The sequence below is a fragment of the Cryobacterium sp. W22_MBD10_FK3 genome (assembly GCF_052113745.1).
GTDB lineage: Bacteria > Actinomycetota > Actinomycetes > Actinomycetales > Microbacteriaceae > Cryobacterium.
Genome location: NZ_JBGQOH010000006.1, coordinates 55516 through 111735, shown reverse-complemented (window position 1 = coordinate 111735; position 56220 = coordinate 55516). Strand labels below are relative to the sequence as shown.

Sequence of the window (56220 nt, the reverse complement as noted above, 5' to 3'; positions counted from 1 at the left end):
AGAGTGGTGGTCTTGCCCGACCCGTTGGAGCCGAGAAATCCGAAGGTCTCTCCCCGCCGCACGTCGAACGAAAGGTCCTCGATCACAGTGGTGCTGGCGAAGTCCATTCGAAAGTGCTCGATGTGAACAAGAGGCTCGTCATGAAGCGTCATGCCCACACCCTAGTGCTGTGGCGAACGCTCCTGCCGCGCCGGAACAAGGTGCCTCGATAGAGCGACACCTCGTTCCGGACCCTCGACGAGCGGGTGGTCAGGCGCGCTGCCGGCGACGGATGACGAGCGCCCCGGCTCCGGCTGCGAGCAGTGCGAGTGCGCCACCGAGCATCGGGGTCAGCGACCCGACTCCGGTGTTGGCGAGGGCGCTGGCCGAGGGCCGGTCTTGGTGGGCGACGGATGGCGCGCCGGTCTCGGTGTCGTCGACCGGCACCGGGTTGGGGGTGCCGGAGTCGGTCGGCACCGGCGTCGCTGTGGGCGTGGGTGCGACCAGGCCGAAGACGTCGGTGGCGGTGCCCAGGGTGAGGAAGACGGTCTCGCCGGTGGCGTCTTTCAGGCCGTCGTTGTCGGTGACCGCATAGACGTTGCCGTCGGCGCCGATGGTGAGGCCCTCGAGCTTCTCCTGGGTCCAGCCGTTGGTGGCTTCGAGGTCGGGCAGCACGTCGTAGGCCAGCGTCTTGGGCAGGATCGGCAGCGTGCCTGCGGCCGGCTCGGTGTCGGGAACCGTCACCGTGTAGACGCGCTTGACCGCGGCGGCGGGGCCGTTGAGCTTGTCGCGTTCGATCACGGCGAGGGTGTTCTCGTCGACCGCCGTGATCTCGGACAGCCCCATCCAGTCGCCGTTGCCGGCGTCGGCCTCCAGCTGGTAGCCGAACCAGGTCCAGCTCTTCGCGGTGACGTCGTACCGGCCGATGCGGGTCACGCCCGCGCCGTCCACGGTGGTGGTGGGGTCGGCCGGGTCGGCCCAGAGCGGACGCTGCACGGCCACGTAGAGCTGTTCGTTGCCGGTCTCGTCGGTGATGGCGGTCACACCCTCGAAGCCCCACTTGGAGATGTGGTCGGAGACATCGGTGGGCAGCGACACCTTCTCATGCACGGCACCGGCGGCATCCGTGCGGTACAGGATGTTGGCCGCACCGGTGGCGCCCTCGGCGGCGAGCCAGAAGCCGCCCTGCGTGCGCGCGTGCAGGCCCTCGATGTCGAGCACGGCCGGCTTGCCGTTCTCGGTGACCACGAGGCTGCCGTCGATGCGGGCGGGCTCGGCGGTCACGTCGACGGTGAAGATCGTGCTCGGCGAGAGGGCGGAGTCGCTCGCGGTGTAGATGTGGCCGGTGTCGCCGGGCTTGGCGCTGAGCGCACCGAGCGCCTGCCAGCCGATCGGCAGGCCGGTGGCGTCGTCGTCGGAGACGATGCTCGGCTGGCCCGCCGTGCGGCTGGCGGGCGTGCCGCTGGCGAGCGTGCCGTCGCCGAGCTGGAACAGGGCCACCGAGGCGCGCACGCCGACGCTGGCGTCATCGGTCTCGCTCGAGGTGACCAGCAGGTTGCGGCTGGGCACGGCCAGCAGGCCCTCTGGTCCGTTGGTGGCGAACACCATCTGCCGGTAGACCGGCTTCACCGGGTCGGTGAGGTCGTAGACGGCCACGAAGTTGCTGCGCTCGGAGGCGACGAACCCATACCTGGTGCCGTCGATGGTGGCGACCATCAGGCCCTCGGGTTCGCTGCCCTTCTTGCCGGCACGGTCATCGTTGTGTACGCCGTTGGCCACGGCGAGGTGCTCGAAGGTGTTGCCGGCGTCCCAGGCGACGGCGCCGGTGCCGGCGTCTAAGATGGTCCAGCCGCGGGTGCCGCCCTTCCAGTCGCCCTCGTTGGCAGTGGCCAGGTGGGTGTCGTCCACCCAGGAGATCGAGTCGGGCTCGCGCGGGACATCCGTGATCTTGCCGGTGAGGTTGATCACCTTGTCTTTTTTGGTGTCGATGCCGGTGACCGTGGCCGTGCCGGCGCTGAAGACCTTGGTGATCGCCCGGCTGGGCAGGTCGACGAGCACGATGCCGTTGTTCTCCTGCAGGGTGACCGCCAGCTGGTTGGCGCTGTTGATGGTCACGTATTCGGGTTCGGGGTCGGTCGGCGAGTCGAGGCCCGCGGCCATGAACGAGGGCAGCGCCGTGCCGTCGGCGGCGACGAACGGCACCGGGGTGGTCACCCAGCTGGTGGGGTCGGCGTTCAGGTCGATCACCTGCACGAATCCGGCGGGCAGCTGCGGCAGGTCGCCCTTCTTCCCCCCGGCCGGGGTGGCCTCCTCGTCGCGCTGGTTCTCGATCGCTATGGCCGCGTACTTGTAGTCGGCGCTGATCGAGATGGAGTCGGGCTGGCCGCCCAGGTCGATGCTGGTGACAACGCTGCGGTCGCTGATGCGGATCACGTCGAGCCGGCCGGAGGGCGACACGAAGTCTCCGCCGCTCTCGTCGACGACCACGAGCACGTAGTCGCCGTACACGGCCACGGAGGTGGGCTGGTCGTCGGCGTGGCCGAGGTCGGCCAGGGAGATGCTGCCGGCGCCGACGGGGTTGTTCGCGTCGGTGATGTCGAGGAAGCCGATGCGCTTGCCGGGGGCATCCGTGTAGATCACGGTGTTGCCGTCGTCGGTGACGCCGGAGATCTCAGCGGCGGTGGTGTCGGCCGGGTCGACGCCGGCAGGTGCGTTGAGATAGACGGGGTAGGTGGCGGTGCGGTGGAACGCCGACGAGGTGGGGGCGGGCGTCGCGGCGAGCGCCGGGGCGACGACGACGCAGCTGACCATCAGCGCGGCCCCCACGATCAGGGTGGCGCGGCGGGCTGTCTTTGAGAGTGGCATGGCTTCCCCTGGGTCACGAACTTGGTCTGCACGTCTTCACACGTACTCGTCGAGCGTGACGGCGGCGGGCGACCTGGGGATGACCCGCGGGGGTCTCGTAGGCGACGGCGGGGTGTACGTCAGGCGAACGCGGCGGCCGCCGCGAAGGGCTTGTCCCTAAACTCGGACTCATGTCCTCGATCAACGCAGAATACGAGATCCGCCGGTTCGAGCCGGTCGCCCCCGGCGAGCCCGGCTACCCGGAAGCAGCGGCCTGGGACAGAGCGGTGTCGTTCGGTTTCCATGAGGAGCGCTCCACCGATGAGCGGATGCAGGAGTCCATCGCCCGCAGCCGCGTGGACCGCGCCGTGTACACGGGCGCCTACCAGACCGGTCAGCCGGCCCCGCACTCGCTGGGCACCGAGGTGCCGGTGGCCACGTTCGGCTCCCAGCCGAGCACGCTCAACATCGGCTTCGGCAGGCTGCTGGATGCGCATCTGATCACCGGTGTGACTGTGCGCACCTCCCACCGGCGGCGCGGTCTGCTGCGCCGCATGATGACCGAAGACCTCGCCCTGGCCAAGGCCAAGGGCATCACCATCGCCGCCCTCACCGCGTCGGAGGCGTCGATCTATGGTCGGTTCGGTTTCGGCGTGGCCACCTCGGAGCAGAGCATCACGGTGGATACCGGTGCCAAGTTCCAGCTCAACCATGTGCCGGTGGGAACCGTGGAGGTCGCCGACCCCACAGTGCTGCTCGAACTGGCACCGCAGGTCTTCGCCCGGCTGCACGGCGAACAGCCGGGGTCCATCGGCCGGCAGGAGTTCTACCGGCAGCTGGCCGCCGGGGCGACGAGCCGCGAGGGCGGGCCAGACGCCAAGGTGAAGGCGGCGCTGCACTATGGGCCAGACGGCACGGGTGATGGCGCAGTCGACGGCTATGTCTCGTACCGATTCTGCGGCTGGGACAAGACCCCGGCCACGATGGAGATCGTTGACCTGGTGGCGGCGACCTCGGCGGCCTACCTGGAGCTCTGGGAGTATCTGGCGGCCATCGACCTGGTGGAGCGCGTCACTTGGAACGAGGCGCCGGTGCAGAACCCGCTCAACTGGGCCCTGACCGACCCGCGTTGCGTGAAGGCGTCGAACCCGCGGGACATGATCTGGTTGCGCATCCTCGACGTGCGTGGGGCACTCGAAGCGCGCCATTTCGCCGCCGACGGCACTCTGGTTCTGACGGTAACCGACGGCCTGGGCTTCACGGCGGGCACCTTCTCGCTCGAGGTGCAGGGCGGCACGGCGCGGGTTACAGCATCCGATGCCACGCCCGACCTGGAACTGGACATCGCCGCGCTCTCCTCGATCTACCTGGGCGCGGTGAACCCAGTGTCACTGGCGGCGGCGGGCACGGTGCGCGAACACACCGAGGGTGCGGCGTTCCTGGCCGCCAGGCTCTTCGCCGTGGAGCGGCCCGCGCACTGCCTCACGCACTTCTAGTCGGAGCGGGAGCTCACCGAGCGGGACAAAGTGCACCGCTGGTTCAGCGAAGATGACTTGGTCCGGGCGTGAGCTCTGTGGCCAGATACAGATCGCGGTCTTGGCTGCTGTGCCCGTAGGCGCTATAGCAATTCGCGGTGATCGCACGTCGGTCACATCCGCCGCAGTACACGCAGCGGCGCCCCCGCAGCCAGTTGGGGAACTGGCTGCGGGGGCGCTTATACGCCGTCAGATTAGGTGCGCTTGCGACGCACCACGAACATGGCGGCAGCACCGACGAGTATGGTCAACAGGCTGAAGAGAGCGGCCCCGCGCAGACGGTCCGAGTCCACCCCGGTGTGCGCGAGCGCACCCACCGACTTCAGGGTCACTCGCACGTCGTCACGGTCGGTGATCTCCGGCCCCGTGGGAGGCGTCGCTGTGACGCTCGCCTCGTTGTTCACGAAGCCCGCCGTCGTGTCCGCGTCGGTAACGACGTAGGTAGCGGTCGCCATCACAGACGCACCCGGGGCAAGCTCACCCTGGGCATTCGGCCACGCATCGTATGTGATCGCCGACAGGCCGCGCAGTTCATCCGCGATTAAGACGGATGTCAACGACACGTTGCCTGTATTGGTCACGACGAAGGTGAAGGTGATTGTGTCACCGTGAACCACCCCGGTCTTCACCAACGAGATCGCCGGGCCGTTGATGAGTGGCAGATCGAACGTGTCCTTGTCCAAGACGGCCGGCCCATGCGGCGGCGTGCCCGTCACGGTGGCCGTGTTGGACACGATGCCGGCGTCAAGGTCTGTCTGCGTCAGGGTGTAACCGGCCGTGGCCGTCACCGACTGCCCTGGCGCAAGCACACCGGCGGCAGCCGGCCAGGCACCGTAGGAGACATCCGTCAGGCCGTCGAGAGAGTCCGCGATGGACACTGACGTCAGGGTGACGGTACCCGAATTCGTCGCAACGAATGTGTAGGCAATCGTGTTCCCGTTCAGCACGCCGGTCTTCACCAACGATACCGAGGCAGTGCCGCCGAGAGGCTGGTCGAACTCGTCCTCGTCGGTGACGGTGCCTCCGCCGGGCGGGGTGCCCGTTGTCGTCGCCGTATTGTGCACGGTGCCGGCATCACGATCCGCCTGCGTCACCGAGTAGGTTGCCGTTGCGGTTACCTGCTGGCCAGGAGCAAGAACTCCCTCGGCGGCCGGCCATTCGCCGTAGACGATGTCCGACAGCCCATCGAGCTCGTCGGCGATTGCCACCGAGGCAAGGGTGACAGCGCCGGTGTTCGTCACAGTCAACGTGTAGGCGATGGTGTTGCCCTTCAGCACACCGGTCTTCACCAGGTTCAGCGCGGGCGCACCGTCGAGGGGCTGGTCGAAGTCGTCCTCATCAGAAACAGGAGGACCACTCGGCGGCGTTCCCGTGGTGGTGGCGGTGTTGTCCACGGTGCCCGCATCCCGGTCGGCCTGCGTCACCGCGTACGAAGCGGTCGCGGTTACCGACTGACCCGGGGCAAGAACCCCCTCGGCGGCCGGCCACTGGCCGTAAGAGATTTCCGACAGACCTTCGAGCTCATCGGCAATCGACACCGCCGACAGCGTCACCCGGCCCGTGTTCGTCGCCGTGAACGAGTATTCGATGGAGTCCCCGTCGAGAGCGCCGATCTTCACCAATGAGATTCCCGGGTTCGAGTCCAGGGGCTGGTCGAAGTCGTCCTCATCCGAAACGTCCGGTCCACGAGGCGGTGTTCCGGTTGTCGTGGCGGTATTGCTGATGTGACCTGCATCGCGGTCCGGGGTCGTTATCGCATACGATGCCGAGCCCGTCACCGACTGCCCGGGAGCGAGCACACCTGCCGTAGCGGGCCACTGACCGTAGGAAATCTCAGACAGGCCGTTCAGCTCATCAACGATCGTGACACCACTCAGGGTGACATCGCCGGTGTTGGTGACAATAAACCCGTAGTCCAGGGTGTCGCCGTCAAGAACGCCGGTCTTCACCAATGAGATTGCCGGGGCATTTCCCAAGGGCTGGTCGAAGTCGTCTTCATCAGAAACGGGGGGCCCACTGGGCGGGGTTCCCGTGGTCGTCGCGGTGTTGTCCACGGTGCCCGCATCGCGGTCTGCCTGCGCGATCGCATACGAAGCGGTTGCGGTCACCGACTGGCCAGGGGCAAGAACGCCGGCCGCGGCCGGCCACGCGCCGTAGGAAATCGCCGACAAGCCCTCGAGCTCGTCGGCGATCGACACCGCCGACAGCGTCACGTTGCCGGTGTTCGTGGCCGTGAATGTGTAGGCGATCGTGTCGCCAGCCAGCACACCCGTCTTCTCCAGGGAAATTCCCGGGGTGAGTTCAGGCAACGTGACGAGCGCCGGAGCCTCATCGGTCACGGCCGTTCCAGCTGGTGGGAGGCCCGAGGCGGTCGCGGTGTTCGACACTTCTCCGGCCTCTACATCTGCGTCGGTCAGGGTGTAACTCGCGGTCGCGGTCACCGATTGTGTCGGCGCGAGAACACCCGGAGCGCCGGGCCAGATACCGAACTCGATGGCGGTCAGGCCAGGCTTCGGGTCGGCGAGCGTCACGTCGGAGAGGGAAACGGTCCCCGTGTTTGTGACGGTGAAGTCGTAGTCCACGATGTCGCCAGCCACGCCGGTGGCGCCGTCCGCGAGGGTTCCGGTCTTCTCCAGATCGATCGACGCGCAGTTCGTGTTCACGACGCCGATGAGAGTGCTCGCCAGCGCAGCGAAGCCGGCGAGGTGGTAGTCGTCGCCCTCGGTCGGCCCGGAGATCTGGGTGATGTGCTCACGGAACGTCGCCAGCTGATCACCCGCGATGTTGTCGTTCACACCGATCGGAACGATCCGGGTGCCTTCGCCCTTGACCAGGTTCGCGCTGCGGACGGCGGCGTCGATGGTTGCCTGGTTGGTGCTGTTTCCGGGACCCTGCACGGGGTTGCCGTATTGGGTGGGGTTGCCGTCAGTGAGGAAGAAGAGGGCATCGTAGGTCTCGGATGACCCGGCAATGGCTGCCAGACCGCGGTCCCAGTTCGTGCCGCCCTGGGCGGGAACCGGACGCTGCAGGCCGTTGACGTAGGACACAATCGCGTCGACGCCGGCGGCGTCGGCAACCGACGTCAGCGGCAGCGGCGCGTTGGCTCCACCGCTGGTTGCCGGGGCGGCCGACGCGAAATTGCTGACTGCGAAGCGAACCGGGTAGCCCTCGAGCGCGTTCGCAAGCTCGGCGAGCTCCTCACGAGCCTGCTGGAGCTGCTCGTCGGTTACCGAGTTGGACAGATCCAGGCTGATGGCGAAATCCACCTCGCACTGTGCCGCCATGGCCGGGTTTGGGGCCGCAGGCACGGTGGACTGCACGGCGAATGCTGCCGAGGCACCGCTGATCGCCAGCACCGACGCGAGGGTTGCCGCCACCGCCCCGCGCGCGACGCGTCGCGTATTTCTGTGTCGTGCGGGTGAATCAGGACGTAGTCGTCTCATGTGATCGGGTACTCCATGCTCGATCGGATGGCACAGCACAAAAGGAGAACGGCCATGCCCGGCAGCTGGGTTACTGCCGCCCAATGCTCGCTTCCCCGTCGGCGGCGCAACCTCGGATGCGACGAATTTCACCCGCCACTTCACCCGGGTCGCGGCAGCCGGGCTGAGGCGAGAGCAGCGACAGGGCAGCGCCCCTTTTTGGGGGCAGCAGGCCCGACGATTTGGTCGCTGAAGTGGGAATTTGCTCTGGCATTGTGGAGTTTGAATGTTGGGGCGGCTGTCATTCGGCGCCACCGTATGACGTATCGGAGCCGGTCATCATGGCAATCATGGGAGTCCCCCGCATGCCGATCGGCGTGCGCGTGCGCCAGCGATTGATCGCACGCTTCGACGGACCGCAGGCGATCGTGGTAGCCCAAGCGCCGGCGGGATACGGCAAGACGGTTGCCATGGCCCAATGGGCCACAGCGACGGATGCCGATGGCGTGTGGCTGCGCATCCGGGAGGGAAACGTTGAACCCTCCACCCTCGTCGAGAATCTGGGAGTGGAGCTCCTCGCGGCTGGTCTGCTTGACGACACCAATCCCCTGCGGCTCGCTCCCGACGCTCTGGCCGGTGGAGCCGACCCGTGGCTCTTGCTCCGCCACGGCCTTCGACAGCTGCCTGGCGACCTGGTTCTGGCGCTCGACGGCATCGACCGGTTGAGCCAGGAAAGTATCATCGGCCTCGTTGATCTGGTGGTCGACGTGCCGACCGTGAGCATCCGGGCAACAGCACGCCAGACCAGTGCTGCTAGCGAACCGGCGCAGATGCTTCGCCTCGACGTGTTGACCATTGGTCCCTCCGAGCTCGCGCTCTCGGCGGAGGAGGCGGCGGCTCTCATGTCCGTGGACGCCGCCTCCGATGCGGTCGCTCAGGTGATGGCGAGCGGCGGACTCCCCCTTGTGGCCAAGTTGGCGGCGTCAACCTACGGCGACGGCGTGGCTGTCGCAGCCCGTGCGGAGATCTCGATCGCGGACTTGCTGGACTCCTTCATCCGCGTCGAGATCGCTGCCAACTCGTGGGACGGGCGCTTTGTGAGGTTCCTGACCGTGACCTCGATCGCGGAATCGGTGGATCAGCAGCTCGCGGCCGAGCTCGCGCGAATCGGCGGGGTGCCGTCAGCTGTCGCGTCCGATGACGGCGCACCATCCGCTGCAGACGTCACGGAATTGCTTGACCGGGCGGAGGCGGAAGGACTCGGGCTGTGGAGCGCCCGGTCTCGACAGTCCGCCACGTTCGAGTACACGCCCGCCATTCGGGAAGCGTTCGAACGTCGGCTGCGCACGTCTGGCATCCGGCTCGTACGCGACCTCGCGCTTGCGACCGCGAGGTGGGAACTGCGCGAATCCCTCCCGTACGCTGCACTTCGTCGGGCGGTGGAGTTCAGCGACTGGGCGCTGGCATCCCGCATCGTGCGCGGCCACTGGAACGAACTGGGGCGCAGCCACGCCGGCCAACTCCGCGAGTTGTTCTCGGGCACACCGCTGGGTGTGCTCCGCCGACAGCCGCTCATCGCGATGCTTCTCGCCATCACCTACAACAGCACCGGCCATCACCGGTTGCGAGCGCTGGAGTACTTCGCTCTCGCGGGGCACGGCGCCCGCACTCAGCGCGAGCAGTCAGCACCCGGTGATCGGGTGGTTTTCAGGGCGATCGAAACGGCCGCGCTCAGAGTGAGCGGAAAATTCGATGATGCCCTCACCGCCGCCGTGGACGGTCGCGACATCCTGCTCAGCATGAGCATCGAGGATCGCGATGATCTGGGGCGAGTCGAATCGACGCTGCACAACCAGTTCGGCACGACCCTCTTTTACTCCGGTCACACCGAAGACGCCCTCGATTCTTTCGCCCGGTCCACAGCGGTCGGTGCGGCCAGGGGGCTCAAGGCTGGGCTCCAGGGGATGGCTCTCTCCGCCGGGACGCTCGCGATCTCCGGCGATCTCGACGCCGCCCACGTACTGACCACCGAGGCCGACCGGCTGGAGTGGCCTGACGGATGGATCACCGGCTACATGGGTAGTTTTTACCAACTGGCCAGGGCCCTCCGTGCTCTGGAGGCTTTTGATCCGGATGCCGCCGAGCAGCATGTGCGCTCAATCGATCCGCACCGCGAGACCATCGAGCACTGGCCCCTCTTCGCCCACCTCGACGTGCTTGTGGCTCTCCTGCGCGGCGACCCGGAGCGTGCACGCGTACGGCTCGAAGCCGAGATCACGCGGCAGCGCCGCCGACGGGCGGTCGCGCCGCAAACGTTCACCCGCCTGGCTCACACCCGTTCGTTGATCGAACTCGCCGCCGGCAATCCGGCTGCGGCCGAAAAGGCGCTAGCGAAGCAGCAGCCCTTGCAGCGACGCATCGGTGCCGCTCGGATCTCCCTCGCACGGGCGCAACCCGACGATGCGCTGAGACAGCTCCTGCAGTCGGATAGCTCCTCGGCCGGCGACGCCTTGTCGCCGCGCTTGCGCGGCGAGTCCCTCACCCTGCGCGCCGGCGCGCTCGCCTCGATCGGCGATATCGACCGGGCGCAGACGGCCCTACGCGACGCACTCGCGTTCCTGGCCAACCGGGAGCAGGGACTCGCGCTCGCCCTGGTGCCCGCGGATGCGCTCGACGCGATGATCCTGGTGTCCGAGAACGCAGGGGTGGACGATCCGCACTCGTTGCTGAAGCGCGCGCGCTCGTGCGTGCTCATCCCGTCCACACGGCCCGCGCCAACCCTCACACCACGCGAACTCGCGTTGGCGCAGGCGCTGCCTCACTCGCTCAGCACCATCGAGCTCGCTGAAAGCCTCTCGATCTCTCCGAACACGGTGAAAACGCAGTTGCGCGGGCTCTACCGAAAGCTCGATGTGAGCAGCCGGTCCGAAGCCGTAGCTGCCTTGTCTGTGCTCGGCCTCACCGAGACGTCAGGCGACGAGGCACCCCGGCTGCGATCGGACCCGTTCGAGTGAGAATTGATCGAAGAAAAAACATGGGGATCAGCGCAGCTACGGCGATTCCAGCTGCCGTCAGGTACAGCGCGGTGTAATTCTCGCCGGACCCGGTGAGTGGGTCTGTTCCGGCAACGGCCAGAACCGCCACCGCGACCGCCGGAGCGAAGGTGCCCGGAAGGGTCTCCGCGATATTGAACACACCCAGATACGTGCCGGCCGCACCCTCCGGAATAGCCCGGAGGACCAGGGCCAGGTCGACCGCGTAGAAGATGCCCAGCGAGAGTCCGCCGATGGCGGCGCTGACCCACAGATGTGTGCTGCCCTCGACAGTGGCGCGCAGTACCGCTGCCACAGCAAGCCCCACGGCGGCGGCGGCGATGTAGGGCCCATAGTTGCCGGTGCGGGAGGCGAGAAGCCCGGCGCCCAGCGCAGCTACCACGATTCCGGCACCACCGGCCAGGGTGGTGGCGGCCACGACCGGCGAGCTCTCGGCCGAGGTGAGCGCCAGCCGTTCCATGACGAAGAACAGGGTAAAGACCGTTGTGAATGAGACAGCCAGCTGCATCAGAAACCGTTGCAGCCACATCCAGGCGAAGGTGCGATTCTCACGGATGCTGATCCGGATGCGGTCCCCCTGGTCAGCGTCTATCGCCGATCCGGCGCGTTGCAACGGAGGATCGGGGATGCGGGAGCAGCAGAACGCCACCACGATTACGGCAGCGATGGGCATCGCCAGCACAACAATGTCGAGCCGGGTGGGGAGCACGGCGGCCAAGAGTAAGGGCGGAAGGGTGCCGAGGAACGCCGCTGCGCCGAACAGTCCCGATGCGGCCGCGCGCTGCTTTTCGGCCACCTGATCACCCAAGAGCGCTGCGACCGCCGCGAAGGATGCGTTGTACGCGGTCTGGGCGAGGACCCACCCCAGGGTGAGAACCAGCAGCGAATCTGCGGCGACGATCACCATCGACCCGACCAGGCCCACCACGGCCCCACCCAGAAGCCAAGGTCTGCGGCGTCCGAATCTTCCCCGCGTGCGGTCTGAAAGCACACCGAATACCGGGTTGGCGACGACAGCTGCCAGTGCACCGCAGATAGTCACGACGGCGAGCGCGCCCGTGCGCTCACCTTCCGGCGCCAGCCGGGCAATCACCATGGGCAACCCGGTGACGACGGGAGCGGTGAGCGAACCCAGAATGACGAGGTTGATCAGCGCAAAGAACGCGACTCTCCGCACGTCGCCCTCCCCGATGTTTCGCTGGTGCCGCGCCCTGAGCAGCCTGACGGCACCGCTGCGCGTGTCAGCCTACCGAAGACGGACGTCGGAGTGCGGGCTGGTGAGGTCAGGCCTGCCGGTCGAGCAGCACATACGTGTACGCGGCGAGCGTGGCAGCATCCACAATGGCACCGTCGCGGATCATGCGCCGAAGATCCTCTTCGCTGAACCACCGCTGCACCATGTCTTGCTCGGTGATCTCCCGCTCCGGCGGCCCGGGCGTCAGGTCGGTGGCCAGATAGAGATCGCAGCCCTGGCTGTTGTGGCCGTACGCGGTGTAGAAGTACGCCAGGTGGCGAACGTTGCCGGCGCGCATCCCGGTCTCCTCCTGCAGCTCCGCGCGGGCCAAGTCCTCCTGGCTGCCGCCCGTCTCGCCGGGCCAGGAACCTTGTGGGAACTCCCACGCCCGCCGACCGGCGGGGTACCGGAACTGGTCGACGAGCCAGAAACCACCGTCGGCAAACGGCACGATGATGGCGGAGTCGGGCTGGTCCACAACACCGTAGAGGCCCGTCGACCCGTCCTCGCGGCGCACTTCGTCCTCCCGCACGGTCATCCGGGCGTTGCAGTAGACCTCGCGGGTCGAGATAGCTTCAATCATTGGCCCTTACCTGGCCGGAGCCCTGTGACGGGGCTGGGCGCTGCGTTGGTGCTCATCGCTCCTCGTGGACCGGCGCTGTGCCCGACGTCGCCGGAGTGTCGAACTGGTCGAACGTGGCGGCGAGCAGTTCGCGCGGGCTGCGCTTCTCGCCGGCCACGGCCCACGCGGCCAGGGCCACATCAAAGCAGACGATGCTCGCTTGAACGATCACGCGTGCTCGCAGGGCAGCGTCGAGACCGGGAAGGCGAGCCTCGACCAGGGGCGTGAGCAGGCCTTCCCAGAGCAGATGCTTCTCGATGTGTCGAGAGCGAAGCGATGCGGTGCTAGTAAGCACCCTGAGACCTCGCTTCTGCCGCTCCCCCTGCTTGCCCCCGGCTCTCAGCAGTGCGTCGAACGATGCGTGCAGGGAGCGCCAGAGCGGCTCCTCCGCCGACCGGGCCGCAAACTCATCTCGCACGAATTCGCCCCACGGCCTGGGGTCGCCGATCACAGTGTCTTCTTTGGCGGGAAAGTACCGATGGAAGCTTCGGGTCGAGATGCCCGCCGCGGCGGCGACATCTTCCACCGTCACGTTGTCGAAGCCTCGGTGAGCGTAGAGCTCGATGGCGACCTCGGCGACATGCGCTCGAACGGACTCGCGCGTGATAGCGCGCAGCACGTTGCGGGCGGCGGGGGAAGACGTCATGGGATCAGCCTATCGCGTGTGGCAGAGACTGCCACTTTAGGCGTAGAGTGCAAACTCCACTGACAGAAAGACACCACATGCAGAAGAGATCTCTGGGCAAGCAAGGATTCACCGCCTCGGCCATCGCCTATGGCGCGATGGGAACGGCAATCGGCTACGGTCCGAGCGACGACACAGAATCGATCACCGCCATCCGTCACGCCCACGACCTCGGCGTGACGCACTTCGACACCGCCGAAATGTACGGCTGGGGCACGGGCGAGAAGCTACTCGGCACGGCCCTCGCACCCATCCGCGACGAGGTGACCATCGCGACCAAGTTCGGCTTCACCCCGACTTTCGCCCGCAACTCAGCGCCGGATCACATCCGCGCCGTGGTCGACACGAGCCTGCGGAACCTGGGCACCGACCACATCGACGTGCTGTACCAGCACGCCCCCGATCCGGCCGTTCCCATTGAGGATGTCATCGGCGTCATGGCCGAACTCGTCGCGGCAGGCAAGGTGTCCTACCTCGGCCTGTCGAACACCGATCCCGACAGCATCCGGCGCGCTCACGTCGTGCACCCCATTTCGGTCATGCAGAGCGAGTACTCGATCTTCTCCCGCGACTCGGAATCACTTCTCCCCACCCTCACCGAACTGGGAATCGGGTTGGTCGCGTACTCACCGCTCGCGAGAGGATTCCTGACCGGGGGCGTCAAACCTCGCGACCACTACGACGTCGGCGACTTCCGTCAGGGCGTCGGCTGGTGGGCACCGGAGAACTTCGCCACCAACATGACCATGGTCACCAGGCTCACCGACCTTGCCACCCGCAAGAACACAACGCTGGCCGGCCTGGCGTTGGCGTGGCTCCTCGCCCGCAAGGACGACATCGTGCCCATCCCCGGATCGCGGAACGCGACGCGGGTGGCGGAGAACATCGCGGCGGCCGACGTGGTTCTCACGGACGACGACCTCGCTCGTATTCAGGAGATCGTTCCGACGGGCGCGATCGGCGACCGCGGCATGTGACCGACTCCCCGCTTGACCCTGGGAACCAGTGACCGTACGGCGACCCCCGGTCCGGGCCCGCGACCTCACTTGGTCACGGGCCCGGAGTCGCGGCTAGTACCCCGGCCGGACGGTTCCCGGTCACCGCCGGCCAGGTGATCATCCTGCCGCCGGGGCATCCGCATTCATACGGCTCGAACGAAGACACCCCGTGGACGCTGTGGTGGCTGCACGTGACCGGCCGCGACCTGCCGGAGTTTCTCACCGCGGCGGGCATGACCCCGGGCGCCCCGATCCGCACGCCGTCGGACGTGTACCGGGTGGTGGCGCTGATCGCCGAGGTGTTGCAGTCGATGGAGCGCGACACCACCACCGCGAGCCTGCTCGCGGCCGCCGGCGCCGCCTGGCACCTGATGGCCCTGCTCGCCTCCGACCGCTCCACCGGCGACGGCCGCTACGCCGCCATCGACCGCGCCGCCGAGTACCTGCGCACCCACATCGACGACCACGTGAGCGTCGCCGAACTCGCCGCCATGTCGCGGCTGAGCGGCTCCCACTTCGCCGCCCTCTTCAAGAGCCGCATCGGCTAGCCAGCCCTGCAATACCAAACCCAACTCCGGATGGCGCGGGCCCGCGAACTCCTGGACACCACCGACCAATCCATCGCCGCGGTCGCCGCCGCCACCGGCTACCCCGACTCTTTCTACTTCGCCCGCCAGTTCAAGAAAGTGCACGGGGTGACGCCGTTTGGGTACCGGGGGCAGCGGAAGGATTAGTGACCGCTTGTTGAGCTTGCTGGCGCCATCGGTGCAGTGCGCACCGCTGATCCTCGCGAGATCCCACGCCGCCGGCGCCCGAACGGTGCTGACTCTTTGTGGTGCAGCCGGTTACTCGATGTCGGCGACCGCGGTACGAGGAAGCAGTGGCACAACGAGGAGGCAGGCTGCGACAAGGACGAGCAAACCGACCAGAGTGGCTGAAGCGGCCTCGATGTCCCCGGAGGGGAGGAGGGTAAGGAAAATGCTCGTGACGAGGGCCGAGCCGATACCGTTCGCCACTTGCTGGACGGCGCTGAGGGAGCCGCTGGCGGAGCCTGCCTCGTGAGCATCAACATCGCCGAGGGCGGTGTTGAAAATGGAGCTGAAGCAGATACCGGCACCCACACCCATGAGGAGGGTTGCGATGCCCGCCTGCCACCATTCCAGGCCGAGACCGGCAGCCTGAATGAAGGCAAGCATGATTCCGATGCCGGCGAGGATCGCGACGAGCCCCAGGACGACGAGCCGGCGGGCGAGTTTGACGACGAGCACAGCGGCGATTCCCGATCCACCCATGATGCCGATGGTCAGCGGAATGAGGTTGAGGGAGGTTTGGGTGGGGGTGTATCCCAGACCGAGCTGGAAAAACAGCGAGATGACGTACATTAGGCCACTGAATCCGGCGAACACCAGCAGTCCCACGATCAAACCGGCCGTGAAGCCACGGTTGGCGAGCAGGGTGCGCGGCAGGAGCGGTTCGGCGGTGCGGGCCTGACGCCAGACGAACCCGGCGAAGACGATTGCACCGACGATGATCGCGCCGATCGAGAGAGCAGTCCATCCGTCGCTGGATCCTTCGATCAGCCCGAACAGGACACCGAAGAGAGCAACTGCCAGCAGGACGCTGCCGAGGACGTCGATGCGGGTGCTGGGGCGGGCGGGCACGGAGGGAAGGAACTTGACCGCCATGACGAACGCCACACCGCCCAGGATCAGGTTGATGAGGAAGATGGGTCGCCATTCGAGCCCGAACAGGTTGGCGTCGATGAGCACACCTCCGAGAATGGGACCGCCAACGGCGAAGACGCCCAGCATTGGAGCAAAGACGCCGAATGCCTTCTGCAGCATGGGCTTCGGGAAGGTGGCGGTCATGATCGCCATGCCCTGCGGAATGAGCAGGGCGCCGAAGAGGCCCTGAGCGACCCGCGATCCGATCAACATCTCGGGCGACAGCGCGAGCCCCGCGGTTGCAGAGGCCACGACGAAGCCTGCCATCCCGACGAGGAAGGTTTCCTTCTGACCGTACTTGTCGCCGAGCTTTCCGCCCAGAACCAGGAGAGACCCGAGCGCGAGCGCGTAGGCGGCACCGAGCCACTTGATCACGCTCTGGTCAGCGCCGAGGTCCGCCACGATCGAGGGCGCCGCGATGTTGGTGATTGTCGAGTCGATGAGATCCATCGCATCGGCGAGGAGTACGACGATGAGTGTCAACCAGACACCCTTCGTGGTTATGGGCGGAGTTGCGGTGATGGTCATGAGAGCCCCTTTCGTTGGCGAACAACATCGTAACGAACATGTTCGTTACGATCAAGCCACGGTAGACTTTTGGCATGGTGAGACCTGAACCCGTCAGTCGGCGTGACCGGCCAGCGAAGCCGCCCCTCTCGCGGGCTGGCATCCTTGACGCTGCAGTCGCGATTGTCGAGAACGAAGGAGCAGACAAACTCACGATGCGCCGCCTTGCTACCGCGCTCGACACTGGACCCGCGTCGCTCTACGTCTACGTCAAAAACACGACGGAGTTGAACGCGCTGCTCATCGATCGGTACCTCATTGATCTGGATTTGAGCTGGGACGACAGCGAGTTGCCACGTGCGCGCCTCCACCGAGTACTGGACGACTACACGCACCTCTTGACGAGACAACCCGGCCTTGCCCAGGCCGCGCTGGTGACGTGGCCGAACGGTGTTCACTACCTCGACCTTCTTGATTTGTTGCTTCGCCTTCTCCACTACCTTGAGCTCGACACCACAACGGCCGCACGAGCCGTCGATCTACTCCTGCAACATGCGACGGCATCGGCGGCCGAGAGAGCTGCACATTCCTCCGATAACGCGCAAGAACTCAGCGACCTCCAATCGACCCTCGACGCGGCAGACCCCGACCGTCACCCCACGCTTGCGCGCGCAGGTTCCGCCGTCTTCGTCTCCGGTTCGCGCGAGGAACGGAACGCCTGGAGCATCGACGTTCTAATCGACGGTGCGCTCAAACATGCGACACGGCGTCGGCCGACAGAGAGACGCTCGCACTCGGAGTGATCGCCCTGGAACTCTGGTCTCATCTGTAGACCTCCGCCAGCAGGGGCATTCGTGCGTCTCCTCGGTGCTGCCACATTCCGGGCAGCAGGGAACGCCTGCTATTACCGGCGGGACACCGAATCTGCCCTCGTCCATCGGAAGCGGCCGATGAGCGGCGACAGGCCTGGGACGAAGGCCAGGAGCAGGAATAGGCCGTAACCGAGTGCGCCGCCCGCGGTATTGAAGATGAGGTCGTTGATGTCTGCGATATGGCCGCCCGCGAACAGCCCCTGCGCCACAAGCTGAGCCACCTCGATCGCGAGACTGACTCCCACCACGGTTGCGAGGACCTTCCACCACGACGGTCGCGCGAGCACAAGCGGAATGAGAATCCCGAGGGGCAGGAAGACCACCATGTTCATCAACGCGTCCTGGACCTCGTAATCGTGGAACGGGAGGAGAGCGAGTGCTGGTATCCAGGGCCCGCTGTCGGGCTTGTTGAGATAAATAGGGAAGACCGTATTGGCGCTGATGCCGGCCGCGTAGACGGACAACGCCGCCGCGACCGTTGCGCGCGCGGCGGAGAACAGCCCTTTCGCGCGCAGGCGCCAGAGCAGCAATGCGAACAGCGCGAGACCGAGCGGGACCACGATCGGCAGCACCGGCACTGCAGCGAATGGATTATTCATCGCTGGCAACGCTACTGGCCGTCGGGTACACCGGTGGCGCGACCGCCCTCGGGTGTCTGCCGGGTGGTGGCGCTGATCGCCGAGGTGCTGCAGTCGATGGAGCGCGACACCACCAAGGCGAGCCTGCTCGCCGCCGCCGGTGCCGCCTGGCATTTGATGGCCCTGCTCGCCTCCGACCGCTCCACCGGCGACGGCCGCTACGCCGCCATCGACCGCGCCGCCGAATACCTGCGCACCCACATCGACGACCACGTGAGCGTGGCCGAGCTCGCCGCCATGTCGCGCCTGAGCGGCTCCCACTTCGCCGCCCTCTTCAAGAGCCGCATCGGCTACCCCGCCCTGCAATACCAAACCCAGCTACGGATGGCGCGGGCCCGCGAACTCCTGGACACCACCGACCAGTCCATCGCCGCGGTCGCCGCCGCCACCGGCTACCCCGACAGCTTCTACTTCGCCCGCCAGTTCAAGAAGGTGCACGGGGTGACGCCGTTCGGGTATCGGGGGCAGCGGAAGGGTTGACGGTGTCCGCTCTACTCGGTTGCCAGTCCGGCTACCTGGGAATGCCGCCCCGCAATGCCTTCATCTGCATTCGTCCGCGACCAGATACACCTATTGGACGGCAAAAGTGCAACCACAGCACATGAACCTGGAGGATCGATCCGTGTGATGACTAGACTTCGATCGCCAATCTAATGGGAATGAGGGTCACCAATTGCTGGATGACGTACTGGTGAACCCGAGTGAGCTACTCCTCGACCTTGAGAATCCTCGCATGCCAGATGCCCATTTCGAGGACGAAAACGCGGCGATCGAGTATCTCGCCGACCATGCAGATGTGTCAGAACTTGTTCAGTCCATCGCTTCTTCCGGATGGTACGACTACGAGCCTCTGATTGTTCTTGTGAACTCCAACATCGTAATCGAGGGAAATCGAAGGATCGCGGCGCTAAGGCTTATTGCGGATCCAGTTCTCGCTGCTTCAATCGGAGTGACCATTCCGACACCGTTGCATCCGAACGCCATGCCTGGCTTGATCCGGATTCGCCCTGTTACGTCGAAACGAGAGGCCCGAGACTTCATCGGGTTCAAGCACATCAACGGTGCTTTCAAATGGGATTCCCTTGCGAAAGCACGATACGCGGCGAGTTGGCTAGATGACGACGGCGATATCGCCACCGTTAGCCAACGCTTGGGCGATAACCACAACACCATTAGCCGGCTGGTGAATGGCTGGAAGGTCCTCAAACAGGCCGAGTTAAATGGATTCGATCGCAACCTGATTTCCCGACGGTCATTCGCGTTCTCGCACCTCTACACCGCACTCTCTCGACCTGCGACTCGCGAGTATTTGAAGCTGCCTGAGGTCACTGATGGACTGCTCGAGGAACTACCGGTGCCCGAAGCCGGGCTCGAGTCGCTCGCGCGACTTACTTCTTGGCTGTACGGCCAGCCCGGAGAGCCGTCGGTTATTCAAAGCCAGAATCCGGATCTAGGTCATCTAGTGCAGGTCCTGGGGAACAAGGCAGCAGTCGCAACACTCGAGGTGACTCGGAACCTTGACCGCGCTTTCGATGTCGCCGAAGACAAAGTCTCTAAGTTCTCACAACTTGTCTATAAGTTGGTCCAAGATGTCGAAGAAGCCCTACGGCTGACGGGCAGTTACGACGGCGATCCCGAGTTGGTCGCAGCTACTGAGAGCATCGCAAAATCGGCTCGCGCGCTAACCACAACCGTAAAAGCACTGGTGGTCTCCGAAGACGAAGTCAATGCCGATTAGTGCGTACTCGCCCACCGACTCCCGAAGCAGGCTGGCCGACTGGATTGAGCTTGCGGCGATGACATCGGCTTCCTCGAGCCAAAGCAAGGGCCAGTTCCTTCGGGCATCGGCCGCCCTGGAAGAACCACCTTTTGATGCCGACGACGAGGATCTGGGGTACGACGAGGACGACGAGGACAATGGGCGCGGCGATCGCTACATCCTTGATGAGCGCAGCGAGAACCTCGCGAACCGAGTTCTGGCTGAACTCGAATATCGTGTTCTCGTTCTTGGAGAGAATTATCCATTTGCCATTCGAAGCGCCGGAAGCACTTGGAAGTTGGTGTACTCCCCCGCCACCTCTGGGGCTGCCAGGTTCGCCCAATTCTGCTATTTGGTGTGCGTTTTGTTCTCGGTGATCAAGTACAGGTACCTAATCCTCGGGGCCACCACACCTGAATACATGGCCATTGCTAAACATGTGCAGCTATTAGCCTTTTTAGTTGCCCCCGAAGTGGTTGGCGGAGCGGCCTACTCCATGGGCTGGCCCCGCCCAGACAATACGAAAACTCTCCGAGGCGCCTTAGACAAAGTCTCGGCCAAAATGAAACTAGGCAAGCTGCACGACGAGAACCCCGGTTGGGATCGTGGCTGGGCGAAAGACGGAACTGTCGACATCGTGGCGTGGAAGCACTATGCGGGACGAACGCCCGGCGCACTCGTAATCTACGGACAGGTCGCCTCTGGACTGAATTGGCGGTCAAAACCCCTGCGAACATTCATTGATCCATATTTCACAGAGTGGTTCGCCATTAAACCGACCCGTGAATTCTTGCACTCGATGTACATACCCTTCCCCGTCTATGAGGCCTGCAAGCCAAACAAGTCGCAATCGTTCGAACGCCTCGCTTTTGATAACGCCATGCGGGATGAACGTGTTTACGGCTTGGTCATCGATCGCCTACGACTGACTGACATGGCAGCGCCACGGTACGAGGCCCTCACAAATGGTCGCGACCAGATCGAAGTCGCAAGCGTCGACGGGCTGGCCGCGCTCTTTCGCTGGAAGAGATTTGCCGAAACGTTGGCGAAGTAGGCCGGCACTGCTTGCGCTTGTCAGCCAGTAGTTTCGGACTCCCCGGCTGCGCGAACCGACACCGAGTAGCATACGGCTCGCATGTCGGTCCCAAAGCAGTTTTTCGAGGATGTTGAGGCGTTGAAGGTGTGCGAAATGTGTTTGCGGGTCAGCTAGTAGGGTGAGCGCAGGAGCACTGGAGCGAGGGGCAGCAATTGATCAGCACATCGTCATGGCCAATCGAGGAAATCCTTGTGAAGGACCTCGTGCCGGACCCGGAGAACGTGCGAATCAAGGGTGTGCAGCCCGATGAGCGGGCCACTATCGCATACCTCTACGCAAGCGAAGGCGTTCTAGAACTGGCTCGTGAAATCAGTCAAGACGGCTACTTCGACAACGACCTACCGATAGCGACGCTTGTCGAGGGGCGCCTTATTGTCCTTGAGGGAAATAGGCGCGTCTCAGCTCTGAAGGGGCTACTTGTTCCTGCCAACGTTCCTACCTATGAGAAGCAGTTGCAAGGGCTCGCGAGTCGCATCGACAACTTCGAGGAATTTGTTCCATCGATCATTCGGGTGATGATCGCCCCGAATCGGACGTCCGCCCAGCCCATACTTGCTCGTCTACACACTCGGGATGCCAAGAAAGCATGGGGACTTGAGCAACAGGCTACGTTCTACTATTCCCAGCTAAACAGCTCAACAACCGTGGACGACCTGCGAGCGCTGTATCCATCTGTTGCAAACAAAATTGCGCGATTCATTACTATCTCTGAAATGGCTCGCTTGTTTCGCGCGGCGGCCGCCATCTCGCCGGCCGCGGTGGCTTTCACGGGCAGCGTCGCCTTCAAAATGACATCACTGGAGTACCTCTATAAGAGCGCGCATTTCCAACGGGCTGCGGGTCTAACGATCAACTCTGATGGGTTCGTCACGGAAGATGGCAGAGAAGCATTCCGTCGCCGTATGCTGGTCCAAGTCCTCGCCGACTTGCAGGCGAAGTACATATCTACTCGCGGACCGCGGATCCTTCAACGATCCCCTGAGCATTCGGACTACATTCAATCCCTCGTCGACATCGCGAACGGCGTTAAGGCTACACACCTCGCGAACATTGAGGGTGACAACAACGCTGCCAGGCCTGTAGATCTCCATTCATCCGGGGCGGGCCCACTGACCACCTCGGCAACAAAGGAGGGCGCTGTAGGTCCCAGAGTTGACAGCCGAGAACGCAACCCCCGCGGAGAAGCTGAACCTAGGCCCGACTACGCAGAATCCCGCGTCAATAGGGCGCCCAATAGATCAGTCCATGATTCACGTCTGAATTGGATCGGCTTGGAGTACAGCCTCGAGTCCGCGCCTTTGAGACTTAGGTTTGACGAGCTTCGGCTCATTGACGTGCACGATTTTCCCAACGCGACAATGGACATGATACGAACGTTCCTGGAATGCACGTTGAAACAGTACTTTCGCGAGTCCAGCAATGACCTCCCGAACAGCCACCAGGCCCAACTAAGCCACTGCCTGACGCATGCAGGCGACCACTTCGCTGACGACTCGCGTCTGTCGGCCATCCTCGCTGGCCTCAAGGCGAAGAAGTCGTTGCAGAGGGAGTCCTACCTACGCAGCGCGCAATCACTGAACGCAAGCAACCATGAACCCGATGTCACATTCAGCCGCAAAGATGTCAACGAAACTTGGGCTGCGGTGCACCCTCTGATCGGAGTGCTTCTGGCAGGACCTACAGCTCTCGAGCGCCAGCCCGGCTAGAGATTGCCGACGCCAACGGGCCAGCCGCAATCATAAGCTCACGAGCCTTTTCTACTCGATGAGCGCTGTAGCTCAACTCGAAATCGAAAATGTCGCGATCTCTATAGAGATCGCGTATGAGCGGGACATCGTCGTATGTGAGCAACCAATTCCCGTGCTCTGCCCTGTTGATCGCACCCGCGAGCGCCGCATGGTCACGATGGGTGAATGAATTCAGGTAGAGCGAACCGCCCATTTCAACGTAAGGGGGGTCCACGTAGAGGAATGCATTTTGATCCTCTGAGTAGGTCTCGAAGCAACGTTTGCCGTCAATTGCGGTCACCGTGATTCGCTCCGAGAGCCGCTCAAGCGCGCGGACCCTGGCTGCCAAGTCCGTTCTATTGAACCGTGCATCGATGCGATAAGAACCCGATTGGGCCTTGCCACCGATCACCCCGGCATGAAGAACGCCCGACCGGTTCGTTCGATTCAAATAGAAGAACGCGAACCCAAGTTGCAGGGTGTCCCGTGCGTCCGCCCTTCGGTAAATCTCTTTCTGACGCGCCCACTCTTCGAGGTCGAGCGGTGCAGACTCGATCAACCGTGCAAACTGCTCGTTCTGAGTAACTATTGATTGCCAGAATGAATAGACAGCCACGTCAAGATCATTAATGACAAGTCGATTTACAACTTCCATCTGCAGGAGAGCAAGACCCGCGCCGGCGCCGCCAGCGAAGGGCTCAACGTAGGTCACATCTGGAAGTCCGCGCTCTTGAATGAGATCCGCGAAGAAGCCTGCCAGCTTGCTCTTGCCGCCCGGATACCGCAACGGGCTGTGGCGCCCCAAGCGTCGGTCAGACGTGACAGTCACCATGCTCATTTTGTGTCCTTAGTATGCTGGGCTCCGCCAAGGCGTTTGCCACACGCTCCACAAGTGTAGTTTGCGTGGTCCGCTATGCATCTAACGGCTCGCTTGAACAACAGCTTGAGAAGCCGAGACGCCGGAAGCGACCGCCCCGTGGGTTCCATCCGGGTGCCCGATCGGGACGGCCGGCTGTTGAGCTCGGCGTCAGCTCGGGTGCATCATTCACTCTCGCGCACTTTTATCACGGCGCCTCCCCAGGAGTGAATCAGAATATGCGCGGTCACGACAGACGAAGCCGTCGCTGACAAGGGTCTTGGCATCACGTAATGCTCCGGATGCGTCTATGTGGCGCAATACGTTCTTATTCAGAACCGATGGCTTATTCTCATCCGGAAAGGCGTATATGTAAGCTCCATCCCAGACAGACAAAACCGCCTTTAGTTGCGAACCTCTTTAGATCTGCAACCATGCCTTGATTTCCTGAGCCGCCTCATTCTCTTCCTCAATCAGGCCATTCTTGATCGCGCTCTGTAGCACAGATCCGCCCAGTACCCGTTTGGCGTCAACGACGTTCAATTCAGAGTTGATTCGGTCATGCCTGTTCAGAACCATCAACACATATAACGCATGCGGCCGAACAACCAGACGACCTTGTCGCTCTGCGAATGAACGCGCTTGCTTTGCAAGCTCATCGAGAGCCAACTGCGAGACTCGACCGCGATCGATTTGCGGGGAACCTTGGGACAGTACTACTTCGACCACCGTCTCAATTACCTGCGTCATTCGCTCCGAAGAGATCAGCGGAAGTGCTTTGTCGTAGGTCCGGAGACTCTTCAAAAATGTTGGCACGCCGTCGGCTTCGTCAGCCGTGAGAGTCGTATCTATCCATTCCGCCGACGGTGTTGATCCCAGCGGGTGAACGTAACCAGGAGACGGCCCGGTTAGTACCACCTCAGGAACCGCCACCTGAAGCAACATTTTGAAGCCACCGAAATCTGCCCAGGTTTGAGTCACATTCGTGCCGAATTTTGACGCGAGCGACTGCGAGAGCGCTGCAAGTCCGATTGGGTGCCGAAGATCCTCAATCAAGCGCTTCGCTTCTCTAATGAGCGCGGTTTGCAGCTCTGAGTACGCAGGCGCCACTTCGACGTTGGTTGCTATGCGGTCCTCTGGAGTGCCGCTTTTTGTCTCAAACGATGGAACTGCTAGCGCGATCGTGGTTTGGCCGGTTTCGATGAACGCGATATCGGAAGCACTCGTATCTTCATCGACCGAGCGCTGGGTTTCAACGTCGAGGCCTGTTCGAAGGTCTTGGGCTATGTTGTCGACCGCTGCTAGTAGTTCGGCCATTCGAAGGGACATCCCCACAATCCAGTCCGGAACCTTGGATCCTGGTTTGTAAGTGTCCTCGTGGGTCAACTCGCCCCAACCATCCTGTAGCAGAGTTCGAGCCTGCACTTCGACACGCACTCGCTTCGTTTCGTGCGCCTGCGCGACCGGAACGACGAAATTCACGTGGAAGGCACGGTATCCCGACGGCTTGGGATTAGAGAAATAGTCGCGCTGAGATTCACTTTCTACGGCCAAGGAAGTGCGCGCTCCGTCGTCGAGAGGCAACTCCCCGATGATTTCTTGGAACGTATTGATGTCTGAGAGATTGTTGCAGACCAGGCGCAAACCGACAAGATCATCGATGATTTCGGGGATGCGCTCATTTTCAGTGAACTCCGCTGCGTATCTTTCCTGGCTTAATTTGGCGAAAGCTCTCTGAGCAGTCTTTACGCGACTTGTGGATATCCGAAAACGCCCGCGGTCGATCGGGTCCACCTTGCTATCCAGCAACTCTGAAAGGACTCGTTCCGCTGCAGAACGCGCTGGTTCCAGAAACCGCTGATTCGCCTGAGCATGCCACGCCGCAAATTGGGCATACGTAGGCAGAATTGGTTCCACTCCGATATCGGGCACATTCGTGAGTCTGCCACAATTTGCGCGATGGGCGCTCTGACTAGGCCTTTCGATACCAGAAGGGGACCGAAAGCACGAGGCATTGAGTCCCGCTAAGACGTTGCTCCTCCGCCCGGATAGCCGCGAGGCCTCCACGCGCTCCGCTATGCCGACCACGCCATCGTCGCAATTGCTTGACATCCACAAAAACGTTTATGTAAGCTCTCACCCACATCAACAAAAACGTTTTTGGGATTGGGTTCAATGATGAGCAAGCGTGTGGGCATTCGAGAGGTCGCGGCCGCGGCCGGCGTCTCCGTGACGACCGTGTCACACTCGCTCAGCGGCGGCGGACAGCTCAGCGACGCCACCCGGGAACGCGTCAAGTCGGTGGCCGAGGGCCTCAACTACGCACCCAACCGACTCGCCAGCGGGCTGCGCAGCAAGCGCTCGCAGATCATCGGCTTCGTCAGCGACGAGATCTCCACCACGCCCTACGCCGGCAACGTGCTGCTCGGCGCTCAGGAGGCCGCAGCCGCCAACGACCAGGTGCTCATGGTCGTCAACTCCAACCGCAACTCCCGCATCGAAGACCGCGGCATCGAAGCGCTGCTCCAGCATCGGGTCGACGGCATCATTTACGCCCGCATGTACCACCAGGCCGTTGAACTGCCGGCGGCACTGAGCGGCGTCCCCACCGTGCTGCTCGACGCATCCAGCGACCGCACCGACCTCTCCTCGGTGGTGCCCGACGAAGAGGGCGCGGCCCGCACCGCCATGGCGCACCTGCTTGAAGCCGGGCACCGACGCATCGGCTACCTGGGCAACATCGACGACATCCCCGCCACCCGCGGCCGCCTCGCCGGCTACCGCGCTGCCCTGGCCGAGAACGGCATCGCCTTCGACGAGTCACTGGTCACCGTGACCGACTCCATGACCACGCCGGGCCGTGACGCGGCCCGCAGACTGCTCGCCCTGACCGAGCGGCCCACGGCGCTGTTCTGCTTCAACGACCGGATGGCAATGGGCGCGTACCAAGCGGCGCAGCTGGCCGGCCTGAGCATCCCCGAGAACTTGAGCATCGTGAGCATCGACAACTTCGAGGTGCTCGCCGACGCGCTGCTACCCGGGCTCACGTCTATTGCGCTGCCGCACTACGAGATGGGCCGCTGGGCCATCGAGCGGCTCGCGGCCGAGCTCGCCGGCGACGCCGACTCGGCTCCGCAGCAGATTCGCATGCACTGTCCGCTGGTTCTGCGGCAGTCAGTAGGCCCGCCGCCGCGCTGACGCGGCGACGAGCCAACCTCCACACTTCGCGACCGCTGGAACGGTCGCGACGATCGGCACTCCTCGCCGAGACACCCCACCCCAACCGATAAGAAGGAATGAAGATGCGACACGCAAAGAAGCGCCTGATCGTAGCGAGTTTAGTGGCCACGAGTCTCGTTGCGACCATGGCCGGATGCGCCCCCAGCGGCGGCAGCGGCTCCGACGGCACCAACGGTGAGCTCACCATCTGGACCCACAACGGCGGCAACACCGAAGAACTCGCCGCCGTGCAGGCCATCGTCGACGGCTACAACAAGAGCCAAGACGAGACCACCGTGAAGCTGCAGGCGTTCCCGCAGGCCTCCTACAACGACTCGGTGATCGCGGCCGCCGCATCCGGCAAGCTGCCCTGCATCGTCGACATCGACGGCCCCAACGTGCCCAACTGGGCCTGGGCCAAGTACCTCACCCCGCTCGACCTGAGCGTGGACCTGGACGAAAACCTGCCCAGCACGCTGGGCGTCTGGAACGGCGAGACCTACTCGGTGGGCTACTACGACGTGGCGCTGGCCATGTTCGCCCGCAAGTCCGTGCTCGCCGAGAACGGCATCCGCCAGGCCACCATCGACCAGCCGTGGACCCAGGCCGAGTTCGACGACGCACTCGCGAAGCTCAAGGCCACCGGCACCTGGGCCAACCCGCTCGACATCGGCACCGGCGACGTGGGCGAGTGGTACCCCTACGCGTACTCCCCGCTGCTGCAGTCCTTCGGCGGCGACCTCATCGAACGTGACGAGTACCAGTCCGCCGAGGGCGTGCTCAACGGCCCCGAAGCGCTCGAGTGGGCCGAGTGGATGCAGTCCCTCGCCACCGAGGGTTACATCGCCACCAAGAGCGGCGCCGACTCCGCCCTCGACTTCCAGAACAACGTCACCGCCATCCAGTACGGCGGCAGCTGGGCGGCCGCCGCCAACGCCGAGGTTCTCGGCGACGACCTGGCCGTGATGCCCTCCGTCGACCTCGGCGAAGGCACCAAGATCGGCGGCGGCTCCTGGCAGTGGGGCGTGACCACCGGCTGCGCCAACCCCGAGGCAGCCATGGACTACCTCTCCTACTCGCTCTCCCCCGAGAACATCGCCGCGGTCTCGGTGGCCACCGCCACCATCCCCGCCACGGATGCCGCCGCCGCCCTGGTGCCCGGCTTCGAAGAGGGCGGCAACCTCGCCATCTTCCGCGAGTTCTCCGCGAACAGCGCGGTGCTCCGCCCCGAGACCCCGGCCTACCCGTTCATCGCAACGGAGTTCACCAAGGCCACGCAGGACATCATCAACGGCGGCGACCCGCAAGACACCCTCGACGCGGCGGTTACGGCCATCGACGCGAACATCAAGTCCAACGGCGGTTACACGCAGAAGTAGTCGACCGCGGGGGTGCGGCACAGCGCCGCACCCCCGCTCTCGCTCAGGGAGACTCTCATGACCACCACGATCGAACGACCCCCGGCGGCCCCCGCCGCCGGCGGCCCGGCCCGGCCCATCCGGCCCAAGCGGGACCGCACCAGCAAGACCGAAAACCTCGCCGGACTGGCCATGCTCACGCCCGCCGTGCTGCTGCTGGCCCTGTTCATCTTCGTCCCGGCGATCCTCGCGTTCGGGCTCGCCTTCACCAACGCTCGCCTCATCTCGCCTTACCCGGCGGTCTTCGTCGGCCTCGACAACTTCGTGCGGCTGTTCGCGGATGCCGCGTTCTTCCGTGCGCTCATCAACGTCGGCTACTTCGCCGTGGTCGTCGTTCCGCTGCAGGCCGGCCTCGCCCTGGTGATGGCCATCCTGGTCAACAAAAAGGTGCGCGGAACCACCTTCTTCCGCACGGTGTACTTCCTGCCGGTGGTCACCTCCATGGTCGTCGTCTCGCTGCTCTGGCTGTTCATGTACCGGCAAGACGGCCTGATCAACGTGATCATCGAGCGGGTCACGATGGGCCTGGTCACCGGCCCCGACTGGCTGAACGACACCACCACCTCGATGCCGGCGATCATCCTGATGTCGGTCTGGCAGGGTGTGGGCTTCCACATGATCATCTGGCTCTCCGGGCTGCAGACCATCCCCGCCGACCTCTACGAAGCGGCCGACCTCGACGGCGTCTCGCCGTGGCAGCGCTTCAGGTACATCACCTGGCCGGGCCTTTCCGCCACCCGCAGCCTGATCCTGGTGACCATCACCATCCAGGCGCTCAGCCTGTTCACCCAGATCAGCGTGATGACCCAGGGCGGCCCGCTCAACTCCACCACCACGGTGGTCTACGAAGCCGTCGAATCCGGCTTCGCCCAGCAGGAGACCGGCTACGCCTCGGCGATCTCCCTCGTGTTCTTCGTCATCGTGCTGCTGATCTCGGTCGTGCAGCGCTTCCTCAGCAGAGAGAAGGCCTGATCATGGCGATCTCACACGTCTCTAATGCACACGCGGCGATTCCCGAAGTGGCGCCGGCATCCGCCCCGCACGCGGTGCTCGGTCAGAAGACGGCCCGTAAGAAGCGCGTTGTCGGCATCGGCGGCTGGATCCTCCGGATCGGCCTGGCCGTGCTGTTCCTCTTCCCGATCCTGTTCATGTTCGTCTCGTCGCTGAAGCCCGACCAGCAGATCTTCGGTGACCTGTCGTCGATCGCCGCGTTCCTGCCCATCGGCAACATCTCGATGGACAACTACGCCGCCGTCTTCGACCGGGTGCCCGCCGCCCGGTTCCTGGTCAACTCGATCGGCATCTCGGCGATCACCGTGGTCGCCGGCATCCTGGTGAACAGCCTCGCCGCGTTCGCGCTCAGCCGGATGCGGGTGCGCGGCAAAACCGTCATCCTCACCCTGATCATCGCCACCCTGATCGTGCCGTTCGAGACCCTCGCGCTGCCGCTGGTGTGGTGGGTGAACCAGCTGCCGTCGTTCGAGCTGACCGAGCTGGGCTTCATGTTCAGCAAGGGCTGGATCGACACCTACCAGGTGCAGATCATCCCGTTCGTGGCCAACGCGTTCTCGATCTACCTGTTCCACCAGTACTTCGAGTCGATCCCCAAGGAGCTCGACGAGGCCGCCCGCATGGACGGCGCCGGCTGGTTCCGCATTTACCGGCAGGTGGTGATGCCGCTCTCCGGCCCCGCCATCGCCACCGTCGCCATCCTCACCTTCCTGCCCGCCTGGAACTCCTACCTCTGGCCGCTCATGGTGGTGCAAACCGAGGAGCTGCGCCCCGTGATGGTGGGCGTGCAGTACTTCTTCCAGCTCAACGTCTCCTGGGGTGAGGTGATGGCGTACTCCACGCTGATCACCCTGCCCGTGGTGGCCCTGTTCATCGCGTTCCAACGCTCATTCGTCAACAGCATCGCGTCCAGCGGTGTGAAAGGTTAGGCCCGTTCTATGTCGCTCCAACTGCCCGATAAGTGGATCTGGGACTCCTGGTACGTGCAGGTCGACGGCGTCACGCACGCCTTCTACCTGCACGCCAGCAAGGCCCTGGGTGATCCCGACCGCCGGCACCGGCACCCCATCGTGGGCCACGCCGTGAGCACCGACCTGGTTTCGTGGACGGTCGTGCAGGACGCTCTGATCATCTCGGATGCCCCCGCCTTCGACGACGGCACCACCTGGACCGGCTCAGTGGTGCGGGCCGATGACGGGCTCTGGTGGATGTTCTACACCGGCACCTCCCGCGCCGAAGACACCATGGTGCAGCGGGTCGGCGCGGCCACCTCCCCCGACCTGCTCACGTGGACCAAGGTGTCGACCGAGCCGCTCGTGGAGGCCGACCCGGCCTTCTACGAGACGCTCGACCTGTCGGTCTGGCACGACCAGGCCTGGCGCGACCCGTGGGTGTTCAGGTTCCCCGGCGAGAGCACCTGGCAGATGCTGATCACCGCGCGTGCTTCTGTGGGCGACCCGCTGGTGCGCGGCGTGCTCGGCCACGCCACCAGCGACGACCTGCGTGAGTGGACCGTGCAACCGCCGCTCAGCCAGCCCGGCCAGGGCTTCGGCCAGCTCGAGGTGTTCCAGTTCGAGATCGTCGACGGCGTGCCTGTGCTGCTGTTCTGCTGCGGTGTCTCCGAGCTCTCCCCCGAACGCCAGGATTTGGGCGAGGTGGGTGGCGTCTACAGCGTGCCGGTGGATGCCCGACTCGAACAGGTGGACTTCACCGGCTCGGTGTTATTCGACCGCACCGACCTCTACGCCGCCCGGCTGCTGCGGGATGCCGACGGGGGCTGGGTGCTGCTCGGCTTCGTCAACATCGTCGACGGCGAGTTCGTCGGCACCCTGAGCGACCCGGTGCCGGTCACGGCCGACCCGGTGCTGGGGCTGGTGCACCGGGAGGTGCCCGACCCGGCGGCGGCGAGCGACTTCGCGGGGGCGGTGCTGTGACTGACGGCGTTGTGAGCAGCGGTGCTGTGAGCGGCGGTGCTGTGAGCGGCGGCGGGGCGGCGGAGTGCCGGGTGCTGGTGGTCGGCGAGGCCCTGGTGGACCTCGTGCACCGGGCCGACGGCTCCCGGCACGAGGCGCCCGGCGGCAGCCCGGCCAACGTGGCGCTGACGCTGGGGCGGCTGGGCCGGCATCCGCAGCTGCTCACCAGCCTGGGTGACGACGAGCGGGGCCGCGCGGTGCTGGCCTGGCTCGAAGCATCCGATGTGCGGGTCGCCGGGGTTGGCGCCGAGCGCACCTCTACCGCGACGGCGCTTCTCGATGCCTCGGGAGCGGCGACCTATGAGTTCGACCTGGCCTGGGCCGTGGACGTCTCGCTGGCCGGCCCGGCCGACGTGCTGCACGTCGGGTCGGTCGCCACGGTGCTCGAACCGGGCGCAGCCGACGTGGCGCGTCTGGTCGAGGCCCGCCGGGGCACGGCCACCATCACGTTCGACCCGAACATCCGCCCGGCTCTGGTCGACGACGCCGCGGCTGCCCGGTCGCGGGTGGAGCAGCTGGTGCGCCTCGCCGATGTGGTGAAGGTCAGCGATGAGGATCTGCGCTGGTTGCAGCCCGACCAGAGCCTGGCCGACGCCGCGGCCGCGTGGCTCGCCGCCGGGCCATCCGTTGTGGTGGTCACCCTGGGAGGGGAGGGCGCCTTCGCGCTCACCGCGGCGGGCAGGGTTTCGGTGCTCGCCCCGCTCGTCACCGTGGTCGACACCGTCGGCGCGGGCGACACCTTCATGGGCGCCCTCATCGACGGGCTGATCGACGCGAATGTCGTCGGGGCGGATCGCCGCGGCGCGCTGCGCGAGCTGCCTCTGGGCATTCTCGAGGGCATCATGCGGCGCAGCGCGGATGCCGCCGCCGTCACGGTGTCCCGCGCGGGGGCCGACCCGCCCACCCGCGCCGAGCTCGCCGCGGCTGCCGCAGCCTAGAACACGCACTCACTGCACCTCGTACCGCTGACCGCGCCCGCAATAGCGGGCGCGGTCGCCCATACGAGGTGCACTGACGACGCATCCAGAGGCCGCGGGTCGCCGAGAAGCCAGTTGAGGCCCGTTGCGAGGGTCCCCACTGGCCCCAACTGTCATCTCGCGTCTGGGCGCCATCGTGAGAAGCCAGTTGGTGCCAGTTGCGAGCGTCCCCACTGGCCCAAACTGTCATCTCGCGGTTGGGCGCGGGCGCGAGAAGCCAGTTCGTGCCCCGTGCCGCCCCAGGGCAGCCCGCAACTGGCCTCTCGCCCCTCGACAGGGCGCATCCGCTGCCACGCACAATGATCGCGACGGGACCGAAGGCCCTACGCCAACGGCAGTAGGCACCCCGCGCCAAGAGGATGATTCGGGAAGGCGGCCCTCGTTGGAGGGTGGTCACGCCGCATGTTCGGTGCGGCGTCGTCTATGCAGTTCTAGGAGTTTGCATGTCCGCACGATCGTTGCTCATCACCTCAGCCCTCGCGGTGGCCGCCGTCACCCTTGTCGGATGCGCACCCGCAGCACCCGCCGCAACCGAGCCGAGCACGACCCCGGCGGCGGAGCCGGCGCACTGGTCATACGACGGCGACACCGGCCCGGCGTCGTGGGCCGAGGTGGACTCCAGCTTCGAGACCTGCGCGGCGGGCACCGACCAGTCCCCGATCGACCTGCCGGCCACCGTGCCCGCGCCGAGCACCAGCATCCAGCTGAGCGCTGATGACGCCGCGGGCGACGTCTTCGACACCGGCCACGCGGTGGAGTTCGAGTCCGAAGGTGAGGGCGAGACCCTCACCTTCGGCGGCGACGAATACAGCCTGCAGCAGATGCACGCCCACGTGCCGTCGGAGCACACCGTGAACGGCCAGCCTGCCGCGGCCGAGCTGCACCTGGTGAACGCGGATGCCGACGGCAAGCTGCTGGTGCTCGGCATCCTCGTGACCGAGGGCGACGCATCCGACGCCATTGCGCCGTTCATCGAGGCGGCCACGCATGTGACCGACGAAGAAGACGTGTCGCTGGATATCGCCGACGTGCTGCCGGCGACGCTGGAGAACTACGAGTACTCGGGCAGCCTCACCACGCCGCCGTGCACCGAGGACGTGCAGTGGGTCGTGATGGGCACGCCGATTTCGATGTCGGCGGAGCAGATCGGCACACTCGAAGGAGCGCACAGCCACAACGCCCGGCCCACCCAGCCGCTCGGCGACCGCGTGGTTGTGGGCGGCGCTGCCGAGCTCGGCACCGAGGACTAGAGCCTGCGTCGAGCCGCTGGGGCTTTTGCGGCCACCCCGCGCGACAGATCAGTACGCTTGCTTCATGACGGATGCCCCGCTGATCGGCCCGGTGGCCGCACCCGATCTGCACGTCATGAGCTTCAACATCCGGCGACGGTTCGTGCATCTGATGCCGAGCAGCCCGGATCGTTGGGAGACCCGCAGGCCGCTGGTGCAGCGGATTCTGCAGGCCGAGCAGCCAACCCTGCTGGGGGTGCAGGAGGCGCTGGCCGACCAGGTGGAGGCGGTGGGCGAAGCGCTCGGGCCGCACTACCGATCGGTCGGCCGCGGCCGGAACGCCGACGGGGACGACGAACGCTGCACCATCTTCTATGACACGCGGCGGCTGGAGCTGACCGGCTGGACCCAGCGGGCGCTCTCGGACACCCCGAACGAGCCCGGCTCCCGGTCGTGGGGCAACCTGGTGCGGCGCATCCTGGTGTCGGCCGAGTTCACCGACCTCGGCACCGGTGGTCGGGTGCTCGCGTTCAACACTCACCTCGACCACCTGTCGTGGCGGTCCCGGCTGCGCTCGGTCGACTACCTGTTGGAGCTCGTGGGCGCGGCGCGGATGGCCGAGCCGACTGCCACGATCGTGGTGACCGGCGACTTCAACGCCGACGCGGACTCGGCGGTGCTCCGGCGGCTGACCGGCGACGCCACCCTGCGAGACGCCTGGCTCGCGGCGGTCGAGCGGGTCACCCCGCAGTGGGGCACCTTCGGCCACTACAAGCGGCCGCGGCCCGGCGGCAAGCGCATCGACTTCATCCTGGCCGGGCCGGGCGTGACCGTGCTGCGCACCGGCATCAACGCGGTGCGGTTCAACGGCCTGGCCGCGTCCGACCATGAGCCGGTGCAGGCGGTGCTCCGCGCCGACAGGTCTCGCGAAGTTCCTGAGCGCTGAAGCGCGCGCTTTTCCGCCGCTGAACTGGGGTTTGCGGATGTTGCCTGCCGGGGGTGTCCCGGGCAGAGTGCAATGTCGGTGGTAGGTGAGACGATCTCAGCATGAGTAGCCCTGATGTGGCACCACCGCCGGCTTCGGACGATGACGACTACTCTCCGAAGCCCAACCTGGACGAACACGTCCGGGTCGAACTCGCCCAGATCACCGAGGAGGCCGCGGTCGAGTACCGTTCGATCGCTGCCGCCGAGGCCCGCTACGCCGCGAAGCTGGTGGAGTTGCAGGAATGGAGCGAGCAACCTCAGGTCGCCTCGAGGCTGCACGGCGACCTGGAGGGCATCCGGGCCGCCGACCAGAACGCGGCCACGATGACCGCCGATCAGGCCCGGGCGGCCGCGTTCACCCGGTGGGGCAACCCCGAGGTCGCCCGGCGCACCGTGGTGAGCGAGCTGGCCTGCCTGATCCACGTGGCCGAACGCACCGTGGAACGCCGGATGGACCAGGGCCGTGCGCTCAGCTACAGCGCCCCGGCGACGTTCGACGCTCTCGCGGCGGGGCAGATCAGTTACCGGCACGCGCTGGCTCTGCTCGAGCAGCTCGACACCCTCCCGATGGAGCACCAGGCCGCGTTCGAGGAGGCCGTGCTCCCGCACGCCAAACGCCTGCCGGTGGGCCGGTTCATCACCAAGGCCCACCGGTTGCGGGAGAAACTGCACCCGGAGTCCATCGTGACCCGCAGCACGCAGGCCCTCGCGCAGCGGCACAGCCGCTGGGAAGCGGCCGCCGACGGGATGGGCTGGCTGCACTGGTACGGCACCGCACACGACACCAGAGCCGCCTACGACCGGATCAACTCGATGGCGGTGAGCCTGAAGAAGATCGGCGACCCGACAGCCGCTGACCGTCCGGACGCCGGGTCCGGGATCGGTAGCGGTGCCGCGTTCGGGATCGACGCGGCCGGCGTCGGTCAGGACCGGGCCGAGGAGCTCCCGACCCGCACCCTCGACCAGCTCCGCGCCGACATCACCCGGGCGCTGCTCCTGGACGGGATCACGCCGGACGGGATGGGCGCGGGGATCCGCGGTACGGTGATGATCACCGTGCCCGTGCTGACCCTGCTCGGCCTCGACGACGAACCCGCCGCCCTCGAAGGGTACGGGCCGATCTCGCCCGAGACCGCCCGGGAGATCGCCGGCCACGCACCCAGCTTCACCCGGCTGCTCACCCACCCGGAGACCGGGGTGGTGCTCTCGTTGGGCAAAACCCAGCACAAGAACACCAAGGCCATGAAGAAGTGGCTGCGGGTGCGCGACGAAACCTGCCGGTTCCCCGGCTGCGCACGCCCGGCGGTGACCAGCGACGTCGACCACACCGACCCGTGGGCCGGCGGCGGCCGAACCGACAGCGACAACCTCGCCCACCTCTGCGAACCGCACCACCGGCTCAAGCACCTCTCGCAATGGCGGGTCACCCAGGAACCCGGCGGGATTCTGCTCTGGACCTCACCCGGCCAACGCAGCTACCACACCGACCCGGCCAACCCAATGGGACCACCACGACCCCGACCCCCGGTCTTGGGGCCGAAAACCCGGAAGGGGACCGCCGACGACAGCTACCTGCTGCCCAGGCACCGACCGAAGCGGCACCCGACGCCACCGGTGCCCGACAACCCGCCGTTCTGAGCCGGGATCGCCTGGCGCCCCTCAATCTGGTGCGCCTGGCGCCTTCTGATTCAGGATTGTCTGGTGGGGTGTGAGATCGCAGTGTGCTCTCAGTGAGGCTGGGAGCTCGGGAATCAGGCCTGTCGGTCGAGCACGACGTAGGTGTACGCGGCGATCGTCGCCGCATCCACCACCTCGCCGTCGCGGATCATGCGGGTGAAGTCGTCTTCGCTGAACCACCGGTGCACCATGTCCTGTTCGGTGCTTTCGCGTTCCGGCGCGCCTTCGGTGAGGGAGGTGGCCAGGTAGAGGTCGCAGCCCTGGCTGCTGTGACCGTACGCGCTGTAGAAGTGGGCAATGTGGCGCACCTCGGCGGCGCGGATGCCGGTTTCCTCCTGCAGTTCGGCGCGGGCCAGATCCAGTTGGCTGCCACCCTTGTGCGCGGGCCAGGAGCCCTGCGGAAACTCCCACGCCCGGCGCCCGACCGGGTACCGGAACTGCTCCACCAGCCAGAAGCCGCCATCGGCGTACGGCACCACGATGGCGAAGTCGGGCTTGTCGACCACGCCGTACAGCCCCTCCGACCCATCCGCCCGGCGCACCACGTCCTCCCGCACAGTCATCCAAGCGTTGCGGTACACCTCACGGGTCGACACTGCTTCAGTCATGCCCCATTGTCTCGCCTGTCGAAGGTCAGCGCGGCCGCAACGACCAGCACAACGGCCCATCCGGCCATCACGAGAACGCCGACCTCGGGCTCGAGGAGCCCGACGCCCGGGTACCGGGTGAGCAGCTGCAGACCCGCCAGATCGGGCAGGTACCTCAGCGCCGGCAGGGCGCCGAGCAGGGAGATGGTGAGGCCGAGCACGAGAGGCACGAGCACGATGAGAGTGACCACAAGGGTGCGGGCGAGCACGGTGATCGCGGCGGCGAGCACAGCCATGAGCGCGTAGTTGGTCACCACCCCGAGAAGGTTCCAGGCCATGCCTGTCGTGAACTCATGTGGGGCCAGACCGTGCTCGCCCAGGGCGGCGTGCGCGAGAAGCACGGCCGCGGCGGTGGCGATCAGGCCCACCAGAGCGGCCAGCACCGCGGTCACGATCACCTTCGCGCCCAGCACCCGGCCGCGCTGCGGCACGGCCAGCAGGGTGCTGCGAAGTTGCCCGTCCAGGTATTCGGTTCCGGTGATGAGGGCGGCGAGCAGAATGACGAGAGGCTGGCCGAATCCCGCGGTTTCGAAGCCGTGCGCCTCGATCGGGAACGATGCGCCGGCGGGGGCGCCCGGGTCGAAGGTGAGCCCGGCCGCCAGGGCAAGTGCGGGCGGCACGATGACGGCGGCGGCGAGGGTGAGCTGGATGCTCGGCAGCGTGAGCGTCTTGGTCAGCTCGGCGTGGAGCGTGGTGATCACAGCGGGGGCTCAGAGGTCTCGACGAACGAAAACGAGCGCGGCGGCGCTGAGGAGCAGCACGGCCCAGCCGGCCTGCACGAGCCCGCCCAGCACAGGTGTCAACAGAATCCCGCTGGTCGGATCGCCGTACAGGGCCGCCCCCGCAACGACGGGGAGGTACTTCGCGCCCTCCCAGAATCCGGCGAGGAAGTCGCCGATGCCGACGACCAGAGGGGTGATGAGGACCAGCGGCAGGATCGCGGTGCGGGCCAGCGTGCCGACCGCGAAGACGATGAGGGCGGCGAGCGACCACGCGAGGGTGACCCCACCGATATTGGCCCAGATCGCCGGGGTCAACGCCCACGGGTCAACGCCGGTCTCGGCGCCGAGGTGGGTGATGACGACAGTGCCCCACATGGTGAGAAACCCGATGACCGCCACGGTCACCGCGAGCAGAGCGGCCTTCACGACGAACACACGCATCCGTTGTGGGGTGGCCAGCAGCGTCGTGCGGATCTGCCTGCCGGAGCCGTACTCGCTGCCCGCCCAGACGGCGGCGAAGGCGAGGATGAGCACACCGCCGAACCCGGCCATCTCAAAGCCCTGGTACTCGATCGGCACGGGTTCGGCGGAGAACAGTCGGGGATCGTCGAGCTCCAGGCCGGCACTGGACACCGCGTTCGTCCACGCCATCGGCCAGGTGCCGAGAACTGTCACGAGCGCGAGAATCCACAGCGGCCGGGCCGTGAGCAGTTTGGTCGTCTCCGACCGGGCGAGGGCGAGCGTCATCGGGCGAGACCTTCCGGGCCCGAGGAGCGGTGCGCGGCGTGCTTGTCGGTGAGGGCGAAGAAGGCATCCTCCAATGTGCCGTGGGCGCCTCTCACCTCGGCGGCGGTGCCCGCGGCGAGTATTCGGCCGCCGGCCAGCACGACGACGTCGTCAGCGGTGCCTTCCATCTCACCCATCAGGTGGCTGGAGACGAGCACTGTCTTGCCCGAGTCGGCGAGGGAACGGAGAAACCGGCGCATCCAACGGATGCCGTCGGGGTCGAGGCCGTTCGTCGGCTCGTCCAGGATGAGCACGGGCGGGTCGCCCAGCAGCGCTGCAGCGATGCCGAGGCGCTGGCCCATACCCAGGGAGAGCCCACCGATCCGGGTGCGGGCGGCAGCAGCCAGGCCAGTCAGCTCCAACACGTCGTCGACCCGGCGGGCTGGTATCGCGTTCGATTGCGCCACCCAGGTCAGGTGCGCCCGAGCGGTGCGGCCGGTGTTCGCCCCGGCGCCGTCCAGCATCGCGCCGACCCTCCAGAGCGGCCGTCGAATCGACCGGTACGGCACGCCGTCGATCAGCGCGGTGCCCGCGGTGGCCCGGTCGAGGCCGAGCAGGATGCGCAGGGTCGAGCTCTTGCCCGCGCCGTTCGGGCCCAGAAACCCCGTGACGCGGCCCGGCCGCGCCTCGAAGCTCACGTCGTCGACGACCGTGCGGGCGCCGCGGCGCTTGACGAGATGGCTGATCTGGATCATGACTCCAGCCAACCGCTGCCGGCGCGGTGTGTCAGTCTGCGAGAGTTGACAATCCGGCAGCCTGGGCCGCCGGCCGGTCAGGGCTTGCCACCCGGTCAGGGCTTGCCAGCCGGTCAGGGCTTGCCAGCCGGTCAGGGCGCGTCGACGCCGACCAGCCCATTCTCGTAGGCGATGACTACCAGTCCGGCCCGATCGCGGGCATCCAGCTTGGTCAGGATGCGGGTGACATAGGTGCGCACCGTGGTCACGGTCACGAACAGCGCCGCGGCGATCTCGGCGTTGGAGCGCCCGCGGCCGATCAGCACCAGCGTCTCCCGCTCGCGCACGGTGAGCCGGCCCACCCGCGGGTCACGGTGGGCGGGGGCGAGACGTTCGATCAGTCGTTTGGTCACCTCGGGAGCCAGCATGGCGTTTCCCTCGTGCGCGATGCGGATGGCCTGGAGCACGTCGGCGGGCGGGCTGTTCTTGAGCAGGAATCCGGAGGCCCCCGCCCGCAACGCCTCGTAGACGTACTCGTCGAGGTCGAACATCGTCAGCACGATCACCCGGGCGCCGGAGGCCTGCCCGGCCAGAATCCGCGTGGCCTCCAGGCCCGTCATCCGCGGCATCTGCACGTCCATCAACACCACATCCGGGCGGTGTTGCGCGGCGAGGCGCACCGCCTCTTCGCCGTCCCCGGCCTCCGCGACCACGTACATGCCGGCGTCGCTGTCCACGAGCAGCCGAAGCGACGCACGGATGGTCGCGTCATCGTCGGCGACCAGCACCCGGATCGGGGTCATGACAGGCCGCTCGCCTGGGCCGGGGTGGCCAGCGGCAGCGTCACGGTGATGCCGAAGCCGGGAGCGACGGTTTCAAGCTGCAGAGTGCCGCCGAGAAGGGCCACCCGTTCGCGCATCCCGGTCAGGCCGTGCCCCTCGCGGAACCCGGGCGCCGCACCCCTGCCGTCGTCGCGAACCTCCAGGTGCACGCGGTCCGCGGCGGCGCGGGCGGTGATCACCAGCGACGTTGCCGACGCGTGCCGCACGGCGTTGGTGACGGCCTCCTGCACAAGACGGTAAACCGTTGTGCGCACCGCAGCCGGCAACTCGTCGAGGTCGCCGGTGAGGTCCAGGCGGGTACGAACATCCGCGCGCTCGGCGGATCGGGCGGTGTCGGCGAGCGCCGCAGACAGGGACTGGGCCGACAGGGACTGGGCCGACAGGGACTGGGCAGACAGGGACTGGGCCGCCAAGGACTGCGCCGACAAAAACGGTGCCGACAATTCCTCCCCACCGGCGCGCTCCCGTTGCAGCACTCCCTTCAGTTCGGCCAGCGAGCTGCGGGCACCCTCTTCGACCTCGCGGAGCACGGCACGCAGTTCCGCTTCACCGAGGGTCGGAACATGCGCGGCGATCCCCGCCCGCATGCCGATGGTGCCCAGCGAGTGCGACAGCACATCGTGCACATCCCTGGCCAACCGCAGACGTTCTTCCGCACGCGAGCGAGCGGCCGCCTCCTCGTGCACCTGCCGGGTGCGCACCCCGAGAAACCACGACGCCCCGAGCACCAGCGCACCCAGCAGCATCCCCCGAAACCGGTTCTCGACGCCCTCAGCGCTCAGCCCCAGCGCGGCGACCGCGACGCCCCCGCCCGCCCCGAGCATCCACCAGGGAAACCGCTGCGACCCTTGCCGCTCCGCCACCACGAAAAGGGCCACGGCGGTCAAGACGAACGGGTCGGCCGTCACCCCGAGCATCCACGCGCTCGTTGTGGCCACCATGGTGACCATCACCGCAGCCACCGCCCACCGACCGGCTAGAAGTAGCCCGCAGACAGCAGCCGCGGCCAGGGCGAGTTGCCCGCCCCGACCCGCTCCGCCCGTGGGAAGAACGGTCAGCCACAGCCCCGCGACAACGACCACCCCGAACACCAGACGCCCTGCCGCCGCCCGCCAGGCAGCGCGAGTCGACGTGAATCCCCCGGGCAATGACATGGGTTCAGCGTAACGAGATGCGTTCCCGCCCAGAACGTCGAGCGACGACCGGCACGATTCACCGATGAGTTGGAAGGGGAGGCCTACGTCATACTTGGATTGTGGGCGACGGCCCGCCTTTACTCGCAAGGATCACATCGTGTCAGACCCCAGCCTTCGCCTGCCCAACACGCAGTTCTGCGCGGTGCTCAACCTCGGCGTGCTGCCCTTGGTCGCGCCTCCCCTGCCCCCGCGGTTCGCTCAGCCGGTGCTGGATGCCCAGTGGCTGGAAGACGGCGCCGCGATCTACATCGGCTTCGAAGACGGTGAGCTGCACTTCGACGTGCTGGAAAACGGCGTCGAACACCACTTTCACGACACGAACGGCACCGACACCGACATCAGCCCGTGGCCGGCCGCCGAGACCGCGAGCCTGCTGGCCTGGGCCGTGCCCTTCGTCGCGCACGTGAGCAATGTGCTCGAAGAACTCACCATGGATGCCGCGGAAGCCGCCGAGTGGAGCGCACTGGGCCTCACCGTCTACGCCACCAGCCCGCCCGAACCGACGCAGCTCGAGGTTGTCGACCTGGAGCTCGAGGGCGAACAGCTGATGCTGCCGTGGCTGGGCGCCGGCCACGTGGGCCACGACCACATCGACGGACCGAATCACCCGATCGCGCTGCTCTGGAACGCCCAGCACGAAGAACCCGACCAGCAACTGGCCACCGCCTGGACCGACCCCGCCAGCGGGCAGCCCGCCGTGCTCGCCCGGCCGAAGGTGGACTGGGACGCCGTTGGACTACCCGAACGGGAAGTCCTGGAGTGGCTGGAGGGGCTCTACCTCAACCACCACCTGCTCGCCGACCCCGAAGAACTGATTCTGCGGGCCGGCCTCGAGCGCATCGCGGGCATCCGCTAGCCGCGCCACGGTTTCACCGAATCGACAAGGAGCACCCATGACCAGTTCACCTGCATCCACGGCCCGCACCGTGGGCCGCATCGCGCTCGGCGCGATTCTGGTGCTTGCCGGCACAAGTCACCTCACCTTCGCGCGCGACGACTTCCGCGCCCAGGTGCCCGAGTTCGTGCCACTCAAGGAAGACACCACCGTGCTGCTGTCTGGGGTGGCCGAGATCTCGCTGGGCAGCGCGCTGCTGTTCGCGCCGGGCAGCCTGCGCGGCAAGGTCGGCCTGCTGGCCGCCACCTTCTTCACCGCGATCTTCCCCGGCAACATCGCCCAAGCTGTGCACCACAAAGACGCATTCGGGCTCGACACCGACGCCAAGCGGATCGGCCGGCTCTTCGGGCAGCCGGTGCTGATCGCGTGGGCGCTGTGGTCGACGGCAGCTTTGGTGCGCCGCAAGAAGTAGCTGCGCCCTCCGCTGGTTGCGCCTGCCGAAACCCGGTGAGCAGACCTACGACTCGACGGCCAAGACTCCCTGACGAGCACGGCTCCAGGTGACCAACGGGTGCAGCAGCGAGATCAGCTGGCGGCCCGACGTGGTGAGGTTGTAGCTGATCGACACCGGCGTGGTGGGCTGCACATCGCGCTCGATCAGGCCCTCCCGCTCGAGCTCCTTGAGCCGGGCCGCGAGCACCCGGTCGGAGATGCCCTCCACGAGCGCACGATACTCGGAGAACCGGCGAGCGCCCCGGGCTCCCGCCATCAGAATCGCGGCACTCCACTTGCGCCCGGCCAGCTCCACCGAGATCTGGAACCGGCGGCACTCTTCCTCGTCGAGCGCGAAATTCGAATCGCTCATGACACCCTCTCGCTAACCAATGGTTAGCAGCTTACCTCGCAGTGGCGCTGAGTTGCTCAAGTGGGCAGAGTTGAACCATCGGCGGTTCGAACCCGGGCGCCTGCACACCCAGAAGGGCCGCTCATGGTTTCAACAATCGGCATCCTCGGCGCGGGCCGCGTCGGCTCCGCCATCGCCCGCACCGCACTCAAGGCCGGTTACGCCGTCACCATCGCCGGCTCCGGCCCCGCGGCCGACATCCAGCTGATCGTCGACATCGTCACTCCCGGCGCCGTAGCGATGTCGGCGGCGGATGCGGTCGCCAGCGCCGACCTGGTGGTCCTCGCCGTGCCGATGCACAAGTTCCGCAGCGTCGACCCGGCCACGCTGGCCGGCAAGATCGTGATCGACACCATGAACTACTGGCAGCCGATCGACGGCGAACTGCACGAGTTCAGCGCGGATGCCCGCAGCAGCAGCGAGGTGGTCGGTGCCCACTTCGCCGGCGCCCGGCTGGTGAAGACGCTCAACCACATCGGCTACCACGACCTTGAAACCGACGCGAGGCCCGCGGGCGCCGCCGATCGGCACGCGCTGGCGATCGCCGGCGACGCCACAGCCGCGGCCGTCGTGGCCGAGGTCATCAACCGGTTCGGGTTCGACCCGGTCTACGCCGGACCGCTCGAGGCGGGCGCCGCGTTCGAGCCGGGCTCGCCCATCTTCGGCGGCCGGCACACGGCGGCCGAGCTGACGGCCGAGCTCGGGCTGGAGGCGGCAGCCGCCGCCTAACTGTTCCCCGTGCGGACAATTGCACCCGGCACACCGGGACCACTTGTCCGCAGTGGGCACACATCCGCAGCAACCCAGCCTCACGAGACATTGGACAGACCCATGGAAATCGGCGCCTACAGCTTCGGCGACACCCCGCTCAACCCCGACGGCAGCCCGCGCAGCACCGCGGAGGGCATCCGCAACCTCTTCGACGCCATCGTCGTGGCCGACGCGGCCGGGCTGGACTACTTCGGCGTGGGCGAACACCACACCGTGAGCATGCCGGCCTCCTCCCCCGGCGCGCTCATCGCCGCCGCGGCGGCCGCCACCAGCCAGATCATCCTGGGCAGCGCGGCCAGCATCATCAGCACGGATGACCCGGTGCGGGTGTTCCAGCAGCTCGCCACCGCCGACGCCATCTCCGGCGGTGGCCGGGTGGAGATCACCGCCGGCCGCGGCTCCTCGGTGGAGACGTTTCCCCTGTTCGGCTACGACCTGCGCGACTACGACACCCTGTACTCCGAGAAGCTCGAGCTGCTGATGCGGATCAACGACAGCCCCACCGAGTCCGTCACCTGGTCGGGCACCGTGCGGCCGGCCATCGACGACCTGGCCGTGGTGCCCCGGCCGGTCACCGGGCGGCTGCCGATCTGGCTGGCCACCGGCGGCAACGCCGCGTCCTCTGCCCGGGCCGGCAAGCTCGGCCTGCCCGTCTCCTACGGAATCATCGGCGGCGAACCGCACCGATTCGCCCCACTGGCCGAGCTCTACCGCCGGTCCGCGGCGCAGGCCGGCCACACCGGCGACAGCGTCAAGGTGTCGGTGGCCACGCTGGGCCTGGTCGCGCCCACCAAGAAGGAGGCGCTGGAGCGTTTCTACCCCGGCTGGCACAACCTCACGGTGGAGATGGGCCGGCTGCGCGGCTGGGCCGCCCCTGACCCCCGTCAATTCGACGCCATGGCCCAGGCGCCCGCCGCCTACTTCGTGGGCGACCCCGACGAGATCGCCCAGCGCATCGTGCACCTGCACGGCTACCTCGGCCACATGCGGCACTTCCTGCAGGGTGACGTGGGCGGGCTGCCGCACGAGCACCTGCTCGAGTCGGTCACCCTGCTGGCCACCGAGGTCAAGCCGCGCGTCGAGCGGCTGCTCGCCGCCAAGTAGCCGCACCGCACGCGTTTCTCGCGGCGACCGATTCGGCTACTGTGCTGGCCATGATCCGCCTACTGTTGCGTCGCCCGTCCGGTGTCGCGGAGGCCACCGCCGACGCGCTGCGTGCCTTGGCCGTGGTGGGCATCGTCGTGGCCGCGGTGGGCTGGGGCCCGTTGTCGGGGATCAGCCTGGCGCTCGTCGCCGGCGGGATGCTCTTGCCCCGGATGCTCGGTCTGCGGCCGAGCGTCGACATCGCGTTCGGCGTGGTGGTGCTCGTGGCGGTCTGGAGCAGCGTACTGGGGATCTACGTGTCGACCCGCTGGTGGGACCTGCCTGTGCATTTCGTCACCAACGGGCTCTGCGCCGCGCTGCTCTACATTGTTCTCGTGCAGTTCGGCGTCCTGGCCGACGCGAGCACCCTGCCCAGGCCGATGCTCTCGACCGCCGTGATCACGACCGCGCTCGGGCTGGCACTCGGCGTGATCTGGGAGGTCTTCGAGTGGTACGGGCACACCTTTCTCGACCCCGAGATCTTCGTGGGCTACGACGACTCGATCGGCGACCTGGTCTGGGGTGGCGCCGGCGCGCTGCTCGCGGGGTGCAGCATGACCTATCTCACGGGCCCGCCGCCGCGGGCAACCGCAGAGGTCGGCCCCGCGGACTAGGAGCGACCCCGGCGAGCTCCGCCGGCTCGGGAAGGCGTCAGCTCAGGGCGACTGCGGTGATGCTGGCCCGGAAGAACTCGCCCTCGTCGTAGCGCGGCGTGCCCCACCACCAGCCTGCGCTGACGGTGGCCGGCATCGTCACGCCGCCGAAGGCCTGTTCGCGATGGACGGTGCAGCCGAACGGGTAGCGGCCGAAGGGCTCACCGCCGGGGTTGCCCCAGCGAGAGATCAGGGCGGAGCGCATCTCGCCGGCGGAACCAATCTCCAGTTCGACCGATTCCTCGTACCCGCCAAGCTGCCAGGTGCCCACCACGTGATCGGCCGACCGGCCGGGCGTCCAGATCGCCGTTCGGAAGCCGGTGGGGGCGAGCACGATCTCGCTGACCAGCCGACCGGCGGCGCTCTGGGTCACGTCGGCGCCCGTCACGGTCACGACCGGGATCAGTCCGAGCATCCGCCAGCGCATCTCGCCGCTGCCCGAGCTGTACCTGTCGAAGCCGCGCACCGGCAGGCCCGCCAGCCAGGCCGTGGCGGCCCAGATGTAGCCGGCGCCGGGCGTGACGACCTGCCGCGCGGTGAACCTGCGCCAGTTGCCGAGCTTGATCTCGCCGTGCATGGTGACCTGCGCGGTGTTCCACAGCGGCGTGCCGACGGGGATGGCGTGGGTGAGCCAGCGGCGCGCGGGCTCGGGCAGCGCGGCCACGAGCTCGGCGGTGAAGACGTCGGTGGGGGCGGGCTGGGTGGCCAGACCGAGCCACGACGCCCGCACCCGGCGGGCCTCCCCCGGCACCGAATGCGCCGGAGTGCCCGCCGCCGGCGCTGATCGGGCAACCCGCCAGGTCAGGAGCACCGCCGTGGCCACCGCAAGGTCGACCACCAGGCCGGCTCCCGTGGCGGCAGCCATCGGCAGCAGAACCGGAATCGAGGCCAGCACCGCGACCCCCGCGAAACCGCGCCAGCGCGCCGAGTGACCGAGCAGGAGCACCGCTGCGGTCAGGAACAGGGCCGTCGCGAGCAACCAGACGCCGCCGACCGCGAGCGCCCCGTCGGAGCCGGGCGCGGGGCGGGCGTCCGCGTAGCCCAGCTCGGCCGTCTCGGCGAGTCGCCACAGGAGGGCCACGCCGATCAGGTGGATCAGCCCGTGGCCGGCCAGGATCACGGCACCGGCCAATTCGGCCGTGCGACGCAGCTTGCGCGGACGGATGCCGGTGGCGCGAGCGGATGCGGCCGCGCCGGCTGGGTTAGACGTCACGGTCATGGCGTCACGGGCGCATCCATGGTGCGGAAGGGGTGCCTCGGCCCACCCTGGATCGGCGCCATGCCATAGCGGGCCAGCACGAGCTGCACCGCGAGGCGCGGTGCGTCGGGATTCGCCGGCGCCCCGGTGATGAGCAGCCGCACGTACAGCGGGCCGGCCAACGCATCGAGCACGAACTCGACGTCCGTGTCCGGCAGCAGCTCAGCGGTCTGGATGCCCCGCACCACGGCCTCCCGCCAGAGCCGCTGGGTGGGCTCGATGATCAGGCTGCGATAGCTCGCGGCAAGCTGCGGATCAGACGCCATCTCGGCCACCAGCCCGGGCAGCACGCGGCCCAGCGGCGTGTGTGTGAGCGTCACCGAGAGCCGGGTGGCGTAGTCGAGCAGCTGCTCGGCGACGCTGCCGATGCGCACGCCGGTCTCCCCGGGCATCTGCGTGGCCATCGCCTCCACCACCAACCGGGACTTCTGCGGCCACCGGCGATACACCGTGGGCTTGCCCACCCCGGCCCGCCGGGCCACTTCGGCGATCGTGAAGCCGGCGTAGCCGACCTCGGCGAGCAGCCCGAGAGTCGCCGCGAGGATGGCGGCATCCACCTCGGGATCACGCGGCCGGCCGCGTTGCCGGCCCGGCCCCCGCTGCGATTGGGCGACTGTCACGTTCGATGCCATCAGCTCTCCAATTTACGTTACTCGCAGTAACGTTATACCCCGTGGGTCGATTTCGCTCCGAACTCTCGACTTCGGGCTGAATATCTGATAGATATATCTAAAAGATACAAGGAGGTTTCGTGGCGTCGTCAGATCAGACCCAGATGGCCGTTCTCGGCGGCCTCAGCATCGCCCCGATGACGGGCTACGCCCTGCGGGAGCAGATCCGCGACGCCCTCGGCCACTTCTGGGCCGAGAGCTTCGGGCAGATCTACCCCGCGCTGGCAGCACTCGAAGCCGACGGCATGATCGAGCGCCAGTCGGCCCTCCGTGCCGGCTCCTCCACGTTCGCCCTCACTCCGCGGGGCAGCGCGCGCCTGCACGACCTGCTCGCCGAGGCCCCGCAGGCCGCCAAGCCGCGGAACGGCGTGTTACTGCGGCTGTTCTTCGGGCGCCAGCTGGGCGCCGAGGCCTGCCGGCGGCTGGTGACGGATGCCCAGGCCACGGCCGCATTGGAACTCGCCGAGCTGCAGACCATCCGCCACGAGGTGCAGGCGGATCCCGGTCCGGATGCTCCCTATGTTCTGCTCACAGTGCTGGCGGGCGAGCACTCCGCGCGGGCCACGCTCGACTGGGCCCAGGAGGCGCTGGCCGTTCTCGACGGCATCGCTGAGCCGGTGCCTGAGCCCGAGCCGGTGCCGCAGTCGGCACCGCGATGAGCGCCGCCCTGGTGACCGGCGCGGCCGCGGTCTTCTGCGTGCTCATGGCCGGCCTGATCGTCTTCCAGGCCGCCCTCATCGCCGGGGCACCACTGGGGCACTTCGCCTGGGGCGGGCAGGATCGGGTGCTGCCGGTCGCCAAGCGGCTGGGCAGCGCCACCTCGATCGGGCTCTACCTGATCTTCACGGTGCTGATTCTGCAGCGGGCCGGGCTGGCCGAGGTCATCCCTTGGCCCGGCGCTGTCGTGATCGCGACCTGGGTCCTGGCCGGGTACTTTCTGCTCGGCATCGTGATGAACGGCGCCTCGCGGTCGAAGCCGGAACGCTGGACGATGGCCCCGCTGTGCGCCGTGCTGGCGGGCCTCACCATCCTCGTCGCGCTCAGCTGACCAGGGCGCGGCTCGCGGCGCACCGGTACAGGATCTGTCAATGCAGGTATTGGCAGGGCCCGCCGGCGGCCTGTGCCCTGCAGTACGGTGAATGCACAGGCCATCAGAATCGCGAGTGTTGGGATCCATAAATCCACCATCGAGAGGTGAACCCATGACCGGGTCAGCCGTTGTCACCCCCATCGCGCCCCGCCTGCAGCGGGACCGATTCCTCGTGCCCGATGTGGCGCGCGGCGTGGCGATCTTGGCCATGCTCGTCGCGCACGCCGGACCGCTGATGACCGACCAGCCCGCCGCCACGGCGTTTCTGCAGGGTCAGCTCAACGATGTGGCGTCGCCCCTGTTCGCCACCACCATGGGCGCCGCCGCGGCGATCGTGCTCGCCAAGGCCGGCCCGGGCCGGGCCGCAGGCACCGTGATCCTGCAGAACGTCATCCGCGGCGCCATCCTGGTGCTGCTCGGGCTGGTGCTGGCCACCTGGGGCAGTTGGATCGCGATCGTGCTGTCGTTCCTCGGCATCGTGCTCGCCATCGGCACCCCGCTCGTGCTCCTGGGCACCCGGGCGCTGATGGCTGTTCTGGCGGTGGTGCTGGTTCTGGGCGCCCCGCTCAACGAGCTGATGCTGGCCGCCGCCGGCCCGCTGATCACCGGGGGCGAGCGAACCCCGGCGAGTTTTCTCCTCGAGTGGCTCTTTCTCAGCCCGCACTACCGGGTGACCAATCTGCTGCCCTGGTTCCTGTTCGGGGCGCTGCTGTTCCGCATCCGCTTCGGCGGCCGCCGGGCCGGCTGGATCATGCTGGCCGTCGCCGTGCCGGCGTGGTGGCTCGGCCCGCTCTGGCGCGGCGCAACCGGCGTGGAGTTCAGCCCGTCGGGCAGCTACCTCGACACCCTGCACGACGCCGGGCTGGTTCTCGGGGTGCTGGGCGTGATCGTGCTGCTCGCGTCGCTCCGAGGCCGGCGCAGCGCCGCCGTGGTGCGGGCGGTGTTCCTGCCGTTCGAGGCGATCGGGTCCATCTCGCTGTCGCTTTACGTGTTCCAGGTGGCACTGGTCGGGTGGATGGCGGACAACGGCATCCGGTACGGCACCACGGATCCCGTGGCCTGGGTCGTGCTCGTGCTCGGCGTGCCGCTGGTGGGGATTCTCTGGTGGCGGTTCGTGGGCAAGGGCCCGATCGAGTGGCTGATCGGGGTGGTTTCCGGGCGGTACCGGCCCCGGCAGCCGGTGCGGACCTCGACGCCCGGTTAGCGCGCTGCGCGGCGCCTCCGCCGCCCACGAGGTGCTTCATCGTCCCCCTTCGGCGGCCCCGAAGGGGAGCTCTGCGGCAATTCGCGAACGGGCATCACGGCGACTTCGGGCAAAGCGCCCCTTCGACGACTGTCATGGGGCAGTTTGCGGCAACTCGGCGCCGACGCGGGCGCCGAGAGGCCCACTGAATTAGCTGGCCACCTGATGCAGCGGTTCGAGCGCGGAGTCGAGGGCCGCTTCCAGCGGCCAGGCCGACCGCATCGGCTGGCTGAGCACGAGACCGCCCTGGATCGCGGCGAGGATCACAACGGCGATGCGCTGCGGGTCGGCCGTCAGGTCGATCAGACCGCCGGCCTGCATTTTCGACACACCCTCGGCCAAGGAGTCCCGCCACGTCGTCATCGCCGCGCCGATGACGGCATCCAGCTCGGGGTCGGTCATCGCGGCCTGCGTCGCCAGCGACCCGATCGGGCACGCCCAGCGGCCGAGGCCGAGGTAGTAGTCCACCAGCGCCGCCCTCCACGCGTTCCAGGATTCCCAAGTGCTCAGGTCGTGGATGAACGGCTCCTGCGCCGCGAGAAGCTGCTGCCCTTCCCAGGTCGCGACCTCACGCACCAGCTCGGTCTTGCCGCCGGGGAAGTAGTGGAAGAGCTGGCTCTTGCTGGTGAGAGTGGCGGCGCGCACGGTGTCGAGGGTGGTGCCGCCGATCCCCGCGGCGAGGATCTGCTCGCCGGTGGCCTCGATGATCCGCTGCCGGGTCGCCCGGCCGCGCGCGGTGATCTTCGTCTCCTCCATGGGTAGATTCTACCGCTCTGGACCGATCGGTCCACAGTGTGGTACGAATGGACTATGAAGTCCACTAACTACGAACTCCAGCCCTCTCCCGCCGCTTCCCGCCTCGCCTTCGGGCCCGAATCGACGGCGCTCGACGTCGTGCAGGGCATCGACCTGAACGGACGCTCCGCCCTGGTCACCGGGGCCAGTTCCGGCATCGGGGTGGAGACCGCACGGGCGTTGGCCACTGCCGGGGCGAGTGTCACACTCGCCGTGCGGGACGTCGCGGCCGGCGCCCGCACGGCCGAGGACATCCGCTCGAGCACGGGAAACGATGCCGTGCGGGTGACGCACCTGGACCTGGCCGATCTGGCCACCGTGCGGGCACTGGCCGGCGAGTGGTCGGGTCCGCTGCACATCCTGGTGAACAACGCCGGGATCATGCACACCCCGGAGTTGCGCACCGCGGCCGGCTGGGAGATGCAGTTTGCGGTGAACCACTTGGGCCACTTCGCCCTCGCGACGGCGCTGCATCCGGCACTGGCCGCCGCCGGCGACGCCCGGATCGTGGCGGTGAGCTCGAGCGGGCACGGCTCGAGCGGCATCAGGTTCGACGACCTGTTCTTTGAGCGGGATGTCTACGACTCCGGGTTGGCCTACGGCCAGTCGAAGACCGCCAACGTCTTGTTCGCCCTCGAGGCGACCCGGCGCTGGGCGCGTGACGGCATCACCGCGGCCGCCCTGATGCCCGGCGGCATCTGGACGAACCTGCAGCGGCACTGGGATCCGGAGGTGTTGGCCGAGATGAAGCGCCGGTACCCAGGAAAGAGCCCGGCGCAGGGGGCGGCGACGTCGGTGTTCGTGGCCACCCGGGCGGTGCTCGGCGTGGGAACGCTGGGCTACTACGAGGACTGCCGGGCGGCGTCCGTGGTGCCGGCCATCGTCGATGGCATCCACGGGGTGCTGCCGCACGCCCTCGACCCGCACGCCGCCCGCCGGCTGTGGGAGGTCTCGACGGAGCTGGTCGCGTCGGTCTGACGGGGTCCGCAGGCCGGGTCGCGGTCTCGACAAGCTCGACCAACGAGGGGTCGCGACCCTTCCGTTGGTCGAGCCGGTCGACACCAGTCGCGGCTACGCCACCGACCAGCCACCGTCGCTGGCGAGCACCTGGCCGTTGATGTTCACACCATCATCGCTGAGCAGGAAGGTGATCGACGCGGCGAGCGCATCCGCCTCGACGGCGTCGGGCAGTAGCGCCATGCCGGCACGCACCCGTTCGGCACCCAGCGCCGAGGCGAAGGTGGCCTCGATGTTGGTGATCGTGGGGCCGGGGGCCACCGCGTTCACCCGGATGCCGCTGGGTCCGTACATGTAGGCGCTGCTCTTGGTCAGTCCCACGACGGCGTGTTTGGACGCCGTGTACGCCACCCCGGCCGCGGAACCGCGGAGCGCCGCCTCGGAGGCCACGTTGACGATCGAGCCGGACTGGCGCTCGAGCATGCCGGGCAGCACGGCGCGCATGAGCTTCATGGTGCCGTCCACGTTGATCGCGAACACCCGCTGCCAGACGGCGTCGGTCACCTCGTGCACCGGGGTCATGTCGTCCATGATGCCGGCGACGTTGGCGAGTGCGTCGATCCGGTCGCCGGCGGCCGTGAGGATCGCGGCGATGGCGGTGTCGTCGGTGATGTTCGCGACCACGGGCACGATGTCGGCGCCGGCGAGTTCGACGACGACGTCGTCCAGGCGTTCCCGTGAGATGTCGACGGCGATCACCCGGCCGCCCTCCCTGGCGATCCTGGAGGCGGTGGCCCGGCCGATGCCGGAACCGGCCCCGGTGACGATCACGGTCTTGCCGGTGAAACGGCCATTGTCGATGCGTTCCACCCACTCGGGGCGGTCGATGGCGGCGGGGGCGGGCGCGACGGGTGCCGCATCCGGTGCCACGGTCGCAGCAGCGGCATCGGTCGAGGCGGGAACCTCGCCGGCCGCGACCCGGCGCACCAGCTCGTCGATCAGCTCGGGCGGGAACGTGCCCTTGCTGAGCTTGACCAGGCGCTTGAGCGCGAGCCGACGAACGGGCTTGAGCACGTCGGCGCTCTGGCCGGCCTGGGCGAGCAGCTCGCGCAGGATCGGCCCGCCGCTCGGGTCGTCGAGCCACGTGCCCACCGAGGAGTCGCCGGAGAGGGTGTTCTGAGTCATGCGAGTGGTTCCTTTTCTGTGGGGATGACCGTCTCCGAGGGGGTAACGGAGCCGGAAGTAGCGGCCGCGTGCAGCGCGGCGAGGTAGCCGAACACCATGGCGGGGGCGATGGTGGAGCCCGGGCCCGGGTAGGTACGGCCCATCACCGAGGCCGTGGTGTTGCCGGCGGCGTAGAGACCGGCGATCGGGGCGCCGGCCTCGGTGAGCACCTGCCCATTCTCGTCGGTGAGCAGGCCGCCCTTGGTGCCTAGGTCACCCGGCACCACCTTGACCGCGGTGAACGGACCCTTCTCGATCGGGCCGAGGTTGGGGTTGGGCTTCACCCCCGGGTCGCCGTAGTAGTTGTCATAGACGGTGCGGCCACGGCCGAAGTCGAGGTCGACACCGCTGCGGGTGAAGCCGTTGAACCTCTCCACGGTGGCCCGCAGGGCGGCCGGATCGATGTGCAGGCGGGCGGCGAGCTCCTCGATGGTGTTGGCAGAGACGACGGTGCCATTGGCCCGCAGGCTCTTGCCGCCGGCCAGCAAGGCCGACGACAGGTAGCGGCGGCGATGACGGATGTCGAGGATCAGCCACGAAGGGATGGCCGGGGTCTCGCGGTGGTGCTCGATCATCTCGTGGCCGAAGTCGATGTAGCTCTCCGACTCGTTGAGGTACCGGGAGCCGGCCTGGTCCACGATGATGCCGAACGGCATCGACCGCTCCGACAGCATGAACTGGGCGGTGCCGTTGGCCATCGGCACGGCCGAGCCCCACCAGGCGTCGTCCATCAGCGCGAGCGCGCCGCCGGCCTTGACGCCCACGTCGATCGCGGTGCCCTGGTCGCCGGTGGCGGCCGAACTGTTGCCCGGCATGCCGTGGTACTTCTGGCGCCACTCGGTGTTCTGGGCAAAGCCGCCCGCGCCCAGAATCACGCCGGCCCTGGCCCGGATGCGCACCGGCCCGGTCTCGGTCGTGATGATCGCGCCGACCACCCGGCCGTCTTCGAGCACCAGCTCGCTGACCGGGGAGTTGAGCAGCACCTCGGTGCCCTGCTTCCGCACGATCTCCATCAGCGTCATCACCAGCGCCGCGCCGAGGCCGTAGAGCCGCTTGCCGGTGACGATGCCGCCGAGGGTGCGTAAGACGAACCGGGCGCCGCGCACGAACCCGCTCGGCGTGGACCACGCCCGCGAGAGCAGCCAGACATCATCGGTCTTCAGCGGCGCCGGCAGCCCCTCGTTCGCCCGGGACTGCTTGACCCAGTCGCCCAGCCGCTTGGCGTCGAACGGTTGCACTTCGATGCCGCGGCCGACCCGGCCGCCGGGCCGGTCTGGGTAATAGTCGGGGTAGTCCTTGGCCGAGCACCAGCGCACGCCGAGGCCGGCGAGCAGGCCGACCACGCGTGGCACGGCATCGACGAAGGCCTCGCGACGCTCGGTGGAGCTGGCCGGGCCGGCGTCGCCGATCGCGGCCTCCAGGTAGGTGAGGGCGTCGGCGCGGGAATCCTGGATGCCGAGCTTCTTCATCAGCGGATTGTTCGGCATCCACAGGCCGCCACCGCTGAGCATGGTGGTGCCGCCCCAACGGCCGGTGCTTTCCACGACGAGGGCGGTGAGGCCCGCGTCGGCGGCGGTGATGGCGGCGGTCAATCCCGCGGCACCCGATCCCGCTACAAGTACGTCAACTTCGCGATCCCACTGGGCGGTCATGAGTTCCTCCTTGATCCGGACAACGCTGTCCGGATGTAACCTACCTCGGTGGCCTCACAATCCCAAGCAAATCGCGCCAAACCGAATCGCGGGCCCAGCGCCGGCCCCGCGAACCGGCGCGCCCTCCTTGCCGCCGCCCGCGAGGTCTTCGCCGCCGAGGGCTTCGCCGCCCCGCTGAGCGCTGTCGCCCGCCGGGCCGGGGTGGGGCAGGGCAGCCTCTACCGGCACTTCCCTGATCGCACCGCGCTGGCCATAGCCATCTTCGACGAGAACATCGCCGCGTTGGAGGTCTTCGTGGACCGGCCGGAGAGCACCCTAGACGACCTGCTCGACCGGGTGATCGAACAGGCGCTCGTCTCGACGGCCCTCATCGACCTGGTCACCGCCGACCCGCACGACCCCCGGGCGGCTCATCTGGGCGCCCGGCTCGACACCGTCGTGAACCGGCTGCTCGGCCGCGAGCAGGCGGCGGGCCGCATCGGCGCGCACGTCGTCACGGCGGATGTGCTGCTGGCGGTGTCGATGCTTGCCGGGGTGCTCGCCCGCAGCGACTCCGCCGACCGGCCCGAGGTGGCGCGGCGGGCCTGGGGGCTCTTCCACGCGGCGTTCGCCCCGCGCTAGCTACGGCGGGTCAGGGCGGTTCGGCGTCAGGTTACCGACCGACCCCAGCCGCGAACACCGGCGGGCCGGGTGCACAAGGGGCTTGCCGGCGCCGACCCGGATGCATACGCTCCAGAGCGCCAGTCGCACCGGAGGTGACGTCATGACCGAGATCATAACGACCGCCGTGCTGCTGATCGCCCTGCCGCTCGTCTTCAACGCCACGTTCATCGGCCTGGCGATCACCTTCGACTATCCGGGCATCCTGCGCCGGCCCACCACGGAGGTGCTCGAGCTGTTCCGCCGCGGCGGCACCAGGCTGGTGCTGCTCTGGTGGGCGTTCGCCCTGACCGCGGTCCTCCTCGCGGTGCTGGCCGGGCTGCTCCCCTTCGCCCTGCTCGGCGCCGAGTCCACCCTGCTCTCGGTGGGCTCGATCGTCGGCGTCCTGGCCGGGGTCCTGCAGTTCCTGGGCCTGATCCGGTGGCCGTTCCTGGTGCCGTACCTGGCGAGGGCAGACGCCGAGGCGGATGCGACGCCCGCACGCAGAGAAGCCGTCGACGTGGTCTTCCAGTCGTTCAATCGCTATCTCGGCGTGGCAGTGGGCGAGCATCTGGGCCTGCTGTTCACCGGCGCCTGGAGCATCCTGGTGGGCGTCTCGATCACCCAGACCTACCTGCTGCCCGAGTGGCTCGGCGTGGTGGGAATGGTGGCCGGTGCGGTGCTCGTGTTGTGCTCGCTCGAGTTCGTGGGACCGTTCGAGCGCACCGGCTGGGCGGTCGCGGCCCGGCTCACGCCCGTCGCCTACGTGCTGTGGTCGCTGTGGCTGGTGACGACCGGGCTGCTCCTGCTCACCTTCGACTGATCGACGGGCCTCCGCCTGGTCGCCGAGCCGCCCCGGCCGCAATCCACGGCGGCGGAAGCGGGGCATACTGGCGGCGAGCGCCCTGCCCGAACGTCCAGCGAGAGTACGACACGCGTCGGAAGGAACCCCGTGAGCTTCTGGATCTGTGCCACCTGCGGCGTCGAACACGCCGAGAACGCCGGCATCTGCGCCATCTGCGCCGACGAACGGCAGTGGGTGCCGGCCGCCGGCCAACGGTGGACCACGCTGCAGGAGCTCGGCGACGCGGGGTGCCTGGCCGACCTCGTCAAGCTGGAACCCGACCTGTTCGGCATCGAGAGCACGCCGACGGTGGGCATCGGGCAGCAGGCCAAGTTGCTCTGCACGCCAACGGGCAGCGTGCTCTGGGACCCGATCGGCTTCGTGGATGCGCGCATCGCGGGCCGGGTGCTCGAACACGGGCCGGTGCGCGCGATCGTGGCCAGCCATCCGCACATGTTCGGCGTGCAGGTGGAGTGGAGCCGGGCGCTCGGCGACGTGCCGGTGCTGGTGGCGGAGGCCGACCTGGACTGGGTGGCCAGGCCAGACCCCGCGATCCGCCCGTGGTCAGCCGAGGTACGCCTGCTGCCCGGGGTGACCCTGGCGCAGGTGGGCGGGCATTTTCCCGGCAGCGC

At 67.1% G+C, this 56220-nt stretch carries 52 protein-coding genes and 1 pseudogene (2 of these 53 cut by a window edge); 31 read left to right on the top strand and 22 right to left on the bottom strand.

The annotated features are described in order from the left end of the window. Positions 1–152, bottom strand: partial view of an ABC transporter ATP-binding protein gene (locus ACEN2M_RS08560; RefSeq protein WP_441647695.1) — the 5' end (the start) only. Its footprint begins 772 nt before the window's first position; only the first 152 of its 924 coding nucleotides appear in the window; the start codon lies at positions 150–152; its stop codon lies beyond the left edge, outside the window. A 97-nt stretch (positions 153–249) separates the two neighbouring features. After that, complete coding sequence (locus ACEN2M_RS08555; RefSeq protein WP_441647694.1) at positions 250–2844, bottom strand: esterase-like activity of phytase family protein; 2595 nt, start codon at positions 2842–2844, stop codon at positions 250–252. Positions 2845–3014: 170 nt separating this feature from the next. On the opposite strand from ACEN2M_RS08555, the gene ACEN2M_RS08550 reads away from it, so the two are divergent. Further along, entirely contained in the window at positions 3015–4319 is a 1305-nt protein-coding gene (locus ACEN2M_RS08550; protein WP_441647693.1) for a GNAT family N-acetyltransferase, read from the top strand. 233 nt (positions 4320–4552) lie between these two features. On the opposite strand, the gene ACEN2M_RS08545 is transcribed toward ACEN2M_RS08550, so the two are convergent. After that, positions 4553–7714 (bottom strand): DUF7507 domain-containing protein, encoded by a 3162-nt coding sequence (locus ACEN2M_RS08545; protein WP_441647692.1) that lies wholly within the window; start codon positions 7712–7714, stop codon positions 4553–4555. 431 nt (positions 7715–8145) lie between these two features. Between ACEN2M_RS08545 and ACEN2M_RS08540 the strand changes: the two genes are divergently transcribed. Further along, positions 8146–10794, top strand: coding sequence for a LuxR C-terminal-related transcriptional regulator (locus ACEN2M_RS08540; RefSeq protein ID WP_441647691.1), 2649 nt, complete (start codon positions 8146–8148; stop codon positions 10792–10794). Here ACEN2M_RS08540 and ACEN2M_RS08535 read toward each other — a convergent pair. The 3 genes from ACEN2M_RS08535 to ACEN2M_RS08525 form a co-directional block, all read right to left on the bottom strand. Beyond that, positions 10739–12010: an MFS transporter gene (locus tag ACEN2M_RS08535; protein ID WP_441647690.1), complete on the bottom strand. Its 1272-nt coding sequence runs from the start codon at positions 12008–12010 to the stop codon at positions 10739–10741. The genes ACEN2M_RS08540 and ACEN2M_RS08535 overlap by 56 nt on opposite strands. 106 nt (positions 12011–12116) lie before the next feature. Further along, positions 12117–12650 (bottom strand): NUDIX domain-containing protein, encoded by a 534-nt coding sequence (locus ACEN2M_RS08530; protein ID WP_441647689.1) that lies wholly within the window; start codon positions 12648–12650, stop codon positions 12117–12119. A 52-nt stretch (positions 12651–12702) separates the two neighbouring features. Beyond that, a complete protein-coding gene (locus ACEN2M_RS08525; protein ID WP_441647688.1) occupies positions 12703–13335 on the bottom strand; it encodes a TetR family transcriptional regulator in 633 nt (210 codons plus the stop codon). 77 nt (positions 13336–13412) lie between these two features. Here ACEN2M_RS08525 and ACEN2M_RS08520 point away from each other — a divergent pair, with 77 nt between their 5' ends. The 3 genes and pseudogenes from ACEN2M_RS08520 to ACEN2M_RS08510 all read left to right on the top strand — a co-directional run bounded on the left by ACEN2M_RS08520 (position 13413) and on the right by ACEN2M_RS08510 (position 15106). Next, a complete protein-coding gene (locus tag ACEN2M_RS08520) occupies positions 13413–14351 on the top strand; it encodes an aldo/keto reductase (RefSeq protein ID WP_441647687.1) in 939 nt (312 codons plus the stop codon). 119 nt (positions 14352–14470) lie between these two features. Then, positions 14471–14920, top strand: a pseudogene (locus ACEN2M_RS08515) (AraC family ligand binding domain-containing protein); the annotation flags it as partial. A gap of 6 nt (positions 14921–14926) precedes the next feature. Beyond that, entirely contained in the window at positions 14927–15106 is a 180-nt protein-coding gene (locus ACEN2M_RS08510) for a helix-turn-helix domain-containing protein (protein WP_441647783.1), read from the top strand. 111 nt (positions 15107–15217) lie between these two features. Here ACEN2M_RS08510 and ACEN2M_RS08505 read toward each other — a convergent pair whose 3' ends face one another. Continuing rightward, positions 15218–16624: an MFS transporter gene (locus tag ACEN2M_RS08505; RefSeq protein WP_441647686.1), complete on the bottom strand. Its 1407-nt coding sequence runs from the start codon at positions 16622–16624 to the stop codon at positions 15218–15220. A gap of 74 nt (positions 16625–16698) precedes the next feature. On the opposite strand from ACEN2M_RS08505, the gene ACEN2M_RS08500 reads away from it, so the two are divergent. Beyond that, entirely contained in the window at positions 16699–17406 is a 708-nt protein-coding gene (locus tag ACEN2M_RS08500; protein ID WP_441647685.1) for a TetR/AcrR family transcriptional regulator, read from the top strand. Between the two features lie 101 nt (positions 17407–17507). Here ACEN2M_RS08500 and ACEN2M_RS08495 read toward each other — a convergent pair whose 3' ends face one another. Continuing rightward, positions 17508–18074: a VanZ family protein gene (locus ACEN2M_RS08495; RefSeq protein ID WP_441647684.1), complete on the bottom strand. Its 567-nt coding sequence runs from the start codon at positions 18072–18074 to the stop codon at positions 17508–17510. Positions 18075–18107: 33 nt separating this feature from the next. Here ACEN2M_RS08495 and ACEN2M_RS08490 point away from each other — a divergent pair, with 33 nt between their 5' ends. From ACEN2M_RS08490 to ACEN2M_RS08475, 4 genes are all read left to right on the top strand, one after another. Beyond that, on the top strand, positions 18108–18593 hold the full coding sequence (locus ACEN2M_RS08490; RefSeq protein WP_441647683.1) for a helix-turn-helix domain-containing protein: 486 nt from the start codon (positions 18108–18110) through the stop codon (positions 18591–18593). Positions 18594–18846: 253 nt separating this feature from the next. Further along, positions 18847–19851, top strand: a complete 1005-nt coding sequence (locus tag ACEN2M_RS08485; protein WP_441647682.1) for a hypothetical protein — start codon at positions 18847–18849, stop codon at positions 19849–19851. Beyond that, positions 19841–20926, top strand: a complete 1086-nt coding sequence (locus ACEN2M_RS08480; protein WP_441647681.1) for a hypothetical protein — start codon at positions 19841–19843, stop codon at positions 20924–20926. The genes ACEN2M_RS08485 and ACEN2M_RS08480 overlap by 11 nt, the downstream gene beginning before the upstream one ends. 233 nt (positions 20927–21159) lie before the next feature. Then, positions 21160–22674 (top strand): hypothetical protein, encoded by a 1515-nt coding sequence (locus ACEN2M_RS08475; protein ID WP_441647680.1) that lies wholly within the window; start codon positions 21160–21162, stop codon positions 22672–22674. Here ACEN2M_RS08475 and ACEN2M_RS08470 read toward each other — a convergent pair. Together ACEN2M_RS08470 and ACEN2M_RS08465 are read right to left on the bottom strand one after the other, a co-directional pair. Continuing rightward, positions 22646–23533, bottom strand: coding sequence for a DNA adenine methylase (locus ACEN2M_RS08470; RefSeq protein WP_441647679.1), 888 nt, complete (start codon positions 23531–23533; stop codon positions 22646–22648). The two genes, ACEN2M_RS08475 and ACEN2M_RS08470, sit on opposite strands and share 29 nt — an antisense overlap. Positions 23534–23971: 438 nt before the next feature. Further along, positions 23972–25483: a GTP pyrophosphokinase gene (locus tag ACEN2M_RS08465; RefSeq protein ID WP_441647678.1), complete on the bottom strand. Its 1512-nt coding sequence runs from the start codon at positions 25481–25483 to the stop codon at positions 23972–23974. Positions 25484–25726: 243 nt separating this feature from the next. Here ACEN2M_RS08465 and ACEN2M_RS08460 point away from each other — a divergent pair, with 243 nt between their 5' ends. The 9 genes from ACEN2M_RS08460 to ACEN2M_RS08420 all read left to right on the top strand — a co-directional run bounded on the left by ACEN2M_RS08460 (position 25727) and on the right by ACEN2M_RS08420 (position 36003). Next, positions 25727–26749, top strand: a complete 1023-nt coding sequence (locus ACEN2M_RS08460; protein WP_441647677.1) for a LacI family DNA-binding transcriptional regulator — start codon at positions 25727–25729, stop codon at positions 26747–26749. Between the two features lie 104 nt (positions 26750–26853). Further along, positions 26854–28149, top strand: a complete 1296-nt coding sequence (locus ACEN2M_RS08455; protein ID WP_441647676.1) for a sugar ABC transporter substrate-binding protein — start codon at positions 26854–26856, stop codon at positions 28147–28149. Between the two features lie 57 nt (positions 28150–28206). Next, a complete protein-coding gene (locus ACEN2M_RS08450) occupies positions 28207–29160 on the top strand; it encodes a carbohydrate ABC transporter permease (protein WP_441647675.1) in 954 nt (317 codons plus the stop codon). Between the two features lie 176 nt (positions 29161–29336). Beyond that, on the top strand, positions 29337–30128 hold the full coding sequence (locus ACEN2M_RS08445; protein WP_241979923.1) for a carbohydrate ABC transporter permease: 792 nt from the start codon (positions 29337–29339) through the stop codon (positions 30126–30128). 9 nt (positions 30129–30137) lie between these two features. After that, positions 30138–31133, top strand: coding sequence for a glycosyl hydrolase family 32 (locus ACEN2M_RS08440; protein ID WP_441647674.1), 996 nt, complete (start codon positions 30138–30140; stop codon positions 31131–31133). A gap of 26 nt (positions 31134–31159) precedes the next feature. Further along, positions 31160–32110, top strand: a complete 951-nt coding sequence (locus tag ACEN2M_RS08435) for a carbohydrate kinase family protein (protein WP_441647673.1) — start codon at positions 31160–31162, stop codon at positions 32108–32110. A gap of 482 nt (positions 32111–32592) precedes the next feature. Further along, entirely contained in the window at positions 32593–33399 is an 807-nt protein-coding gene (locus ACEN2M_RS08430) for a carbonic anhydrase (RefSeq protein WP_441647672.1), read from the top strand. A 64-nt stretch (positions 33400–33463) separates the two neighbouring features. Next, positions 33464–34324: an endonuclease/exonuclease/phosphatase family protein gene (locus ACEN2M_RS08425; protein WP_441647671.1), complete on the top strand. Its 861-nt coding sequence runs from the start codon at positions 33464–33466 to the stop codon at positions 34322–34324. 101 nt (positions 34325–34425) lie between these two features. After that, positions 34426–36003: a DUF222 domain-containing protein gene (locus tag ACEN2M_RS08420; RefSeq protein WP_441647670.1), complete on the top strand. Its 1578-nt coding sequence runs from the start codon at positions 34426–34428 to the stop codon at positions 36001–36003. A 113-nt stretch (positions 36004–36116) separates the two neighbouring features. Here the strand turns inward: ACEN2M_RS08420 and ACEN2M_RS08415 are convergent, their stop codons facing one another. From ACEN2M_RS08415 to ACEN2M_RS08390, 6 genes are all read right to left on the bottom strand, one after another. Beyond that, positions 36117–36650: an NUDIX domain-containing protein gene (locus ACEN2M_RS08415; protein WP_441647669.1), complete on the bottom strand. Its 534-nt coding sequence runs from the start codon at positions 36648–36650 to the stop codon at positions 36117–36119. Then, a complete protein-coding gene (locus ACEN2M_RS08410; protein WP_441647668.1) occupies positions 36647–37390 on the bottom strand; it encodes an ABC transporter permease in 744 nt (247 codons plus the stop codon). The genes ACEN2M_RS08415 and ACEN2M_RS08410 overlap by 4 nt, the downstream gene beginning before the upstream one ends. Before the next feature lie 9 nt (positions 37391–37399). After that, positions 37400–38158 carry a hypothetical protein gene (locus ACEN2M_RS08405; protein WP_441647667.1) on the bottom strand — a complete coding sequence of 253 codons (759 nt, stop codon included), beginning with the start codon at positions 38156–38158 and terminating at the stop codon, positions 37400–37402. Next, on the bottom strand, positions 38155–38892 hold the full coding sequence (locus ACEN2M_RS08400; RefSeq protein WP_441647666.1) for an ABC transporter ATP-binding protein: 738 nt from the start codon (positions 38890–38892) through the stop codon (positions 38155–38157). The genes ACEN2M_RS08405 and ACEN2M_RS08400 overlap by 4 nt, the downstream gene beginning before the upstream one ends. Positions 38893–39023: 131 nt before the next feature. Further along, positions 39024–39674 carry a response regulator gene (locus ACEN2M_RS08395; protein ID WP_441647665.1) on the bottom strand — a complete coding sequence of 217 codons (651 nt, stop codon included), beginning with the start codon at positions 39672–39674 and terminating at the stop codon, positions 39024–39026. Next, entirely contained in the window at positions 39671–40867 is a 1197-nt protein-coding gene (locus ACEN2M_RS08390; protein WP_441647664.1) for a sensor histidine kinase, read from the bottom strand. Before ACEN2M_RS08390 ends, ACEN2M_RS08395 begins: the two co-directional genes overlap by 4 nt. A gap of 139 nt (positions 40868–41006) precedes the next feature. On the opposite strand from ACEN2M_RS08390, the gene ACEN2M_RS08385 reads away from it, so the two are divergent. Together ACEN2M_RS08385 and ACEN2M_RS08380 are read left to right on the top strand one after the other, a co-directional pair. Continuing rightward, entirely contained in the window at positions 41007–41765 is a 759-nt protein-coding gene (locus ACEN2M_RS08385; protein WP_441647663.1) for a hypothetical protein, read from the top strand. A gap of 37 nt (positions 41766–41802) precedes the next feature. Then, on the top strand, positions 41803–42216 hold the full coding sequence (locus ACEN2M_RS08380; protein WP_441647662.1) for a DoxX family protein: 414 nt from the start codon (positions 41803–41805) through the stop codon (positions 42214–42216). A 45-nt stretch (positions 42217–42261) separates the two neighbouring features. Here the strand turns inward: ACEN2M_RS08380 and ACEN2M_RS08375 are convergent, their stop codons facing one another. Beyond that, positions 42262–42609, bottom strand: coding sequence for a winged helix-turn-helix transcriptional regulator (locus ACEN2M_RS08375; RefSeq protein ID WP_441647661.1), 348 nt, complete (start codon positions 42607–42609; stop codon positions 42262–42264). Between the two features lie 123 nt (positions 42610–42732). Here ACEN2M_RS08375 and ACEN2M_RS08370 point away from each other — a divergent pair, with 123 nt between their 5' ends. From ACEN2M_RS08370 to ACEN2M_RS08360, 3 genes are all read left to right on the top strand, one after another. Next, a complete protein-coding gene (locus ACEN2M_RS08370) occupies positions 42733–43377 on the top strand; it encodes an NADPH-dependent F420 reductase (protein WP_441647660.1) in 645 nt (214 codons plus the stop codon). 102 nt (positions 43378–43479) lie between these two features. After that, complete coding sequence (locus tag ACEN2M_RS08365; protein WP_441647659.1) at positions 43480–44523, top strand: LLM class flavin-dependent oxidoreductase; 1044 nt, start codon at positions 43480–43482, stop codon at positions 44521–44523. A 50-nt stretch (positions 44524–44573) separates the two neighbouring features. Then, positions 44574–45176, top strand: coding sequence for a hypothetical protein (locus ACEN2M_RS08360; protein WP_441647658.1), 603 nt, complete (start codon positions 44574–44576; stop codon positions 45174–45176). Positions 45177–45213: 37 nt separating this feature from the next. Here ACEN2M_RS08360 and ACEN2M_RS08355 read toward each other — a convergent pair whose 3' ends face one another. Both ACEN2M_RS08355 and ACEN2M_RS08350 read right to left on the bottom strand, forming a co-directional pair. Then, on the bottom strand, positions 45214–46434 hold the full coding sequence (locus ACEN2M_RS08355) for a DUF6544 family protein (protein WP_441647657.1): 1221 nt from the start codon (positions 46432–46434) through the stop codon (positions 45214–45216). Continuing rightward, entirely contained in the window at positions 46431–47105 is a 675-nt protein-coding gene (locus ACEN2M_RS08350) for a TetR/AcrR family transcriptional regulator (RefSeq protein WP_441647656.1), read from the bottom strand. Before ACEN2M_RS08350 ends, ACEN2M_RS08355 begins: the two co-directional genes overlap by 4 nt. Before the next feature lie 119 nt (positions 47106–47224). Here ACEN2M_RS08350 and ACEN2M_RS08345 point away from each other — a divergent pair, with 119 nt between their 5' ends. From ACEN2M_RS08345 to ACEN2M_RS08335, 3 genes are all read left to right on the top strand, one after another. Beyond that, positions 47225–47803, top strand: coding sequence for a PadR family transcriptional regulator (locus ACEN2M_RS08345; protein WP_441647655.1), 579 nt, complete (start codon positions 47225–47227; stop codon positions 47801–47803). Continuing rightward, entirely contained in the window at positions 47800–48192 is a 393-nt protein-coding gene (locus ACEN2M_RS08340; RefSeq protein ID WP_441647654.1) for a hypothetical protein, read from the top strand. The genes ACEN2M_RS08345 and ACEN2M_RS08340 overlap by 4 nt, the downstream gene beginning before the upstream one ends. A gap of 154 nt (positions 48193–48346) precedes the next feature. After that, positions 48347–49438: an acyltransferase family protein gene (locus ACEN2M_RS08335; RefSeq protein WP_441647653.1), complete on the top strand. Its 1092-nt coding sequence runs from the start codon at positions 48347–48349 to the stop codon at positions 49436–49438. A gap of 189 nt (positions 49439–49627) precedes the next feature. Here ACEN2M_RS08335 and ACEN2M_RS08330 read toward each other — a convergent pair whose 3' ends face one another. Further along, positions 49628–50233: a TetR/AcrR family transcriptional regulator gene (locus ACEN2M_RS08330; RefSeq protein ID WP_441647652.1), complete on the bottom strand. Its 606-nt coding sequence runs from the start codon at positions 50231–50233 to the stop codon at positions 49628–49630. 54 nt (positions 50234–50287) lie between these two features. Between ACEN2M_RS08330 and ACEN2M_RS08325 the strand changes: the two genes are divergently transcribed. Next, entirely contained in the window at positions 50288–51250 is a 963-nt protein-coding gene (locus ACEN2M_RS08325; protein ID WP_441647651.1) for an SDR family NAD(P)-dependent oxidoreductase, read from the top strand. A 93-nt stretch (positions 51251–51343) separates the two neighbouring features. Here the strand turns inward: ACEN2M_RS08325 and ACEN2M_RS08320 are convergent, their stop codons facing one another. Together ACEN2M_RS08320 and ACEN2M_RS08315 are read right to left on the bottom strand one after the other, a co-directional pair. Further along, positions 51344–52414, bottom strand: coding sequence for an SDR family NAD(P)-dependent oxidoreductase (locus ACEN2M_RS08320; RefSeq protein WP_441647650.1), 1071 nt, complete (start codon positions 52412–52414; stop codon positions 51344–51346). Then, positions 52411–54105: an FAD-binding protein gene (locus ACEN2M_RS08315; RefSeq protein WP_441647649.1), complete on the bottom strand. Its 1695-nt coding sequence runs from the start codon at positions 54103–54105 to the stop codon at positions 52411–52413. The genes ACEN2M_RS08320 and ACEN2M_RS08315 overlap by 4 nt, the downstream gene beginning before the upstream one ends. A gap of 48 nt (positions 54106–54153) precedes the next feature. On the opposite strand from ACEN2M_RS08315, the gene ACEN2M_RS08310 reads away from it, so the two are divergent. From ACEN2M_RS08310 to ACEN2M_RS08300, 3 genes are all read left to right on the top strand, one after another. Continuing rightward, positions 54154–54726, top strand: a complete 573-nt coding sequence (locus ACEN2M_RS08310; protein ID WP_441647648.1) for a TetR family transcriptional regulator — start codon at positions 54154–54156, stop codon at positions 54724–54726. A gap of 142 nt (positions 54727–54868) precedes the next feature. Continuing rightward, the gene (locus ACEN2M_RS08305; protein WP_441647647.1) at positions 54869–55567 is read left to right on the top strand and encodes a DUF4386 domain-containing protein; all 699 of its coding nucleotides are present in this window, start codon (positions 54869–54871) and stop codon (positions 55565–55567) included. Between the two features lie 129 nt (positions 55568–55696). Continuing rightward, a protein-coding gene (locus tag ACEN2M_RS08300; RefSeq protein WP_441647646.1) for a hydrolase crosses the window boundary here: on the top strand, positions 55697–56220 show its 5' portion. 292 nt of this gene lie beyond the right edge of the window; 524 of the gene's 816 nt are visible here — the first part of the coding sequence; it begins with the start codon at positions 55697–55699; its stop codon lies beyond the right edge, outside the window.

What these genes read in the sequence shown, in the direction of transcription:
- ACEN2M_RS08555 (WP_441647694.1), bottom strand. Translation starts at nt 2,844, where the DNA reads ATGCCACTCTCAAAGACAGCCCGCCGCGCCACCCTGATCGTGGGGGCC.
- ACEN2M_RS08550 (WP_441647693.1), top strand. Translation starts at nt 3,015, where the DNA reads ATGTCCTCGATCAACGCAGAATACGAGATCCGCCGGTTCGAGCCGGTC.
- ACEN2M_RS08540 (WP_441647691.1), top strand. Translation starts at nt 8,146, where the DNA reads ATGCCGATCGGCGTGCGCGTGCGCCAGCGATTGATCGCACGCTTCGAC.
- ACEN2M_RS08530 (WP_441647689.1), bottom strand. Translation starts at nt 12,650, where the DNA reads ATGATTGAAGCTATCTCGACCCGCGAGGTCTACTGCAACGCCCGGATG.
- ACEN2M_RS08525 (WP_441647688.1), bottom strand. Translation starts at nt 13,335, where the DNA reads ATGACGTCTTCCCCCGCCGCCCGCAACGTGCTGCGCGCTATCACGCGC.
- ACEN2M_RS08520 (WP_441647687.1), top strand. Translation starts at nt 13,413, where the DNA reads ATGCAGAAGAGATCTCTGGGCAAGCAAGGATTCACCGCCTCGGCCATC.
- ACEN2M_RS08505 (WP_441647686.1), bottom strand. Translation starts at nt 16,624, where the DNA reads ATGACCATCACCGCAACTCCGCCCATAACCACGAAGGGTGTCTGGTTG.
- ACEN2M_RS08500 (WP_441647685.1), top strand. Translation starts at nt 16,699, where the DNA reads ATGGTGAGACCTGAACCCGTCAGTCGGCGTGACCGGCCAGCGAAGCCG.
- ACEN2M_RS08495 (WP_441647684.1), bottom strand. Translation starts at nt 18,074, where the DNA reads ATGAATAATCCATTCGCTGCAGTGCCGGTGCTGCCGATCGTGGTCCCG.
- ACEN2M_RS08485 (WP_441647682.1), top strand. Translation starts at nt 18,847, where the DNA reads ATGCCAGATGCCCATTTCGAGGACGAAAACGCGGCGATCGAGTATCTC.
- ACEN2M_RS08480 (WP_441647681.1), top strand. Translation starts at nt 19,841, where the DNA reads ATGCCGATTAGTGCGTACTCGCCCACCGACTCCCGAAGCAGGCTGGCC.
- ACEN2M_RS08470 (WP_441647679.1), bottom strand. Translation starts at nt 23,533, where the DNA reads ATGAGCATGGTGACTGTCACGTCTGACCGACGCTTGGGGCGCCACAGC.
- ACEN2M_RS08460 (WP_441647677.1), top strand. Translation starts at nt 25,727, where the DNA reads ATGATGAGCAAGCGTGTGGGCATTCGAGAGGTCGCGGCCGCGGCCGGC.
- ACEN2M_RS08455 (WP_441647676.1), top strand. Translation starts at nt 26,854, where the DNA reads ATGCGACACGCAAAGAAGCGCCTGATCGTAGCGAGTTTAGTGGCCACG.
- ACEN2M_RS08450 (WP_441647675.1), top strand. Translation starts at nt 28,207, where the DNA reads ATGACCACCACGATCGAACGACCCCCGGCGGCCCCCGCCGCCGGCGGC.
- ACEN2M_RS08445 (WP_241979923.1), top strand. Translation starts at nt 29,337, where the DNA reads ATGTTCGTCTCGTCGCTGAAGCCCGACCAGCAGATCTTCGGTGACCTG.
- ACEN2M_RS08440 (WP_441647674.1), top strand. Translation starts at nt 30,138, where the DNA reads ATGTCGCTCCAACTGCCCGATAAGTGGATCTGGGACTCCTGGTACGTG.
- ACEN2M_RS08430 (WP_441647672.1), top strand. Translation starts at nt 32,593, where the DNA reads ATGTCCGCACGATCGTTGCTCATCACCTCAGCCCTCGCGGTGGCCGCC.
- ACEN2M_RS08425 (WP_441647671.1), top strand. Translation starts at nt 33,464, where the DNA reads ATGACGGATGCCCCGCTGATCGGCCCGGTGGCCGCACCCGATCTGCAC.
- ACEN2M_RS08420 (WP_441647670.1), top strand. Translation starts at nt 34,426, where the DNA reads ATGAGTAGCCCTGATGTGGCACCACCGCCGGCTTCGGACGATGACGAC.
- ACEN2M_RS08415 (WP_441647669.1), bottom strand. Translation starts at nt 36,650, where the DNA reads ATGACTGAAGCAGTGTCGACCCGTGAGGTGTACCGCAACGCTTGGATG.
- ACEN2M_RS08405 (WP_441647667.1), bottom strand. Translation starts at nt 38,158, where the DNA reads ATGACGCTCGCCCTCGCCCGGTCGGAGACGACCAAACTGCTCACGGCC.
- ACEN2M_RS08400 (WP_441647666.1), bottom strand. Translation starts at nt 38,892, where the DNA reads ATGATCCAGATCAGCCATCTCGTCAAGCGCCGCGGCGCCCGCACGGTC.
- ACEN2M_RS08395 (WP_441647665.1), bottom strand. Translation starts at nt 39,674, where the DNA reads ATGACCCCGATCCGGGTGCTGGTCGCCGACGATGACGCGACCATCCGT.
- ACEN2M_RS08390 (WP_441647664.1), bottom strand. Translation starts at nt 40,867, where the DNA reads ATGTCATTGCCCGGGGGATTCACGTCGACTCGCGCTGCCTGGCGGGCG.
- ACEN2M_RS08380 (WP_441647662.1), top strand. Translation starts at nt 41,803, where the DNA reads ATGACCAGTTCACCTGCATCCACGGCCCGCACCGTGGGCCGCATCGCG.
- ACEN2M_RS08375 (WP_441647661.1), bottom strand. Translation starts at nt 42,609, where the DNA reads ATGAGCGATTCGAATTTCGCGCTCGACGAGGAAGAGTGCCGCCGGTTC.
- ACEN2M_RS08370 (WP_441647660.1), top strand. Translation starts at nt 42,733, where the DNA reads ATGGTTTCAACAATCGGCATCCTCGGCGCGGGCCGCGTCGGCTCCGCC.
- ACEN2M_RS08365 (WP_441647659.1), top strand. Translation starts at nt 43,480, where the DNA reads ATGGAAATCGGCGCCTACAGCTTCGGCGACACCCCGCTCAACCCCGAC.
- ACEN2M_RS08360 (WP_441647658.1), top strand. Translation starts at nt 44,574, where the DNA reads ATGATCCGCCTACTGTTGCGTCGCCCGTCCGGTGTCGCGGAGGCCACC.
- ACEN2M_RS08355 (WP_441647657.1), bottom strand. Translation starts at nt 46,434, where the DNA reads ATGACCGTGACGTCTAACCCAGCCGGCGCGGCCGCATCCGCTCGCGCC.
- ACEN2M_RS08350 (WP_441647656.1), bottom strand. Translation starts at nt 47,105, where the DNA reads ATGGCATCGAACGTGACAGTCGCCCAATCGCAGCGGGGGCCGGGCCGG.
- ACEN2M_RS08340 (WP_441647654.1), top strand. Translation starts at nt 47,800, where the DNA reads ATGAGCGCCGCCCTGGTGACCGGCGCGGCCGCGGTCTTCTGCGTGCTC.
- ACEN2M_RS08335 (WP_441647653.1), top strand. Translation starts at nt 48,347, where the DNA reads ATGACCGGGTCAGCCGTTGTCACCCCCATCGCGCCCCGCCTGCAGCGG.
- ACEN2M_RS08330 (WP_441647652.1), bottom strand. Translation starts at nt 50,233, where the DNA reads ATGGAGGAGACGAAGATCACCGCGCGCGGCCGGGCGACCCGGCAGCGG.
- ACEN2M_RS08325 (WP_441647651.1), top strand. Translation starts at nt 50,288, where the DNA reads ATGAAGTCCACTAACTACGAACTCCAGCCCTCTCCCGCCGCTTCCCGC.
- ACEN2M_RS08320 (WP_441647650.1), bottom strand. Translation starts at nt 52,414, where the DNA reads ATGACTCAGAACACCCTCTCCGGCGACTCCTCGGTGGGCACGTGGCTC.
- ACEN2M_RS08315 (WP_441647649.1), bottom strand. Translation starts at nt 54,105, where the DNA reads ATGACCGCCCAGTGGGATCGCGAAGTTGACGTACTTGTAGCGGGATCG.
- ACEN2M_RS08305 (WP_441647647.1), top strand. Translation starts at nt 54,869, where the DNA reads ATGACCGAGATCATAACGACCGCCGTGCTGCTGATCGCCCTGCCGCTC.